Source organism: Bradyrhizobium hipponense (genome assembly GCF_008123965.1).
Lineage (GTDB): Bacteria > Pseudomonadota > Alphaproteobacteria > Rhizobiales > Xanthobacteraceae > Bradyrhizobium > Bradyrhizobium hipponense.
This window is the reverse complement of the sequence record NZ_VSTH01000053.1, coordinates 1-56,853: the sequence shown is the minus strand read 5'-3', so window position 1 is coordinate 56,853 and position 56,853 is coordinate 1. Positions and strand designations below refer to the sequence as shown.

Genomic DNA, 56,853 nt, shown 5'->3' with positions numbered 1-56,853 from the left:
AAGAGCAGCGCGCAGCCGAGCGTCAGGCAGGCGCCGACGATGATCGCTTCGACCCAACGTGTCTCATGCGTGCCCATCGCCGCGATCAGGAAGCTCGCGAAGGCCGTAACCACCACGCCGAGCGGACGGATCGCGAGGGCGAAGAAGACGATCGAGACCATCACGAACAGAGGCCCGCGCCAGGCATAATGCGCCATCGCCGGGCCATCGGTCAGCAGCCCCGTCAACGCGATGCCGGCGCCGAGTGCGACGAGCAGCCCGCCGAACATCCGCGGCGCCGTACCCGCGCCAAAAGAGAAGCCGCGCATCCCCTGCAAATCGCTGGAGGCCCACAGCGCAAACAAGGCGAGCGCCATCAGCACGATACCGCCGATATAGTCCTGTGCCGACTTGATCGTCATGAACAGCGTGAGAATTGCCACCACAAAAATCGGATAGGAATAGATCAGCGCCAGCAGCACGTCAGATGACGCCTTCTTGGTGTCACCGCCGATCGCTCCGATCAGCGCGGCGGGAGCGCTCGCGAGCAGCGCGGTGGCGTGGCTGATCAGGACCGTGGCCGGACCGCGCCCCGCGCCCCAGCCGAAGATCGTCCCGATCGACCAGACGAGTTCGAAAATCTGCGGCGCAATGGCCAGCAGACAAAAGCCGATCGCCACCGAGGTGTTGCGGTTGGCTGTCGCTGAGTGGCCCATCGTATCGGCCATGCATGTCTCCTCCGCGACCTGTAAGTCACGAGCACTGTTGTTCTAATCGGCTGGAAAATGGATCCCCCGCCCGGATCACTGCCTAGCGATTTTCATCACACAATGCCAGCAAAACCCAACAGGCCTCCGGCGAGCAGCAGCCACAGCGGATTGACGCGCGATAGCGTCGCGAGGATGGCAACCGCCGCGGTTATTAGCAAAGCGGTAACGCTACGATTGGTCGACTGCGCCAGGATCAGGGCGCTCGCTGCCATCAATCCGATCGAGAGCGGAACCAGTGCAGCCTGAATCAGGCCGGGCCAGCGCGATTGGGTGGGCCGGTTCAGGAGCCGGCTGACTAAATAGGCAAGCAGGGCCGTCGGCAGGCACATCGCCAGCTTCGCCGCCAGCGCGCCGGGGATGCCGGCGACGGCATAGCCAATCAACGTGACGATCAGGACGTTGGGACCGGGCGAGAGCTGCGCGATCGCGTAGGCGTCGGCGAACTGCTTGTCCGTCATCCAGTGATGCACCTCGGCCGCGATGCGATGCATCTCGGGCACGGCTGCCGCAGCGCCGCGACCGCGAACAGCGACATCAGGCCAAAGGTGGAGATCAGCACCCAAATCGGGCTCTCGCTGGTCATGCTGCTACCTTCCTCCGCAGGAGGAACGTCACGGCAACACTGATGGGAATCGCGACCAGCAGCACCGCCTGGAGCCGCAGGCGCAGCACGCCGATGGCGGCGAACACTGCAAGCATCAGGATCAGCCCGACGATGTCCGCCTTCTTGAGCAGCGGCGTCATCATGCGCAACACGACCGCGATCAAAAGACCGACCGCGGCGCAGAAGATGCCCGCAAGGCTGTGGCGCAGCACATCCATCTCGCCGAATTTGGCATAGATGATCGCGAGCACGGTCATGATCAGCGTCGGAGGCACGAGCAGCCCGGCAAAAGCGGAAACACCGCCTGCGATCCCGGGCAGCCGCGCCCCGAACACCATCGACAAATTGACGATATTAGGCCCCGGCAGGAAATGGCGGAGCGCAAACGTCTCGTTGAATTCGTCCGGCGTCATCCAGCGATGCTGATCGACGATGGCCCGCCGGGCAAACACCAGGACCCCGCCGAAGCCGGCCAGCGACATCCGGGCAAAGGCCAGGAACAGCGCGACTAGGCTGGGGGCAGCTGAATGGCCCGGCTCTTGCGCGGCCGGTGAGGAATTCGAGGACATGTCAGGAGCTTAGAACGCAGGCGATGGCGCGGCCAAGGTCATCCGGAACCTATCCAAAGGAACCTCGCCATGGCCCCGCCAAACCCCTGTTATTTGAAAGCTTTGCCCCCTATATTGGGGGTGCCGGTTCGCCGGCTATGGAAATAAACGGTCGTCGTAATAAACCATTCGGACCCGGGGGCGGTACCCGGCGCCTCCACCAAAGCCCACCGATTAACGGGCTTCAGCCCGCCGAAATGCGGGCTTTGGCGGGGGCGAAATAGGATCGACGAGGGCGTAAAGGGCGTGCTTTTTCCCGGTATTGTTCCGCCGTTATCGGGCTACTGCAATAGTTGCCAACGACAACTTTGCTCCGGTTGCTCAGGCTGCGTAACGCAGTTTGAAAGACCATTCTGAAGTCCTAACGGGTTAAGCTCCGTTAGGCGGGGTTCGGAGGCACCTGGCAACAGAAGCCTCCACTTACCTTATTAATTTCCTTCCCGGCGGGGGACTCCTGCTGACCGGTCAGGCGCGGTACTATTGCGGCTTGGCGAGTCGGGCCGGCGGGGCCCGCCTTCCGGAATGCAACAGGACCACCATGGCGACCGATCATATCCGATACGATGTGCTGGCCCGCGACGCGCTGCGCGGCGTGCTCCGCAAGGTGCTGACCGATGCCGCGTCCCATGGACTGCCCGGCGAGCATCATTTCTTCATCACCTTCGTATCGAAGGCCGAGGGCGTGAAGATCTCGGCGCGGCTGCTCGCGCAATATCCGGAAGAGATGACGATCATCCTCCAGCACCAGTTCTGGGACCTCACGGTGCTTGAGGACCGCTTCGAAGTCGGGCTGTCCTTTGGTGGCATTCCGGAGCGGCTGGTGGTGCCGTTCAGCGCCATCAAGAGCTTCCTCGATCCGTCCGTGAAATTCGGCCTGCAGTTCGACACCTCCGACGTTGCCGAGATAGCGCCCGAGACCCTGCCGGCGGCGCCTGCCCCATCGGCCGTTGCGGTGCCTGAACCCACCGCCGAAACAGCCGAAAGCGCCGAGGAGCCGCCCCCGCCGAACCAGGGCGGCGCGGAAGTCGTGCGGCTCGACCGTTTCCGCAAGAAATGATCCAGGCTGGCGCGCGCGGCCGTCGCGCGGCGCCGAACTGCCTATATAGATGAGCATATCAAGAGGCCACGCGGCATTCCGTGCGGCAGAATGGATATGCTCATGGCCAAGACCGCTAGATCAAAGACTGCCCGCTCCTCGCGGTCCGCGCCCCGCGTCGAGACCGACAGTTTTGGTCCCATCGAGGTCCCCTCCGATCGCTATTGGGGAGCGCAGACCGAGCGCTCGCGCCAGAACTTTCGCATCGGCACCGACCGCATGCCGATCGCGCTCGTGCATGCGCTGGGCATCGTCAAGCTCGCGGCCGCACAGTCCAACCGCGAACTCGGGCTGCTCGACCAGCGCCGCGCCAACGCCATCATCCGCGCCGCGCGCGAGGTGATCGAGGGCAAGCTCGACGATCATTTTCCGCTGGTGGTGTGGCAGACCGGCTCCGGCACGCAGACCAACATGAACCTCAACGAGGTGATCGCCAACCGCGCCAATGAGCTGCTCGGCGGCGAGCTCGGCGCCAAGAAGCCGGTCCACCCCAACGATCACGTCAACATGAGCCAGTCGTCGAACGACTCGTTCCCGACCGCGATGCATATCGCCGCTGCCAGCCGCATCACCGCCGATCTCATTCCGGCGCTCGGCGAATTGCTGCGCGCGCTGCTCAAGAAAGAAAAAGAGTTCGCCAGGATCGTCAAGATCGGCCGTACCCACACCCAGGATGCGACCCCGCTGACGCTCGGCCAGGAATTTTCCGGCTATGCCGCGCAGGTCGAAAGCGGGATTGCCCGCCTCAAGGTCGCGGTGAAGGATCTCTATCCGCTGGCACAGGGCGGTACCGCCGTCGGCACCGGCCTCAACTCGAGCCCTCGCTTCGCAAGACTGTTCGCCAGGCACGTGGTCGGGATCACAAAACTGCCCTTCACCAGCGCCGCCAACAAATTCGAGGCACTGGCCTCCAACGACGCCTATGTGCTGGCGCACGGCGCCATCAATTCGGTGGCGACGGGGCTGTTCAAGATCGCCAACGACATCCGCCTGCTCGGATCAGGCCCGCGCTCGGGCCTCGGCGAGCTGATCCTGCCGGAGAACGAGCCGGGCTCATCGATCATGCCGGGCAAGGTCAACCCCACTCAGTGCGAAGCGATGACCATGGTGTGCTGCCAGGTGTTCGGCAATCACACCGCAATCACGGTAGCCGGCAGCCAGGGGCATTTCGAGCTCAACGTCTACAAGCCCGTGCTCGCATACAACATGCTGCATTCGATCCGCCTGCTCGCGGACGCCGCGCGCTCCCTCACCGAACATTGCGTCAGCGGCATTCGCGCCGATGAAAAGCGCATCAGGGAGTTGATGCAGCGCTCGCTGATGCTGGTGACGGCGCTCGCGCCCAGGATCGGCTACGACAATGCGGCCAAGGTGGCGAAGACGGCGCATGCCAACGGCACCACGCTGAAAGAGGAAGCGCTCCGCCTGGGCTTCGTCTCGGCGGACGAGTTCGACCGCCTCGTGCAGCCGGAGAAGATGACGCGGCCCGGTTGATTTCCGGATTCCGATAGTCATCCGTAATGATACGGAGCCAAAACGGCATATTTATAGAGGCTTAAAGGACAGGATTTGATTACCGTCAAGGTCTCGGGGAGGATGCGTGCTACGCCGCTCTCTCCCCTTCCCGGGGCCAAATTCATCGTTTGATGGCCACCAGGGCCGATTGACGAGGACGAGCGAATGGCGATCAAATCTTGTGGGGCGCAGCGCTGCACCCTGTTTCTGAATGTTTCATCCTGCCTGCGGAGGATCGGATGATGGAGACGCGGCATGGGGAACGTCATCAACCTGAATCGTTTCAGGAAGCGCGCCGAGCGGGAAGTCTCGGCGAAGCAGGCGGACGTCAACCGGGCGAAGTTCGGCCGCAGGAAGGCGGAGCGGTCGGCGGAGCAGACCCGCGCGGACCAGGCGAAGGAGCATCTGGACCAGCACCGGATCGATCGCGAGGAGCAGCCATGAAGTCGCCCGTCGTGAAGCGATCGATCGTGGTCGCTGGCCACAAGACCAGCGTCAGCCTGGAAGAGGCGTTCTGGAACGGCATGAAGGAGATCTCGGGTCTGCGCAACATGACGCTGTCCGAGCTCGTCGGCGAGATCGACAGCAGTCGCCAGCAAGGCAATCTGTCGTCGGCAATCCGTCTGTTCGTCCTGGACTACTTCAAGAGCCGCGCCATGGCCGTCCAGCCGGAAAAGGTCCCCGCCCAGTAGCCGCGGAGGCACTTTCCGGGGCTCGGCAGCAGCCGCCCGCACTTTAAAATCACTCTAAGGTGCAGCTTCGGCGAGCGAGCGCGCTTGACCTCAATGCCCTGCGTTGAAAATACAGGGCATGACCGATACCAATGAAACGCGCCCGCAGATGCCGCTGGGTCTGGCCCAGCGCGGCTATAGCGGCATCATTCAACACCTGTCCGCCAAGGACGCGGGCTCAGCGCTCTCGGACATCGAGCTCGAGAGCCGCCTGATCGAGCTCGGCTTCGTCGAGGGTGCCCGGGTCGAGGTCCTGCACGAGGGGCTGGTCGGGCGCGACCCGATCGCCGTGCGGGTCGACAACATCACCATCGCGGTGCGCCGTCGCGAAGCCATGGCCATCATCGTCGCCTGAGGCGACCGGATATCTGATTCCATGGAAGCACCCCTGCTGCATCTCGCCCTGGTCGGCACGCCAAACAGCGGCAAGACATCGCTGTTCAATGCGCTGACCGGCAGTCGGCAGAAGGTCGCGAACTATCCGGGCGTCACCGTCGAGCGCAAGGAGGGCTTCTTCGTCACGCCCCTGGGTCGTCAGGTCTCGGTGGTCGACCTGCCCGGCACCTATTCGCTGCGCGGCCGCAGCCCGGACGAGGAGATCACGCGCGACTTCGTGCTCGGCAAGGCCTCCGGCGAGTCAGTGCCCGATCTCGTGCTGTGCGTGGCCGATTCGACCAATCTGCGGCTGACCATCCGCCTCCTGCTCGAGCTCAAGCGCACCGGCCGGCCGATGGTGCTGGTGCTCAACATGTTCGACATCGCGGCCCGCCGCGGCATCAATGTCGACGCGGAGCGGCTCGCCAAGGAGCTCGGCGTGCCCGTGGTCACCTCGATCGCGGTGCGCAAGGGCGGCACCGCCGACCTCCTGACGCTGACCGACGATATCTCGGCCGGGCTCGCAGCCGAGCCGCAGGAGAATAGCTGGCGCGCGCTCGGCGTCGGCGAACTGCGCGCCACCCAGCGCGAGGCCGACCGCATCATCGCCGACTGCGTCAGCCTGCCGAGCCGGCCCGACACCTGGACCGCGCGGATCGACGCGGTCGTGCTGCACCCCGTCGCCGGGCTATTGGTGCTCGCGCTGATCCTGTTCGTGATGTTCCAGGCGGTGTTCGCCTGGGCGCAGCCGCTGATGCAGCTGCTCAACTCCGGCTTCGATGCGCTCGGCGAATTCGTGCACGCCAGCCTGCCCGCCGGCCTGCTGCAGAGCTTCCTTCAGAACGGCGTGATCTCCGGCGTCGGCAGCGTCATCGTGTTCCTGCCGCAGATCATTATCATCTTCCTGTTCATCCTGCTCCTGGAAGATTTCGGCTACATGGCGCGGGCCGCGTTCCTGATGGACCGCATCATGGGCGGCGCCGGGCTGCATGGCCGCGCCTTCATCCCGCTGCTGTCGAGCTTTGCCTGCGCCATTCCCGGCATCATGGCGACGCGCGTGATCGACAACAAGCGCGACCGGCTGACCACGATCCTGATCGCGCCGCTGATGACCTGCTCGGCGCGCATTCCCGTCTACACGCTGATCATCTCCGCCTTCATTCCGGCCAGGGACGTCTGGGGCTTCATCAACCTCCAGGGCCTCGTGATGTTCGGCCTCTACGCCGCCGGCATCGTCAGCGCGCTGCTGGTCTCTTTCCTGATCAAGTTCTTCATGCTGCGCGACTACGCGCCGGCGCCGTTCATGCTGGAGCTGCCCGACTACAAGATGCCGCGGCCGAAATCGATCGCAATCGGCGTCTACACCCGCGCAAAAATGTTCTTGCACCGCGCCGGCACAACGATCTTCTCGATGATGGTGCTGATCTGGTTCCTGGCTTCATTCCCGCAGCCGCCGGCAGGCGCAACCGAGCCCGCCATCGAATTCAGCCTGGCCGCAATCATCGGCAAGGCGATCGCGCCGCTGCTCGCCCCGGTCGGCTTCAACTGGCAGATTGCGGTGGCCCTGATCCCGGGCATGGCGGCGCGCGAGGTCGCGGTCGCCGCGCTCGGCACCGTCTATGCGATCGAAGGCGGCAAGGAAGCCGCCGAGCAGATCGGCCAGGTGCTGGCGACGAAATGGTCGCTTGCCACCGCGCTGTCGATGCTGGCCTGGTACATCTTCGCCCCGCAATGCGCATCCACGCTGGCTGTGATCCGGCGCGAAACCGGAAGCTGGACCTGGATGGCGGTGACCTTCACCTACATGCTGGTGCTCGCCTATGCGGCCAGCCTGGTGACGTACAACGTCGCCGTCGCGCTCGGCGCAGGATAGCGCCCCTCTCGAAACTAAAAGCGCGAAAACAACCCCATGCACAGTAGACGGGGATAGCAAAATCAATGGCTTACGCGTGTGCGCAGCAGGTAGCCAGATGGAGCGAAGCGAAATCCGGAATTCTTGCACGACGCATCGCCGGCCCCGAACTGCGCTCCGCTCCATTCGTGCTACGGACAACGAACGGCGTGCCCGTTGACCCGTCGGGCAAAACAGGAGCACGATGGCATCATCGGCCCTTGCCGGCATAGTGACCGGCCATCCGTCTCCATGGATCAGTTCACCACCACCAGCCTCACTGCCGAGAGACTGCGCGAGGATCACCTCGCGGATCTCGTCGCGCTTCACCTCGATCCCGAGGTGTCGCGCTATATCGGCGGCGTACGCTCGGCCGAGAGGACCAAGGCTTATCTCGCCGTCAACATGGCCCATTGGGACCAGCACGGTTTCGGACTCTGGGCACTGAGAACGAGCGACGGAACGTTCGCTGGGCGGGCGGGCATCCGGCACATCCTCGTGGATGACGTGGACGAAATCGAGATTGCCTACGCGTTCAAGCGCAGTCTCTGGGGCCAGGGACTTGCGAGCGAAATCGCGACCGCGCTGACGCACGTCGGATTGTCACAACTCAAGCTGCCGTCACTGATCGGCCTGGTCTTTGTCGGAAACGCCGCGTCCCGCCGCGTGCTGGAGAAATCGAATTATGTCCTCGAGCGCAGCACGCACCGTCACGGAGAAGACGTCGTGATTTACCGCGCCCGACGGTGAGAGATCGGAAGGCTATCGTGCCGATCGGAGTGGGCATGTGCTCATAAGTCCGGCGCCTTCCGTTCTCCGAGCATATCGCATGTGAGACCACCCAGGCGGCAAGGCCGCCCCGGAGGGCGGCCTTGGATGATCCAGTCTACCAGCGGCCGGTGCCGAAGCTGAAGCCGATGCTGGGCCCGCCGCCGTAATATCCGTATCCGCGATCGTAGTAGCCGGGACCGCCATAATATCCGTAGCTCCGGCGCACCACGTAGCCGTCATCGCCGTCGTAATAGCGTTGAACATAGCGCGGACCGCGGGTCCGGAAGCAGCGGCCGTACTCGTTGCATACCAGGCGCACCTGATCGACGTTGGCGATCTCTGCCGATCCGATTGCGGTGGGATTGAGCGGAGCCGCCGAAGCGGCCGAGGCCAGCACAGCGGCGGCCGTAAAAGTACCGAAAGCGATCATCCTCATGTTCGTTCTCCTTGCTGCGACCAGATCAGTCGATCTCTTCGATGATGCGCCGCTCCTGCGGCTCCACTATGTAGGTCCGGCTGTCGCGATGGATGTAACGGTACTCCCGCAGGCTAGGGGACTCGCGATAGACCTCCTCGGGGAAAGCTTCGAACTCGACGCCCTCCGGCACGCGCTCGCCGGTGCGGATCTCGGTTCTTACCGTGCTGCCCGTGGTGCGCCGTTCGACGGGGCGCGCTTTGACGTGCTTGCGGATCACTTCACGATCGCGATCGCTGAACGTGGCCTTGCGCTGTTCCGTGCGGGCCGGAGCGGCCGCCGTGGACCGGCCCGAGTACGGCAGGACCGCGACGATCTTGTAGCTCGACGGCTCAACGATCACGATCTCGTCCTTCACCAGGACGAAGTTATAGCCGCGATATTGCGGCACCACCTCGGCGACCTCGCTGGGCAACGGCTGCAGGCGAACGTCTCGCGGCACGACCGTACCAACCGACAGCGAAAAGTTCACGCTGTTGAGCGGCTGGACGTTGAGGCGCGACACCGACTGGCTGATGCGGGTGCGTTGCTGGTCGTTGAGATTGACGGATGCGTTCACGCCGGTGCTGGAGGAACGGTCGGCCGTGCTCTGCTGCGTGTTCGGTTGCTGAGCCGTGTTCTGCTGCGTGTTTGGCTGCTGGGCCGTGTTCGTCGCGCCGCTCCCGGTCTGAGACTGCTGCGCCTGGTTGTTGGCGGCGGGCGGCGGATTTGCGGACTGTGTCTGAGTGTTCGCCGGAGAATTGGTTTGGGCCTGGCTCGGCGAATTGCCGGAGGCCGGTGCCTGCGAGGTGCTCGTTCCGAGGTTCGGCGACTGCCGGGCCGCGTCCTGTTTGTTCGAGGCCGGTGCCTGGGTCTGAGCCGAATTGTTCGAGGAGGAAGACGAAGGTGCAGTCTGCGCCGGATTGGTGGGCATAGCCGTGGAGGTGGAATCCTGCTGACGCTGCGAGGCCGAAGGATTCTGGCCCGAAGTGCCCGGATTGGATTGCGCGAATGCGGAATTGGCTATCGCCAGGGCTGCGCAAGTGGCCAAAAGTAAACGCTTGTTCATATGAAGCTCCTTGAACGCTGTGTTGCGACAACCTTCCGAGCGGGGCTGCGGTTCCAGATTCGGGAAATAATGGTAACTGGCCGCCATCAAGGTCATCTCTTTCAAATATAAAAAACAGGAATTTCGCAATCTGCGATGCCGAGCGCATGCCTTTGGGGCCGGGAACAAGCGGAACACTTCGAAGGATAACAACGCCAACGACGAGAGTCCGCCGGACTTCCACATCGAGCGCGATGAAAGGAAATCTCTGCGAGCAATCTCACGTCCTTTTTGCGTTCCTGGCAGTTGCAGCGCGCACTCTCGTTTCGCGGCCCCTCTACGGGAGCGATAACGTCCGGTATTGGCTTTCGTACTCTTTGGCCATTCGCTTCGCCGAAAAACGTTCTTCGAACCGGGCGCGCATTCTTCGTCTGTCCAGCCGCCCTAGTTCGTTCACCGCCTTGATGGCCTGCGCCTCGACGATCTTCGGCATGGAGCTCGAGCGATAGGCGATCACCGGCGTCCCGCACGCCATCGGCCGAGGGGCGAGTTGGGCGATGCGCATCGGTCCCTAGGCACCCAACGCGCATCGCAAGGCCAGTACGACGGTCGCCGAGATGAGGAACGAGATCGCCAGCAGGGTCCAACCCGGTCTCGTGCTTTCGCGAGCCACCCGCGCGACGAGCATCTTCATGTAAGTCAACATTCGTCCGCGGGAAGCCGGTGCAGGTAGGCGAGTCCCAAGCTTGCGAGTTCTTCGGAATCGCTTTCTCGCTCTTCCCCTCTCCTTTGCAGGTGACGCTCGAGCAGGCAGCGACGGTTGTCGGACGCATCAACATCCGGATGCGTCGCCCGGAAGGCCGACCACGCCGTGTCTGCGGCCCTTCTCACGGTAACCTCGTCCACCATTCTCCCGCTCCAGCGTCTCGAATCTCATCGCTTGCAACTCAACATGCCCGGGAAGGTTTCCAAGTTCTCCCGGAAGTGCAGATCTGCTTCGCCCGTGGCACGGCATCCAACTGACGGTCGCACCGATGGTCGTGCGTCCCCACTTGCCGCGATGGCGGAGCGCATAGCGCTCGTTCCAAAGCCGACCGCTGACAACAGCCGACGGGCTGACTATATCTCTCGTCTCCACCCCTGCTGACCGGCCCTCCTTGAAAAGATCCGTGGTCATTTTTCTGCTGCTGGTGTTCGTGCCGATTGCCGTGTCGGCCGCGCGCTATTTCCTGTTCGGAGACGGCCGCGGCGATTGGCGAACGGCGGATCGATCGAGCACGGGGTTGCTCCGTCCCGCCGCGGCCAATCCGGACGCACTGATCCGGGTCTTCGCCGCGCGCACCGTGCGCTGGCGCAGCATATTCGCGGTTCACACCTGGATCGTGGTCAAGGAGAAGGATGCCGCCGGCTACAGCCGTTACGATTACACGGCGTGGGGCGAGCCGATCCGGGACAACGGATTTGCGCCGGACGGTCGATGGTTCGGGGCAACGCCGGAAGTCGTCGTCGCCGTGGACGGCGCGCGAGCGGAGGCGCTGATCCTGAAAATTCGCCGCGTCATCGAGAACTACCGCTTCAAGGCCTACGGCGACTACAGCGCGTGGCCAGGACCGAATTCCAATACCTTCGTGCAGGCCGCCCTGGACGCGGTTCCGGAATTGCAGGCCGTGCTTCCGCCGACCGCGATCGGCAAAGACTTCCCCTACACCGGCAGGCTGGTGGGGCTGACCGCCTCAGGCAGCGGCGTCTACGCCTCGCTCGCGGGCTACGTCGGAATCTCGATAGGCTGGGTCGAAGGGTTCGAAATCAACTTCTTCGGTGCGGTGCTCGGATTCGACATCCGACGGCCGGCCCTGAAGCTGCCAGGCATCGGGCGCCTGGGTGTCCCGGCGGCGCTGTGATCGACCATTCAATCTTCGCGATGGCGCAGCGCATCGACGATGATCTTGAAGGCCGGCGAGTTCTGGCGCTGACTCGGATAGTAGATGTGATAGCCGTCGAAGCTCGGCGACCAGTCGTCGAGGACCACGACGAGGTCGCCTGATGCGATGTGCCGCTGCACGATGCTCTCCGGCACATAGGCAATGCCGTACCCGCTCAGGGCGGCATCGACCTGGGCGTAGGAGTTGCCGAATGTCAGTTGTCCGTCGACCCGGACGCGCAGCTCCTGGCCCCCCTTGGCGAATTCCCACGCGTAGAGTCCGCCGGACCTTTGCTGTCGCAAACTGATGCAATTGTGCCGCATGAGCTCGTTGGGGTGTTCCGGCGCACGATGTTCGGCGAAGTAGCCGGGCGAGCCTACCGCCACCAATCGCCAATCCGGTCCAATCCGCACCGCGATCATGTCCTTCTCGACGCTCTCGCCGAGGCGAACGCCGGCGTCGAATCCGTCCTCGACAATGTTACGAAATCCATTGTCGAGACTGAGTTCGAGCTTGATATCCGGATAGTCCTTCAGAACCGGCTGCAACTTCGGCCAGACCACGCTCTGGAGGGCGTGGTCCGAAATCGTCATCCTGATCCGTCCCGACGGCTTGTCGCGGAAAGCCATGAGGTCAGCGATGTCGGCTTCGATCTCCGCGATCCGCGGCGCCATCGATTGCTGCAAACGTTCACCGGCTTCGGTGAGACCGACACTGCGCGTCGTCCGCGTCAGAAGCCGGATGCCCATCTGGTCTTCAAGGCGCTTGATGGTGTGGCTCAGGGTCGATTGCGCGACGCCGAGCTTGGCGGCCGCCTTGGTGAAGCTCCGCTCCCTGGCGATCGTGAGGAAACACAAGAGGTCGTTGAAGTCGTGCTTGGCCATCGTTTTCCGCCGCCGGAACCTCCCATTTATAGCGAGGATCGATCAATGCAAGCGGACTGTTCCATCTAATCGGATCGCTCTCGATCGGCTAATTCCGATGGCGCGGGCGGTCTTCGCCGTGACCCGCGCCGTCCTGGCCGCAACGACCGGCAATCACCATGCCCCGACATCGCCCCGCGCGTCGAACCGTTCTTGGGAGCCTCTTGGCCATCGCCGCCGGTCCGGTCGTTGGCCTGGCCGCGAACGCCGCGGGGAGTGGAGCAGCGAATATGCGGATCCGATGCGCCTTCAATCGCCACAGCTTTACGGCGATGCTTTTCGACAGCCCGCCAGCGCGGGACTTCGTCTCGAGCCTGCCGCTCGAGCTGACCATCGAGGACTATTCCACCAACGAGAAGATTGTCTATCTACCGCGCAAGCTGACCGAGGACGGCAGCGCCCTGTTCGCGGGCGAGGCGCCGGGCGACATCTGCTACTACGCCCCTTGGGGCAATCTCGCCTTCTTTCACGGCAGCTATCGCTATTCGAAAGGGCTGATCCGTCTCGGCCGTCTCGAGGATGGGATTCAGCCACTGCTCACGAGGGGGAAGTACCCTCTCCGAATCGAGCTTCTCTCCTGACGGCTTTCGGCTGCTGACGCTTCCACCGTCATGGCCGCGCTTGTCCTGGCCATCCACGCCTTGCGGCGCGGCACAAAGAACGCGGATGCCCGGAAGCGAAACGATCCTACGAAATCCTACCGGAAATACCCCAGCACCAGATCGATATCCGAGCTGCCCGCCACGGTGCCGTTCAGCTCGGCATCGATGACGCGGCGGCAGGCTTCGATCGCGGCGTGATCGCCGAGATCGTTGGCGGCTTCCAGCACTAGCCATGCGGCGTCGACCGAGGCCTTGTCCGGAGCCGATCCGCCGGCATCGGCGTCGAAGCTGTTGTTGAGGTTCTTGTTCGGATTCTTGTTCGGATTCTTGCGAACTGCGGTGCCGAATTGAGGCAACATTGCAAATACTCCCTGCCAATTCCCGGATGATGCTCGGTGCACCTGTTCAGTGTACTCGTTCAGTGTACTCGTTCAGTGTACCTGGAGCTCGGGCTGACGACCCTGGGCGGAGTCGGTGCCGGCGCTGTTCTTGCGCGACTGATAGAACTTCAGAATGCTGCGCGAAGTCTCGATCTTGAGCCGACCGAAATCGCGCTCATTGTCGTGGAGCTCACGCGCCGTGATCAGATGATCCTTGGCACCGAGGAACAGCAGCGACATGGTGGTGTCCCAGGAGAAGTCGAGCGCCTTGCACAGCACCAGGATCATCTCGCGGTTGCGGTCCATCAGCGCGCGCTCGATCACGTCGACCGGGAGCGCCGAGAGCAGCGACAGGCCGATCTGCACCTCGTCGAAACGGTGCTGCCGCGCATAGTTCGAGATCGAGTCCTGATTGAGATTGCCGAGCCTGTGCTGCGTCGTCACCGTGCGCTTGGCGACGAAATAGCTGCGCGACGAGGGACCGAACTTGGATTGCAGATCGCCGGTGACCTCGGTCACCGAGCTCTGGATCTGCGCCATCATCTCGGGGCGCTCGGTCTTCAGCCGGCGGCGGACGTCCTCGGACGCTTTCGAGATGAGCTGCTGGAAGATGTGGCGCGGCACGTCCTTGCGCAGGCCGAGCTGCTCGGCAAGGATCGAATCGCCCTCGGCGCGCCTGACCATGTGCAACAGGCCCGAGCCGGAGAAGCGCGCGCCCTCATTCCTGGCGACGGACGTCACGACCTCCTGGTTGCCGCGCTTGACCAGCACGTCGGTCACGGCCTCGCCGATCGACTTGCGCTGGGCGATGGCGAGCAGATGCGACTGGCCCTTGGTCAACGCGCTCTCGACCAGCATCTTCTCGTCGATACGATCGGAGTCGCGCAGCACGGGACCGGCGACCTCGATCGCGTCGTCGAGGGCGAGTTTTTCGATGACGTTGAGCGGGGCGTGGTCGCAGGCCGCCATCAATTCGGAAAGCTGCGCGCGCGCGACGACCTCGATCTCGTCGGCCAGCCGCCCGATCACCTCGCCGAACATGCTGATCTCGTCGTCGCTGTAGCGACCGGTGATCAGAATGTCGGTTGCGTGCCACAACGCCTTCGCCCGGCTCTCGTCGGTGCCGCGCGCGATCGCGTCGTCCAGATCCTGTAGCAGCGGTTTTGCCCCGTTCATCTCGATCACCCCAGTTCTTGGCGAGTCGTCCTGCCGCAAGTGGCAGGACGCCGGATTCCTCAGAAACCGACCCTAGGGAACAAACGCGAGAATCCGGTAAAACCGGCAGATCAGTTTTGCCGGGGAAAATTCGTTAAAATGCGGGGGAATTGGTTTACCGGCGGGCAACGGCTCGCGCGGCAAATGGAGGTGCGCTCCCTCTCCCGCTTGCGGGAGAGGGCTGGGGTGAGGGTGTTTCCACAGAGGGATTCCCCCAGAGGATAGAGCCCTCACCCGCGCCTTCGGCGCGACCTCTCCCGCAAGCGGGAGAGGTAAGGGATCCGCGGCCCGTTTGGTGCAAACCAAAATCCGCCTTACGGATTCGACGGCGTCAGCACCAGCGGCGGTTTTGGCTTCGGTTTTGGCGGCGGCGGGCCGGGCGCCGGCCTCACCTCGATCGGCGGCGGCAGCGGCGCCAGTTGCTGCTGGCTTGCGAGCGGCGGGCTTGGCGCGGCGGGGGCTGCCTGCGGCGCCTTCGGCATCGGTGCGGCCTTGGGCTCAGCCCTGGGCTTCGGCAGCGGCGCGCGGCGCGGATCGCGGCCGGGCATCGGCACGTCGGTCAGCGACGGCTCCGGTGCGGGATCTGGCGAGACCAGCGTCGGCAGCGCCGCGGTGGCCGGCGGCGGCTCGCCGCGCTCGATCGCATCCAGCCGCCGCGTCTCGCGATCGATCGTGCGCACCGCAAGCCATGACGACAACGGCGCGAGATCGAGAGTGCGATTGAGCTTGTCGGGGGGACCTGCCGCAAACAACTGGATTTCCGGGGGAGCGCCGGACAGCCCGGTCATGATCGGCGTCAGGCTGGCGCGGATGTCGGCCTGGTCGGCGGGAATGTCGTAGCCGCCGGAAACGATGGCGCGGGCGTTCTTCGCCTCCAGCGGTGTCGCGCCGACGCGCAGGCGGCCGTCGCGGATCGTGAATGGAATCTGCGCCGAGGCGACGGCGATGGGACCTGCCGACAGCGCAGGCTCGACCAGTTGCCGCAGCCGATTGTCGTCGCTGACCTGGCCGCCGTCGCTGGCGCGGATGGCGATCTCGAACGCGCGCGGATTGAGGCCGCTGATCTCGGCGGAATCGAGCGTCACCGTGCCGTTGCCGGCGAGCGCGCCGATCAGCGCCGCGACGCTGCGGCCCTGGCTCGTCAGCGCCATCTGCACCGAGGCGCGTCCTTTCCGCAGAGCGAGATCGCGGTAGCGCAGCGTCGCCGCATCGACATTGGTCAGTTCGAGGCGCGCGTTCAGCGCGAGGCCGTTGGCGCCAGTTCTCGCATCGAGGCTCGCGGACATCTCACCGCCGCCGACGCCGCCCTTGAGCGCATCGAGCGCGAGCGACTGGCCGTCGCTCCTGATCGTGCCGCCGACGGGGCGCAGCTCGATGCCATCAGGCAGGCTCCCGCGCAACGCCTGGAAGGCGATGCGGCCGCGCCAGCCGCCAAGCAGGCCCGCGCCCAGCGGCTCGCCTGAATTGTGCCCGGCCGCACCGATCGCCATCGCGAGCGCCGGCGCAAGATCGAGCGAGTCCAGGCCGACTTCGCCATCGACGGTCTTGTCCTGATCGAGCGTCATTGCGAGATGGCCACGCAAATGCGAGCCGGAAGCGGTGCCGTCGAGATCGTCGAAGGTCAGACGGTTGCCGGACAGGCCGACGCGCGAGGACAGGGTGACGGCCTGCATCGACTTGTCGGCCGCGCTGGTCCCGAACAGCGGCGCCAGGTTGGCGTTGCGCAGACGCAAATTCACGCTGGCCTTTGGCTCCGGCGCAGACAATTCGATGCTGCCTAGCGCATCCGCGTCCAGCCCGCCGCCGCTGAGCCTTGCGTTCAATTGCAGCGGCCGGCGCCATGCGCCGCTCAGCTTACCTTCGAACTGCGAGGCGCCCTCGCCCGCCGCCACGGCGCGATCGAGGCCGAGCAGCGCCAGCAGCGCGCTCCCCTGCGGTGTCGACAGTTTCGAGTCCAGCGTGAAGTCGCTGTTGCGCAAGCGGTCAAGATCGATGCCGTTGACCGCCGCGGCCGGAGTCTGCGCCGCCAGCGTCGCACTGGCCTTGAGCTGCGGCGCATCGAGCTCGAGCACGGCGCGCGCGTCGCTGCGATCGGCGTGCTCGGCGTTCTTGTCGAGACTGAGGTCGAGCTTCAGGCGCGTCGCACCGGGCAACGACGGCAGCGCATCGAACCGCGCGCGGACTACAGGCGCAAACGGCTCGATCAGTGCCGTGAGCTGGCGCAGCGAACTGGCCGACGATGTCAGCGCAAGCTTGCCGGTTGTCCTGGCGCGGTCGAAGCTGCCGCTCGCCTCCGTGGTCACGCCGCTGGCTTGGCCGAACCGCAACTGCTCCAGCGCCAGCGTCGCCGGGCCATAGCCGAGCTTTGCCGCGAACGGCCGCAGTTCCTGCCCAGCGGAGATCGCGCGGCCGACGTCGAGCGAAAGTTTCGCTTCCTCGGGCCATTCGCCTTGCGGACCCGCGAGCGCGCGCACGAAACCCGCGGCGGCGTCGAGGTCAAGACGGTCGGCCTTGATATCGGCATCGATCCGCGAGCCCTTGCTCGCGCCGTTCTGGGCAAAATCGATCCGTCCCTCGACAGCACCACCCTCGATGTCGGCCTTCAGCTTGTCGACGGCGAGATGGTTGGGGGCGATCGTCACGTCGCCGGCAAGGCGCAGCGGCCGCGTACTGCGGCGGTTGATCTCGCTGCGGCCTAGGAGCCAGGCCGCCAGCGTATCGGGATCGGACGATTCGACGGTGAGGCGGCCGCTGAAGCTGTCGGCGCCGGGCGTCGCGCCGTTGAACGAGAGCTGTGTCATGCCGGGCGCACGCAGCTCGAGCCGCTGGAAGGTCCAGGATTTGCCGTCGCTCTTGAGCTCCGCGGCGATGTTTTGGAGCGGACGGCCGCCCAGCATGATCTGGTCGGAGTTGAATTCGATCTGCGCCGGGATCGGCGCCTGCGGGATCGCCGCGAGGCCTGCGCGCAGCGCCGGCAGGATGCGCAGCGGCTCGGTGTCATTCTTTCCGGCCAGCTTGTCGACATCGACCTGGCGCGCCGACAGCACCGCGCGGAGCAGCGGCGCGGCGCCGAACCTGAGATCGCCGACGCCGCCGAGCTTCAGCGCGGCGTCTTCGCTGCCGAAGCTCGCATCGATCTGGTCGAATTTTGCGCCTGCCGGATCGGCCTTGAGCTTGGCCGCGAGCTTCCAGGGCGTCGGACCCGCCTCGCCAGGCTTCTTGAGTTGGGGAACGGCCAGCGTCAGCGCGCCGTCGAATTTCGGCAGGCGGTTGTCGAAGGCGAGCACGCCTTCGAGATCGGCCTGAATGGCGCGCTCGCCGGGATCGATGCTGAGATGCAGACGGGTGGCGCTACCGTCGGCGCTCGGGCCGGAGGAGATGCGGAACGGATAGCGGGTGCCGGCCGCGGTGAAATTGCCGTCGCCCCGCACCGCGCCCGCGAGCGAGCGCACATCGCCGGAGAAGGCGATGTCGCTCAGCTCGAGCGTCGAGCGGCTGGCAGCGTCATGCAGGGCGATACGGCCGGTGAGGTTCAGCCGCTCGATGGCGAGAGAGGCCAAGTTGAAGCTGCCGCTCGCGGTGGACGGCAGATCGACGCGTCCCCTGGAGTCGAGGCCGAGATCCACCGCCATGCCGTTGACCGTCAGCTCGGTGGCGCGCCATTCGCCGCGCATCAGGGAGCTCAGGCTGAACTCGACGTCGAGCTTGTCGGCGCGCAACCGGCCGAGATCGTTGTTGCCGCCGAAGGTGAGCGAGCGCAGCCGCAGCGTCGGCGCCGGCAACAGCCGCGCGTCGAGCTGGCCCGCCACCCGCACCGGCACGCCGATGATCCGGGTCGCCTCCGCCTCGAACTGGGGCCTGAACTGGTTCCAGTCGATGAAATACGGCCCGATCAGCGCGGCGAGCAGCGCTAAGATGAAGGCAATCGCCAATCCGAGCAGCGTCGTCTGCACGGGTCTCCCCTCGGCCAAGCCGGCACCGGGCCAAATCTTGACCCCCAAACCCTGGCCGCAGAGGCTTCAGGCGCGCCGGAACTGCCCCTTATATAGGGGCAAGTGTGGCGAAGTCACAGCGACTGTTGCGCGCGGAGGTTAACGCTACTGCGCGACCCTCATGCTGAGGAGGCGCGCAAAGCGCCGTCTCGAACCATAGGGGCCCCGCTCTCGCCCGTTGCCATCCTTCGAGACGCCCGCCTTGGGCGGGCCCTCAGGATGAGGATGAGCACTCGCCGAAGCAGCGCTGACGGCTAACGCCAGCTCGCCGGCAGCTGCTTCAGCCCGCGCAGCACGAAGGTCGGCCGCCATTGCGGGTTCTCGACGTCGTCGATGCGCAAATCCGGCAGCCGCCGCAGCAGCGTGGCGATGGCGATTTCGGCCTCGATGCGCGCCAACTGCGCCCCCAGGCAGAAGTGAATGCCACCGCCGAACGATAGCGGCCTGACGTTCAGCCGGGTGATATCAAGCCTGTCGGGGTTGTCGGGATAGACGGCCGGGTCGCGGTTGGCCGAGCCGAGCAGGCAGAGCACGGTCTCGCCCTTGGGGATTTTGACGCCGCCGAGATCGTCGATGTCCTCCAGCGTGACGCGCCCGGTCATCTGCACCGACGAATCGTAGCGCAAAAATTCCTCGATCGCGTTGGTGATCAACTCCGGCCGCGCCTTCAGCAGCGCGAGCTGGTCCGGATTGCGATGCAGGGCGAGCAGGCCGTTGCCGATCAGATTGACGGTGGTCTCGTGGCCGGCGCCGAACAGCAGGATGATGTTGGCGGTCAGCTCGTCGTTGGTGAGCTTATTGCCGTCTTCCTCGGCCTGCACGAGCTGGGTGGTGAGATCGTCGCCGGGATTGCGGCGGCGCAATTCGAACAGTTGCTGGAAATACATCTGCGCCATCAGGTTTCCGGCGTTGCCCTTGGCGATCTCCTCCGGCGAGAGCGGCACGGGGTCGAGCAGCCGTCCGCCGTCGCGCGAGCTGTTGTAGAAGACCTCGCGATGGTCCTCGGGAATGCCGAGCATGTCGCAGATGATGGTGACCGGCAGGCGGAAGGCGAAATCCTCGATCAAGTCCATGTGACCGCGATCGATCACCGCACCGATGGCCTCGTCGACGATCTCCTGGATCCGCGGCCGCATGTCCTCGACCCGGCGCGCGGTGAAGGCTTTCACCACCAAGCCGCGCAGGCGGGTGTGGTCGGGCGGATCGGCCTGCAGCATCCAGTGGCTCATGCTGCGGAAAACCGGCTCGTCCATGATCTGCGGGCCGTAGCGGCGCCTGGTGCGCTCGACGTAATCCTTGCCGAAACGCTTATCGCGCATCACCAGGCTGACCTCGGCATGGCGGCTGGTCACGAACGATCCGAACTGCGTTACATGGATCGGCTCGGTGGTGCGCAGCCGCGCGTAATGCGGATAGGGATCCCGGATGAAGTCCGGCGACAGCGGGTTGAACAACGGATCGCCGTTTGCGCCTGGCACTTGCTCGTTCATGGTGACCTCACATCGGTTGCCGCATGACACGAATACGCCGGTTGCTCCCTGACCCGCGCAGCGTAACCATCCCTGAAATTTTTCAACTCGATACATTGTTGTATCGAGTTGCATTCTGCTCTAAACTGGTCCGATGTCAAGGGTGAGAACCAGGCCGACCAGGGACGACACGCGCGACAAGCTGTTCGAGGCAGCCGCCCGATTGTTCGAGGAAGAAGGCATCGGCGGCGCCAGCATCGAGGCGATCGCGGCTGCGGCCGGCTTCACCCGCGGCGCGTTCTATTCCAACTTCAAGAGCAAGGACGAGTTGATCATCGCCATGCTGGAGGACCATGTCGAGCAATCGATCCGCCGCAACCTCGACATCCTCGCGCAGCATGGCAATCTCGACGATTTCATCTCGGCGCTGAAGTCGATGGACCGCAGCCGGCAGGATCCGCTCGGCCGCTCGCCGCTGCTGCACATGGAAATGATCCTCTACGTCGCGCGCGCCAAGAAGCGCCGCCCCGAACTTGCAAAGCGCCTGCGCGCGCGGCGCAAGCTGGTCGCCGACATCCTCGAGGCTACGCTAAAGAGCAACGGCAAAAACGACGCGTTGAACCCGCCCTGGATGGCTTCCGTCGTGCTGGCTTTGGAGGACGGTTTTCGCCTGCATCGGCTGATCGATCCGGAGACGACGCCGGCCGACAGTTTTCTGCGCGCGATCACGGATTTGAGGCGGAAAACGGGTTTGGCGCCGGAGTAAAGCGGCCTTACGCCGACCGCTTCATCGCAACCGCACCTAACGATCCGCGAAAGAGGCGAAGGTAATTCGGTGGGTCCGGAACCTATCCAGCACCAGTTTCAGCATGGAGCTTGTGCAGCCGGCCGGCCACGGCCCGCACCTTGCGCGGAGCGGCCTGCCAGATCGACAGCGCCGACAAGCCGCTCACCGCAACGGCGATCGCGAAGGCCAGCGTGTAGTCGCCGGCGCGATCATAGAGCACGCCTGTCAGCCAGGGACCGGCCGCGCCGCCTGCCAGCGCCGCCAGCATGATCGTGCCGAAAATGCTGCCCTGGTGCCTGCCCTGGAAAATCTCGAACACCACCGCGCCCATGATCGAGGTGAGGCCGTAGCCGAGCGCGCCTTGCGCGACAACCATCAGATAGACGAGCCAGAACGAGGGCTGATATTTCAACGCGATCAGCGCCGCGAAGCAGATCGCAAAACCTGCGCAGCTCAAAGCCCATACCCACTCCCGCCCGATCCGGTCGGAGATGTGCCCGAGCAGGATCTGGCCGGGAATGCCGAGCAGGCTGACGACGCCCAGCGCCCATACCGCGACGTTCGAACTGAAGCCGATGTCGAGCAGGAATTTGGTCTGGTGCACCTGCACCGCGTACCAGATGTACAGGCCGCAGAAATAGCCGAGCGCGATCCACCAGAACCGCGCCGTCGCCAGCGCGCGCCTCAGCGTCCAGTCGGTGCCGGCCCAGACGGGATCGACGATGTTGGAGGCGGGCCTCGCGGTGCCGGCCGACGGCGCGCCGTCGCCGTCCGGCCGAAGGCCGATGTCTTCGGGCCGCTTGTGCAGGAGCAGATTGATCGGCGCCAGTACGATCAGGATCATCAGCCCCATCGCGGTGCAGGCGGTGCGCCAGCCGGTCTGCTCGATCATGTGCTGCACCCAGGGCAGCAGCGTCACCGAGCCGATGCCGACGCCGGCAAAGGCGATGCCGATGGCAAAGCCGCGCTTGCGGATGAACCAGTTCGGCAGGAACAGCGATTGGCCGGAATACCCGAGGCAGACGCTGCCGGCACCGACCATGACGCCGATGGTCACATAAAGATGCCAGGGCTCGCTGGTGAGTGGCGCAAGCAGCAGCCCGCCGCCCATCAGCACGACGCCGAGCTCCATCACCGCGCGGGGACCGGCGCGATCCATCAGCCGGCCGATCAGCGGACTGACCGCGCCCGAGACCACGAAGCCGAAGGAGAAGGCGCCGGCGGTGATGCCGCGCTCCCAGCCGAATTCGGAGATGATGGGAGGAAAGAACAATGAAAAGGCGGTGCGCGCGTTGACGCCGATGGCCATGGTGACGAAGGTCACGGCGACCACGACCCAGCCGTAGAAGAACGGAAGCCGCATTTTTGTTTCATCCCTGGACGATCCTTCGGACCATCAGGGACCGACCGGGTCAAGCGCTTTTCGCGCATGCCCGGTGAGCGACAGCGCATTCGCATTCGAGAGCGGTTTCCCTGCGGCCCATCCTTCGAGACGCTCGCTTTAGGCGGGCTCCTCAGGATGAGGACGGAGCGCGCGGCAGCAGTTTCAACGGGCACCGATGCCGCTTAGCCTCATCCTGAGGAGACCGCAAAGCGGTCGTCTCGAAGGAAGAGGCGCGTGCTCAGGCGGCGTCGAGCTGCGACGGCTGGAGGGGCGCGTCGAACAGCATCCGATCGATCGGCTGCGGACGGCCGAACAGATAGCCCTGCGCGAAGTTGACCCCAAGCGCCTTCAACCGCTCGAACTCCTCGCGGGTCTCGACGCCCTCGGCGGTGACCGACATGTCGAGGCCGCGCGCCAGCGTCACGATCGAGGAGATGATCGCGGAACTGCGCGGCTGATGGGTGAGGTTGCGGATGAACGACTTGTCGATCTTGATCTTGTCGAACGGGAACGCGGTGAGATAGCTCAGCGAGGAATAGCCCGTACCGAAATCGTCCAGTGCAAGCTCGATACCGGCGCTCTTGAGCCGTTCCATGAAAGCATGATTCTCGGCGCCGCGCTCGAGCAGGACCGACTCGGTGATCTCGATCTCGAGCCGTTGCGGCGGCAGCCCGGAATCCCTCAGCGCAGCCGAGATCATGTCGAACAGATCCGCTTCCTTGAACTGGATCGGCGACAGGTTCACGGCAACCGTCAAATCGGAAGGCCAGCCGGCCGCATCCGCGCAGGCGCGCCGCAACACGAATTCGCCGAGCGGCACGATCAGCCCGGTCTCCTCCGCAAGGGCGATGAACTGGTCCGGCGGAATCAAGCCGCGCGTCGGATGCCGCCAGCGCACCAGCGCCTCGAAGCCGCGCCGCGCACCGCAGAGAGCATCGACGAACGGCTGGTAATGCACTTCGAGCTGGCATAGCGCGATGGCATCGCGCAGATCGCCTTCCAGCGTGTTGCGCGCCTCCAGTTCCGCCGACATCGCCTCGTCATAGATGGTGAAGCAGTTGCGGCCGGCCGATTTCGACCGGTAGAGCGCGAGGTCCGCCTTCTTCAAGAGCTGTTCCTGATCGCTGCCGTGATCCGGCGCGATCGCAATGCCGATGCTGGTGCCGATCTCCACCCGGTGTCCGGGCAGGAGGAACGGCTCGGCCACCAGCTTGGCGATCCGTCCCGCCAGCTCGGTCGAGCCGGCGCGCTGGTCCTCACAGCCTTGCTGGAGGATGGCGAATTCGTCGCCGCCAAGTCGCGCCAGCACGTCGCTCGCCCGCAACGCCGATTTCAACCGCTGCGCCACCTGGCGCAGCAGCGCATCGCCAGCGCCGTGACCAAGAGAGTCGTTGACGTTCTTGAAGCGGTCGAGATCGAGCATCAGGATCGAGAACGTGACGCCGCCATCGTTCAACTGGCCGTTGATCTCGTCGAGCCGTGAGAGGAAAAAGGCGCGGTTCGGCAGTCCGGTCAGGATATCGGTCTGGGCGACCTCTAGCACGCGCCTGTTCGCCAGCGACAGCCGCCGCGAATTGCGGCTTGCCAGCATCAGATAGGTCGCAAGCGACAGCGTCAGCAGCATGCCGACGATGAGCACCGCGACCGCGCGGTCGTAGGTCATCTCCAGCGGACCGTCGGGCGTCGGCATCGCGCGGACCTGCCAGTCGGTATCGCCGATCTTGAGCTGACCCGACCAGTGCAGGCCTTGCGCGACGTCGCGCATCGCCTGTGGGGCGTTGGCTGCCGAGGAATAATCCGGCAACGCATGCGCCATGCTGACGATTTGCCCGGTGAAGGGCGGATAGACGTTCACGCTGACCGCCGAGCTGGCCCCGGTCGTTACGCGAATGGATTGCATCAGCAGCGGCAGATCGAAAATGCCGACGACGAAGCCCGCCAGATTGCGGCGCCGGTCGGCGACCGTGTCGCGCGATGTGCCCTTGGCATAGACCGGCACCACCACGAGGGCGTTCGGCAACTGCCCGTTCTCGCGGGGACCATAGAGCTGGGCCCGCAGCGATGCAATTTGATCGTTGTCGCGTGCTCGCTCGAGCACAGCACGGCGATCCGGAACGGTTGCGTAATCCATGCCGTAGACGAGCGAGGTCTTCGGCTGCGTCGAATAGAAGACCGGAAAATATTCGTCGCCCTGCGGCGCGGTTGCAAAGCCCTCGCCCTGGAGCGACTTGATGCGATAGCCGGAGACGCCGTCCGCAATGGCGGCTGCCTCGTAGTCGGCGCGCTCCCTGCGATTGACCCGCGGCACCCAGGCAACGCGCAGCATGCCCGGATGGCGCTCGAACAGGCGGGCGCTGAAGGTCTCGAATTCGCTGCGGGTGATTTCCTCGTTGGCCGATTCGAACAGGGTCCGCAGCGCGACAAGCCGGCTGATATACTCGTTCATGCCGTTCTGCATGATGAGGGACTGGGTTTCGGCCGCGTTCTCGAACTCGATCCTGTTGACGCGATCCTCCCATCGCGCGACCGCGGCGGCGCCGACCAGCGAGAACAGCAGACCGAGACCGGCCGCAACAAGCGCAGGACGATACAGCCGGAGCAGCGGCCCAAGCCGCCACCGCCCGGTCATACGTCCCCGATCCTGATCATTCTGATCGCGATCGCTCATCCCAAAGCCGCCGTCCCCTCTTTCGCGGCGGACCGAACCTGTGGTTGAGCCGCCGGAGCCACTATCGGAACAGGACCGCGGTTAAGAACTGGAGAATTTCGGAACCCGGCTGTTTCGCATTGCCCGGCTTAGTTAATGAAGTGCTGGATTGGCGCGACATCTGTGCAAGTAAATTGCCGGTTTTCCCCGGAGTAGTACGGAGCGGCCGATACATCGCCGATTCATGCTGCCGGGATATCCTTGAGCTTCTCCCGCACTCGGCAAGACTTCTTGATGTATCGATCTCGATCCGCGACACGCATCACCTTGACCATCGCGCTGTTGGTCGCGACCATGCTCACGGCCCGAGGCGAGGAGACCGGCGTCAGCAACGATGCGATCCTGTTCGGCCAGGCCGCCGCGCTCGAGGGCCCCTCCTCCGCGCTCGGACAGCGCATGCGGCAGGGCATCGTCGCCGCGTTCACCGAGGTCAATGCGAAGGGCGGCGTGCACGGCCGTAAGCTCCAACTGCTCAGCCGCGACGACGGCTACGATCCCGATCGCTCGGTGGCGCAGACCTTGCGGCTGATCGAGGACGACAAGGTGTTTGCGCTGATCGGCGCGGTCGGCACGCCGACCGCGGTCGCGACCATTCCGATCACCAGCGCCCGCGGCGTCCCCTTCATCGGTCCGTTCAGCGGCGCCGAATTCCTGCGCGACCTCGAGCTCTCCAACGTCGTCAACATTCGCGCGAGCTACGGCGCGGAGGCCGAGGCCTGGATCAAGCACCTGACCGAGGACCGTCACTTCACCCGGATCGGCATCTTCTACCAGGACGACGCCTTCGGGCGCGATGGTCTCACCGGCGTGAAGCGCGCGCTCGCCAAGCGCGGCCTCGAGCTCGCCGCCGAAGGCACCTTCGAGCGCAACACCCGCGCGGTCGCCTCGGCTTGGCGGATGCTCAAGCGCGCCGAGCCCGAGGCCATCGCCATGGTCGGGACCTATGGTCCCTGCGCCGAATTCATCAAGCTCGCGCACCGCAGCGGCTTCCATCCGACCTTCGTCAACATCTCCTTCGTCGGCGCCGTTGCCCTCGCCGGAGAGCTCGGCCCCGAGGGCGAAGGCGTCATCGTCTCGCAGGTCGTGCCGTTCCCCTGGGATCGCTCGCTGGGACTCGTCGCGGATTACCAGGCGGCGCAGAAGGCGTTCGACCCGGCGCTGACGCCGGACTTCGTGTCGCTGGAAGGCTATCTCTCTGGCCGCCTCGCGGCCGCGGCGCTGGAAAAGGCCGGGCCGAATCCAACGCGCGCCGAGCTGTTGCGAGTCGTCAACGAGATCGGCAGCTTCGACATTAGCGGCAACATCGTCACCGTCGGCCCGCGCATGATCGACACGCCGCCAAAGGTGTTCTTGACGGTGATCCAGAAGGACGGGACGTTCAGGGCAGTCGATCGGCTGTAGGGCGCATCGAATGACACACGGCTGCTGCTCCGAATGAGGTGCGTTCAGCAATCGCATATGGATTTCACGAGTATTGTCCGCGGGCTTGCTCCGCCTCTCCCGCATGCGGGAGAGGCCGACGCGCTCGCAGAGCGCGGCGGGTGATGGCTCTCGCCACGGCGGGATATCCTCCCCAATCTCAACAATCCCGACGCGGAGACAACCCCCACCCCAGCCCTCCCCCGCAAGCGGGAGAGGGGGCGCACCGCCGATGTCGCCGCATCGTGCACCCATATGCGATTGCCCTGCCCTCCAGGGGAGGGAACGGAGAAAGCATGAGTTAGGCGTGCTAAGGCCTCCGCGTCCAGCGCTCTGCATTGACGGCGCCCGGCGGGATTTCGCCTTTGACGATCGCTTCGACCTGCCGAACGGTTTCCAGCGACTGATATTCGATCGCCTGCGGTGTCAGGCCGCCGACATGCGGCGTGGCGATCACGTTCGGCAGCTTTGCCAGCTCCGGTGTCGGCATCTGGTCGGGCGCGCGGCCGACATCCATTGCAGCACCTGCGATGCGGCCCTCCGTCAGCGCCCGCGCCAGCGCCGCCTCGTCGACGAGATTGCCGCGCGACAGATTGATGAACACGGCATGCTTCTGCATGCGTGCCAGCGCCGCCTCGCCGATCAAGTTCTCAGTCTGTTCGTTGGCGACGGCGAGGCAGACGACATAGTCGCAGGCCGCGAGCAGTTCGTCGAGCGCGACCTGCCTGATCGCAGCATCGCTGACGGTCGCGAAGGGGTCGGACACCAGCACCTCCATGCGCAGCACTTTGGCTACCTCGGCGAGGTAGCGCCCGATGCTGCCATAGCCGATGATGCCAATCCGGCTGCCGGCGAGCTGACGGCCCATCCGCGCCTCCGGCTTGCGGCCAGCCTGGTAGTCGGCGGTCGCCCGCGATACGCCGCGCGACAGATCGACCATGAAGCCGAGCGCGAGCTCGGCGACTGCCTGCACGAAGCCCGGGCCGGCGCGGGTCACCAGGACGCCGGCGTTCGAGGCCGCATCAACATCGACGTTGCGGATGTCGACGGCGCAGCGGACGAACGCGCGCAAGCGCGGCAGCTGCGAAAAGATCCCGCCGCGGCCTTCCGTCATGCGATCGGCGACGATGATGTCGGCCTCCCTGGCCGCGTCGACGAGGCTGGCTGCACCGAGGGGCTGATCGCCCTCGTGCAGGATCACCTCGGCGATCGCCCGCAGGCCGTTCAGGCTGCGATCGCCGTAGTAATTGCGGCGCATCTCCGGCGTGTGAGCCAACAGGACCTTCATGGCAAGACCTTCATGACAAGACTTTCATGACAAGACTCCTTCAATAGCCGAACGCGCGCGGCAGCGCGGTCGAGAGCGACGGCACGAACGCGATCACCAGCAGGCAGAGCAGCAGCAGGCCCAGATAGCCCATGATCGGCTTCACGGTCTGCTCGATCGGCACGTTGCCGATCAGGCAGGCGCCGTAGAGTCCGAGCCCGAGCGGCGGCGCGAACAGGCCGATGCCCATCGCGATGACGAGCACGACGCCGAAATGCAGGGGATCGACGCCGAGCTGCACGGCGACCGGCAACAGCAGCGGCCCGAAGATGATCAGCGCGGCTGCGCCTTCCAGCACCGATCCCATCACGATCAGCACCGCGATCGCCAGCAGCATGAACAGCCAGACGCCGCTGGTCTTGGACAACCCAAGCATGAAGTCGCCGACCGCATGCGGCACCTGCTGGAGCGTCAGCGTGAAAGCGAGCGACTGCGCGGCCGCGACGATGAAGAGGACGAGCCCCGCCCGCGTCGCCGCCTGGACAAAACTGTGCGCGGCCGTTTTGAAGCTGAGCTCGCGGAACACAAGAGCGCCGATGACGAGGGCGTAGGCGACGGCGAAAGCCGAGATCTCCGTGGCCGTGGCAAAGCCGCTCTTGAAGCCGAAGAAGATCATGAAGATCAGGCCGAACGAGGCAATCGCGCCGCTCCACAGGCCGGACACCGGAATCTGCGGCTCGATCTCCTCGACCGCGGCGGGACGCTTGCCAAAGATGATCGAGACGACGATCAGGACCAGCGCCATCAGCGCCGCCGGAAGCAGACCGGCGACGAACAGCCCGCCGATCGACAGATTGGCGACGAAGCCGAGGATGATCAGGTTGATGCAGGGCGGAATGGTCTCCGCCATCACGGCGGATGCCGCAAGCAGCGCCACCGCGCCACCCGGATTTTGTCTGGAGCGGCGCGCCGCCGGGATCAGCACGGAGCCGACGGCAGCGACATCGGCCATCTTCGAGCCGGAGATGCCCGAGAACAGCACCATCGAGGCCACCATCACAACATTTAGCCCGCCGCGCATGCGTCCCACCGCACGCTGCAACAGTTCGATCAGGCGCACCGACATGCCGTTGGCCTCCATCAGATAGCCGACGAGGATGAAGAACGGGATCGCCAGCAGCACGAAATTGTCGATGCCGCGCGCCATCTGCTGGGCGAAGATGACGCCGGGCAGCGCGCCCTCGACCCAGATGAAGATCAGCGCCGCCAGCGCCAGCGCAAAGCCGATCGGCAATCCGCCGAACAGCGTTGCGAAGAAGCCGATCAGCATCAGCGTGCCCGCCGACGGCACCGAGGACGGGGACAAATAATCCCAGGCGAGGTAGAGGCCACTCGCCACGACGATCGCAATGAGGCCCCTGACGATATCGGGAAGCGGCCTTGCGCATAGCTGGTCGATCGCGAACACCGTCATGAACAGCGCGCCGAGGCCCATCGGGTAAAACGTCAGCTCCAGCGGCAGCCCGGACCCGGTGGTCTGTCCCGCCGTCAGCGAGCCCAGCTTGATCGCGTGATAGGCGACATAGGCCGAGATCAGCACCACCAGCAGCGCACTGGCCGCATCGACCAGCGCGCGCAGCCGCACCGGAGCCAGATCGCGGAAGAACGACACCCCGACATTCTCGCCGCGCGCCAGCGCGCTCGCCGCGCCGAAGAAGGCGGAGCCGACCATCAATCCGCGCGCGACGTCGTCCGACCATTCGACCGGCGCGTTGAAGAGGAAGCGCAGCAGCACGGAGGCGCACACCACCACGAGGTCGGCGGCGAGCAGGACGGCCGCGACCGCGTCGCTCACGCGGAGCAGGAGGGTGACGCTTGCGTGACGACCGCCCGAGAGCGACACCGCGCCCGTCAACGCCATCTCAGGCTTGACCATCTCACGCTTGAGTCGCGCGGACGATGTCGATCACGGCCTTGGACTCCGGCCGCGCCCTGATGAAATTCTCGGTCTGCGGCGCGACGCGCTTGCGGAACGCGTCGCGGTCGCATTCCGCCACCGTCACGCCCTTCTCGGTCAACGCGGCCAGCGCTTCCTTCTCGACCGCAAGCCCGTGGGAACGCGTGTCGGCCGCGGCCTTTTTCGCGGCATCGAGAAAGCCGTCGCGCAGCTTCGGATCCATGCGGTTGAAGGTCATGTCGCTGAAGTAGATCGCAAGCGGCGAGAAATTGTGCTGCGTCAGCGCGTAGAATCTTGCCGTCTCGAAGAACTTGCTGGCCAGGATCGTCGGCGGATCGTGCTCCAGGCCGTCGAGCACGCCGGCCTGCAACGCCGTGTAGATTTCGCCGAACGCCAGTGGCGTCGCGGCTGCGCCCATCAGACGCAGGCACTCCGTGATCACCGGATTGGGCAGCGTCCTGATCTTGAGCCCGGCGAGATCCTCGGGGGTCTTCACCGGCTTCCTCGCCAGCACGCTGCGCGAGCCGAAATTATAGGCCCAGGCGATGATGCGTATGTTGCCGCCCTTGAGCAGCGCGTCCTCGATCGGCTTGGCAGCGCCGGCATCGAACGCCTTGGTCTGCTGCGGGAAGCTCGCGAAGAGGTAGCCGAGATCGAAGGTGCCGACCAGCGGCACCAGATTGGCCGAGATCGACGAGCCCGACACCATGAGATCGATCACGCCGAGCTTGACCGAATTGATGACGTCGATCTCCTGGCCGAGCTGGTTGTCGGGGAAGAAGGCGACCTCGATCTGCTCACCGAGACCGTTCGCCTTCAGGTTCTTGACGAGATTGTCGTAGTAGACGCGCCCGTTGGCATATTTCGGATCGTTCGGAAGCGAGGAGGAACATTTCAGCTTCAACGTCGCGGCCTCGGCGCGGCCGATGATGGCGGGGGAGAGCACGAGGCCGGCGGCGAGCGCTGTCGACGATTTGATGAACGTGCGACGGCTGACGGGCGCGATGATCATGGCGCGGTCTCTCCCAGATTTTTTTTGCAGCCGCGATCGTTGTCGCAGCGTGTTGGCGCGACTGTATGGCCAAAGCGACAGCGCAGGCAAGGGTTGCAGCAAGGGTTGCAGACCTCGTTGCGCAACGGTCCCAGCGGCGAGCGCATCGGCGGCGGCCGAACCGAAATGGCTATGTTTGCCTAGATTTCGGCGACGCCGCGCAATGGCGCGGCGGCAGAAAGGCTGCGGCGCAAGACTGGCGCGGATCGATCCAATTCAGGTATCGATCAATGCCAAACGCATCTTGATAGATTCGCCAGCGCTCGGCGCGCTGACGCGCAACCGGAAAAGCAAGAGCCGCAGGATCGCTCTCCGCGATCCCGCAGCTCCTCGTGTTGGAACGGCTGGACTTCGAAGTCAGCGCGAATGCGCGCCGCTCAATTGGCCGCTCCCCGCCTCGACATCGCGCGACGGACGCAGCGCGTAGGCACCATCGCCAAGCAGCGCTTGCGCCACCAGCGCGATCGCCCAGACGGCGGGGAATTCCCAGCCACCCTTCGGGTTGGTGAAGAAGAAGCCGGCGGCGCCATGCACCGTGAAGATCGCGCCGAGCAGGACCGGGATGCCGGCCAGCGCCGCGTAGCGGGTCCAGATGCCGAGGATCAAGGCGACGCCGCTCAGCACTTCCACGGTCATCACGACATAGGCGAGTTCGGACGGGAAGCCGAGGCTGCCGAAGTATTTTGCGGTCCCGGCCGGGGTGAAGACAAACAGTTTCAGGCTGGCGTGGGCCAGGAAAAGCGCGCCCAGTGTCACGCGCAGCACCAGCGCGGCATAGGGAGCAGTACGGGAATCGATCATGGCGGTCTCCTATCGGACCGAGCTATGATCTATTCTCAGTCGAATGATAATCCGCTATTGTGAAAATATACTTCACACCGATAGAGTGAAATAGATGCTCGACCGGCTGACCAGCCTGGAGGTCTTTGCCAAGGTGGCGGCGATCGGCAGCCTGTCCGGCGCGGCCAGGGCCATGAGCCTGTCGCAGACCATGGTCACCAAGCATGTGGCCTCTCTCGAAGCTCGGCTCGGCGTCAAACTGTTCCACCGCACCACGCGGCGGCTGTCCATCACCGAGGCCGGACGCAGCTATCTCGAATCCTCCGAACGGATCCTTGCCGACATGGAAGTCGCCGACGCAGCGGTCGCGCGCGAGCGCATCGAGCCGCGCGGACTGCTGCGGGTCAACGTGCCCGTCGTATTCGGCACCCGGCAGATCGCTCCGCTCATCTCAGAGTTCTCGGAACGTCATCCCGAGGTCACGATCGAGCTCGGCCTCAACGACCGCCTGGTCGATCTCGCCGATGAAGGCTGGGACCTTGCGATCCGCATCGGCACCTTGCGCGACTCCAGCATGGTGGCGCGGCGGCTCGCGCCGAACCGAATGGTCGTCTGCGCAGCACCGTCTTACCTAGCGAAGCATGGCACGCCGCGTACCGTGGCGGACCTCGCCGCCCACAATTGTCTCGGCTACACGCTTTCGCAGCAGGCGAGCGCGGCGGAATGGCTATTCGGGGCGAACGGCGAGATCCGGGTCCAGGTCAAGGGCAATCTGCGCGCCAACAATGGCGACGCGCTGCGCGCCGCGACGTTGGGCGGCCTTGGCCTCGCGCGACAGCCAACCTTCATCATCGCCGATGATTTGCGCGCCGGCACGCTCGTCGCGCTTGGGCTAGACCAGCCGGAAATCCAGACCTCGGCTGTGCATGCGGTCTACCTGCCCGACCGCCGACCGCCGGCCAAGGTCCGCGCCTTCATCGACTTTCTCGCAGGTTGCTTCGCGCCCGAACCGCCTTGGGACCGCGGACTGTCCTGACGCAGCACGGCTTATCGCTTCAACCCCGGGGATCCTGCCCCATTTTGCCGCAGCCCGGCGAGCGTGATCCAGTGCACAGACAGGGTCATGGCGGGCGACTACAAAAGGTGACATCATCGCGCGCATTGCCGACGGAGGTAACATCATGCGCCGTCCAGCCCTTTGCAGTTTGTTTCTTGCGTCCGGCCTCCTTGCTCTCACACAACTCATGACAACGACGCAGGCTGCGGCTGAAGCGCGGCTTGCGCTGGTGATCGGCCAATCGGCCTATCGCACGGTGCCGGAACTGCCCAATGCCGCCAACGACGCCAAAGGCATGGCGGAGTTGCTCGGCAACGCCGGCTTCACCGTGACCACCGCCCCCAATCTGGCGCAGAACGAGATGCGCGAGGCGATCTCGGATTTCGCCGGCAAGGTCAGCGCCAGCGGCGCCGACACTGTCGCGCTGGTGTTCTATGCCGGCCACGGCCTGCAGATCGACGGCGAGAACTATCTGGTGCCGGTCGACCTCGATCCCAAGCGCGAGGCCGACATTCCCTTGCAGGGCGTGCGGCTGAACGACCTTCTCAACACGCTTGGCGCGCTGCCGACGCGGGCGCGCATCTTCATGCTCGATGCCTGCCGCAACAATCCCTTCCCGGCGCTCAGCGGCGCCGGCCACGGGCTTGCGATCGTCGACACCAAGGCCGGCGCGCCCGGCTCTTTCATTTCCTATTCGACCTCTCCAGGCTCCGAAGCCGAGGACGGCTCCGGCATCGACAGCCCCTACACCACCGCGGCGCTGAGTGTGGCCAAGCAGCCCAACCTGCCGATCGAGGAAGTGTTCAAGCGCATCCGCATCGCCGTGGCGCAATCGACCGATGGGCGGCAGATCCCCTGGGAGAGTTCGTCGCTCACCACCGACTTCAAGTTCTTCGGCGACAGCAGCGGCCAGCAACCTTCCGCTCCGGGCGCAGGCTCGATGGCGCTTGCAAGCGCCACGCGCAGCGTCGAGGACTGGCGCAAGGATTTGCAGGGCAAGGATGCCAAGGCCGCCTATGATCTCGTGATCGCTGACGATACCGTGCCGGCGTATCAGGCCTATGTCGAGCTGTACGCGCAGGCGTCGTTCACGCCGCGCCTGCGCACGATCCTGGAGCGCCGGCGCCAGATGCTGGCGTGGGAGCGGGCCACCGCGATCAACACCCGCGCCTCGTTCGAGGCCTATCTTGCCAACTGGGACAACAGCGACTTAGCTGCAACCGCGCGCCGGCTGCTGCTCCGCGTGCAGAACCGCAATTACGCTTTGCCCGTTGCGGCCGCTGCGGCCCCAGCTCCGATCGCCGTCGCGCTGGCACCGACCTGCCCGTGCTCGACGCCCACGACACCGGCAACGCCGATCAACCCGACGGTCGCACCCATCATCAAGAAGCGCGTCGACGACACGCCGCCCAAGCGCAAGGTCGTCGAGACGCCGCCCAAGCGCCGGCCGCCGCCGCCCGACGAAGTCGTCTACGAGCGCGCGCCGCCGCCGGATCGCGGCCCGCCGCCCGGCGCTGTGATGCAAGGCATCGGGATTGGTATCGGGATCGGCATGGGAATGGGAATGGGTGGCGGCCGCGGTGGCGATTATCACAACGACCGCGGCCGGTACTGAGGCTGCCGCGAGGCGGAGGACAAATATGTCCTCCGTCATTGCGAGTGAAGCGAAGCAATCCAGGGTCTTTCCACGGAAAGATTCTGGATTGCTTCATCGCACCAGCGCAAAATTGCTTCGCAATTTTGTCGCGGGCTCCTCGCAATGACGACAGAAACGCCGCAGAGAGCCAATCATCGCCAGGACATTTCTGTTGATGGCCCAGGAGTTGCGTGGTCTGCCGCCTTCCATCCCGGAAATGCTGTAGTCTGATCGGCCGACGCAGGCTTTCCGGGGACTCCACATCGATGCCGCACGACGATCACGCCAAGGCGACATGGCCGCTGTTCCGATCGCTGGCGTCCTATTCGCTGCCCGGCGACCTCCTGGCGGGGTTGACACTTGCAGCGATTGCCGTCCCCGAGCAGATGGCGACCGCGCGGCTCGGCGGATTTGCGCCGCAGATCGGCTTCTTCGCGTTCATGGCGGGCTCGCTCGGCTTCGCGCTGCTGGGCGGCAACCGCTTCCTGTCCTGCGGCGCCGACTCCACGATCACGCCGATCTTCGCCGGCGGGCTTGCCGCGCTCGCCCTCTCCGGTTCGCCGGAATATCAGGGACTCGCCATCGCGCTGGCGCTGATGGTGGGCGCCATGATGCTCGCCGGCGGCGCCTTCCGCCTCGGCGGCATCGCCAACCTTTTGTCGGTGCCGGTGATGGTCGGATTCCTCGTCGGCATTTCCGTCCACATCATCGTGTCGCAATTGCCGGGCGTGCTGGGGCTGGGGTCGCCCAGCGGGCCGACGCTCGATCGCATCGGCGTGCTCGCAAGCGAGCTCGGCCGGACCAACCCCTTCACGCTGTGCATCGGCTTCGGTGTTCTGGCCGTGGTCTTCCTCTCCGAGAAGGTGAGCGCAAAAATTCCGGGCGCGCTGATCGGGCTTGTCTCCGCGACGCTGGCCGTGATCGGGCTCGGCCTCGAGAGCAAGGGCGTCAACGTCGTAGGCAGCGTGCCGGGTACGCTGCCGCGGCCGACTCTGCCTGATCTTGCGCCAGAGCAATGGGTGCGCCTGGTGCCGCTCGCCTTCGTGATCACCGTGGTCGTGATGGTGCAGACCGCGGCCACCACGCGGTCGTTCCCGTCCGATCTCGACCAGCCTGCCGATGTCGATCGCGATTTCCTCGGCGCGGGCGCCGGCAGCGTGCTGGCCGGGCTGTTCGGCGCGTTTCCGGTCAATGCCAGCCCGCCGCGGACGGGAATCGTTGCCGAGACCGGCGGGCAATCGCAGCTTTCGGGCCTCGCCGCCGCGGCAATCGTATTGGCGTTGCTCGCGTTTGGAACAGGGTTGCTGCGGCATGTGCCGGATGCCGCGCTTGGCGGCATTTTGCTGTTCGTGGCGCTGAAGATCATCCGCGTCAAGCAGATCGTCACGATCTATCGGCAGTCCTTCAGCGAGTTCTTGCTGATCATCGCCACCGCCGCGCTGATCATCGTGCTGCCGATCGAGCAGGGCGCGTTCCTCGGCATCGTGCTGTCGCTGCTGTACGGCATCTGGAGCATCACGCGCGCCAAGCTGGTCGAGTTCGAGCGCGTGCCGGGCACCACGATCTGGTGGCCGGCCCATCCGCACGTCGCCGGCGAGCGCATCGCCGGCGTTGCCGTGATCGGTCTCCAGGCACCGCTGTCGTTCCTCAACGCGCCGGACTTCCGCAGCGACGTGACCAGCGTCCTCGGCACCTCGGCCCCGCAGCTTCTCGTGCTGGAAGCGAGCGGCATGGTCGAGATCGACTTCACCGGCGCGCAGATCCTGCTTGAAATCTTCAAGGCGTGCAGTGAACAGGGCGTCACGGTGGCGCTGGCGCGGCTGGAATCGGTGCGCGCACAGGACGCGTTCGAGCGCTTCAACCTGTTCGATGCCCTGCCGAGGGAACACCTGTTTCGCAGCGTCGACGAAGCCGTGCGCACGCTGGCGAAAGCGAATTAGGTTGGGCTGGGCCGCGGGCTCGGTGCATCTCGCCCGCTTGCGGGAGAGGTCGACACGCTCGCAAGAGCGTGGCGGGTGAGGGCTTTATCCATTCGCGACATATCGCTGGTGGAGCCACCCTCTCCCCCAACCCTCCCCCGCTTGCGGGGGAGGGAGCGCACCCTCCTCGTGGCAACAATCAGCCTCACTGCGTCAGCGCGGGATAATCTCGCTGTACCGTTTCGCGGATCCAGCTGGCGTGGATCGCGCGAAACAGGATCTGCGCGGTCTTGAGATCATTCGCCTTCATGCAGAGGTCGACGATGCGACGGACCGCATCGTCGCGCATTAGGCCGTCCGATATCTTCATCGCGATTTCCATTGCGACCTTCGCCGCACGCTCGTAGCGCTCGCTGTCGCGCTTGTTGTTGCGACCCGCGCCCACCGCACTCGCGATTGCAGCCTCACATATCGCGCGGATGCGCTCGGCGGCTTCGATATCGCCCAGCGGCCACTCGATCGCTTCGTCCCAGATGTCGCCCGGCTTCTGCCTCGCGAACCACTTCATCCCGCCACCCGTGGTCTTCCAGCCACCGAATTATTGCACTTCAGCGGTGCCAGCATAGACAACCATGCCGAGATCGGCGAGGCGGTCTTTCCGCCGGCGGTGGATCGGTGCGTTCAAGACGTCCGCCGCGGCCCGATCGCCTCGAACTGCGCCTTCTGCTCGTCATTCAGCGTGGCGTAGAAATCCTCAAGCGCAGCGCGGACCGACTTGATCCCGTCCAGCATCACGTCGAGCCGCTTGCGGATGGCGGCCATGCGCGCCGGCGGCGTCATCACGTCGCCGGGCTGGCACGCCGCTTTGAGCGATGCGTTGGCCCTGGCGCTGCTGTCCTGGAGCACCTGGAGTGCGGCGCGCTGCGTGTCATCCAGGTGAAGCCTCGCCTCGATCTCGGCACCGGGCCAATCGAGCGCGGCAGGCGCGCTGCAGTTCTGGACCGGCGATCCATTGGCATTGTTCGACGCCGTCGCACGACGACGCTGGTCCTCGGCGAGTGCATTGAAGCGGGCCTTCTGTTCGTCCGTGAGCGAAGCGTAAAATTTGTCGAGTGCGGGCTGGACGAGATCGACCGCTTTCTCCATCGCCTCGACGCGCTGCTGCATCGCTGCGAGGCGGCCGGGCGCCGTCGCCGCGACCTGCGCCGGACAGGATGCGCGGATCAACTCTGCCGCCTGAATCGAGGCATTGCCGAGTTCGTCGAGGCTTGCACCTTGCGCATCCGTCGGCTGCACCGCGGCTGCGATCTGGTCGATCGGCAGACCGACGATTTCGCGGCGATCGCTGCCGCACAGTTGATCGAGCGCAACGCCCCGCGCGCGCCGTCGTCCTTGCGGGCGTTGCGGCAGATAGGCCGACAGACCGTCATAGCCATAGGGACCGAAGATGCCGGCATAGATGTCCGGATAGCCGTAGCCCCAGAAACCGAGACCGTCGCCCCAGACTGCGTAATCGTAGAGATCGTTGTAGGCGAACGGCCAGAACAGCGGTCCGACCCAGCCGTAGCCGCCACCTGCATGCTGCCACCATCCGCTGCTTGCGCCATGCCAGCCGGCAAGTGCGGCCGCGGCCGCGATCTGGGCACGGGCCGCCGGATTGCTGATCAGCCGGCCGTTGCGGAACGCGCTGGAGTGCGCGTTGAGGGCATTGCGGAAATTCGCAGGGCGGACGCCCGCATTGCGGATCTGACCGAAGTTCGGGCCACCATGTCGGGCTCCGGTTGCGAACCGCATCCCGCCATGATGCCCGCCGCCGCCATGCGCGTGCGCAAAACCGTGACCGCCGAAATGGCCGCCGCCGAAATGCCCACCGCCATGACCGCCTCTGTGCCCACCGCCGGCGTGCCCACCGCCGCCATGACCGCCGCCGCCGTGTCCACCGCCACCGTGTCCGCCCTTGGCCAGAGCCGCGCCTGCAAGCATGCAGGCAAGCGCCATCGCAGCAATTCCAATGACCGGTCGCAACATCGCATCCTCCCGCAGAGCCGCACCATTGAGGCATCGGAACTTGGCGGGAATTGGAACCGGCTGGCCTGCCGAAAGTTCCGCTGCCTGCCGCTAAACCTGCGGCACGATCTTGCCGGGATTGAAAATATTGAGTGGATCGAGCGCCTTTTTCAGCGCCCGCATCGCATCCAGCGCCTCGGGTCCGAGTTCGGCCTCGAGGTATTTCTGCTTGCCCTGGCCGATGCCGTGCTCGCCGGTGCAGGTGCCGTCCATCGCCTGTGCGCGCTCGACCAGACGGTGCATGAACTCCTCGCCGCGGGCCATTTCATCGGCGTCATTGGTGTCGCAGACCAGCGAGCAGTGGAAATTGCCGTCGCCGACATGGCCGACGATTGGCGACAACAGATTGAGCCGCTTCAGATCCTCCTCGGTCTCGCCGACGCACTCGGCAAGGCGCGAGATCGGCACGCAGACGTCGGTCGCGACCACGCCGATGCTGTCGCCCGGCCGCAGCGCCTTGACGGACCAGTAAGCATCGTGCCGCGCCTGCCACAGCTTGGTGCGATCCTCCGGCTTGGTGGTCCACGAGAAATCGCCGCCGCCGCACTCCTTTGCGATCTCGCCAAAGGCCTTGGACTGTTCGGCGACCTCGATCTCGCTGCCGTGGAATTCGATCAGCAGCAGCGGCGTCTCCGGCAGCGTCAGCTTGGAATAGGCGTTGCAGGCCGTCACCTGCGCGGCATTGAGCAACTCGATGCGCGCTACGGGAATGCCGGTCTGGATCGCCAGGATCACCGCCTGACACGCGCCATGCACGGTCTCGAACGACACGGCGCCGGCCGCGATGGTCTCGGGGATGCCGCGCAGGCGGATGGTCAATTCCGAGATGATGCCGAGCGTGCCTTCGGCGCCGACGAACAGATGCGTCAGGTCGTAGCCTGCGGAGGACTTTTTTGCACGCGTGCCGGTCGTGATGATCTCGCCGTCGCCGCGCACGACTTTCAGCGCCAGCACGCTCTCGCGCATGGTGCCGTAGCGCACCGCGTTGGTGCCGGACGCCCGGGTCGAAGCCATGCCGCCGAGCGAGGCGTCCGCGCCGGGATCGATCGGGAAGAACAGGCCCTGGTCGCGCAGGTGCTCGTTCAGCGCCTTGCGGGTGACGCCGGGCTGAATCACGCAGTCGAGGTCCTCGGCATGCACCGCGAGCACCTTGTTCATGTCGCGCAGGTCGATCGAGATTCCGCCCGCAGGCGCATTGACCTGGCCCTCCAGCGAGGTGCCGGTTCCGAAGGCGATGACGGGCACGCCGTTCCTGGCGCAGATCCGCACGACGTCCTGGATGTCGGTGGTCTCCTGCGCCATCACCACGCCGTCCGGCGGCTGGTTGGGGATCCACGTCGTGGTGTGGCCGTGCTGCTCGCGCACGGCCTGCGAGGTGATGAGGCGGTTGCCGAACCGTGCGGCAAGCTGCTCCAGCGCGCTCGCAAGGGCTTTCGGCTCCGGCCGCGGCGGATTATTGGTGATGGTCGTACCCACGGACATTCCTCCCGACAGAAGAACCGTGGCAAAGGACATCTAACCGGTCAAGTCAAGCGACCGGACGGATAGCAGGATGGAAACATGCCCGAGATTGCCGCTGCCGAGCCATTCCGCTCGTCAATCATGCAGATCGAGCCGCAATGGATCGACTATAACGGCCACCTCAACATGGCCTATTACAACGTGATGTTCGACCGGGCGATCGACCAGCTCTGGCTCGAGCTCGGGATCGGGCCGACTTACATGAAGGAGCGCCACGGCTCGACCTTCACCGCCGAATGCCATGTACGGTACCTGCGCGAAATCCATCTCGGCGATCCCGTGCGGGTTTCGGTGTGGCTGCTGGACGCCGATGATAAGCGGCTGCACACCTTCGAGGAGTTCCGGCACGCCGCCGAAGGCTGGCTCTCGGCCACATCGGAAAACATGTCGCTTCACATGGATATGAACGCGCGACGCGTGGTGCCGTTTCCGCCCGACATCCAGCAGCGCATCGCGGCGATCGCCAAGGCTCACAGCACCGTGCCGCGACCCGCGGGCATCGGCCGAAACATCGCGATGCCCGCGAAGCGGTGACGGCAGATGCCATCTGACGCTTGCGGTTCACCTCTCCCCATCGGGGAGAGGTGACATCTTCCGATGCGATCCGACCTCTCCCTACGGGAGAGGTGAACCACGCTCCTCGCTAAATCGCAGCTAGACCCTGGTGCGGCCGCGGGCAAGGCCGACTACGGCCGAGACCAGGAACAGTACGACCGCGATGAAGAAGATGATCTTTGCGATCTCGACCGAAGCGCCGGCGATGCCGCCGAAGCCCAAGATACCGGCGATAAGTGCGATAATCAGAAACGTCACAACCCAGCCAAGCATGGTCGGAACCTCTATCTCGATGTCTCTCTGCGATCGACGCGCCTGACGACCACGCCTCGCTTACAGACAATCTCGACCTCGAAACGATGGTTCCGGCCGGCGACAGGTGGAAATTCGCAGTCTCCGCAGGAACAATTCGACGTTCCGCGCACGTGGAAAACCCCTCGCCGCCGCCCCATATAGGCGGTAATCCCTGTTATGAAGGCTCCCTTCCGCCACCCCGCGGTGCCATCGTGGGGCCAATGATTCGCATGACCGAGCCGAGCAAGATCACCGCCCAGAGCATCCCCGACCACCAGCCCGCGGCCGGTGGCATCGCCGCGCGTGCGCGCGCCTCGGTGGGGCCGAAATATCTGTCCGGGCTCAATCCCGAGCAACGTGAGGCGGTGGAGACACTGGATGGCCCGGTCCTGGTGCTGGCCGGCGCCGGCACCGGCAAGACCCGCGTGCTCACCACGCGCATCGCCCACATCCTGAGCCAGGGCCGCGCCCGTCCGAGCGAGATCCTGTCGGTGACCTTCACCAACAAGGCCGCCCGCGAAATGAAGCACCGGCTCGGCCTGATGCTCGGCCACGCCGTGGAGGGCATGCCGTGGCTCGGCACCTTCCACTCCATCGGCGGCCGGATCCTGCGCACCCATGCCGAGCTGGCGCAGCTCAAGTCGAACTTCACCGTGCTCGATGTCGATGACCAGGTCCGGCTGCTCAAGCAGCTTCTGCAAGCCGAGAACATCGACGACAAGCGCTGGCCGGCGCGCATGCTGGCCGGCCTGATCGACGGCTGGAAGAACCGCGGCCTGATGCCGTCGCAGGTGCCTCCCGGCGAAGCTGCGGTGTTCGGCAACGGCAAGGGCGGCAAGCTCTATGCGAGCTACCAGGAGCGGCTGAAGATCTTGAACGCGGCCGATTTCGGCGACCTGCTGCTCGAAGACATCCGCATCTTCCGCGAACACCCGGATATCCTGCGGCAGTACCAGCAGCGCTTCAAATACATCCTGGTCGACGAGTACCAGGACACTAACGTCGCGCAATATCTGTGGCTGCGGCTGTTGTCGCAGGCGCCCTCCTCTTTCACCTCTCCCCGCGTGCGGGGAGAGGTCGCATCGCGAAGGGATGCGGGTGAGGGGGACTCTCCAAGTACTGAGCTCCTGGAGACAGCCCCTCACCCCGACCCTCTCCCCGTGAAGGACGGGGAGAGGGAGAAGAGCCCCCACACCAAAAACATCTGCTGCGTCGGCGACGACGACCAGTCGATCTATGGCTGGCGCGGCGCCGAGGTCGACAACATCCTGCGCTTCGACCACGATTTTCCCGGCGCCAAGGTCATTCGCCTGGAGCGCAACTACCGCTCGACCGGCCACATCCTCGCCGCCGCCTCGCACCTGATCGCGCACAATGAAGGCCGGCTCGGCAAGACGCTGCGCACCGAGGACCAGGACGGCGAGAAGGTCACGGTCACCGGCTCGTGGGATTCGGAAGAGGAAGCCCGCGGCATCGGCGAGGAGATCGAGCAGCTGCAGCGCCAGGGCGAGAAGCTCAACGAGATCGCGATCCTGGTGCGCGCCTCCTACCAGATGCGCGAGTTCGAAGATCGTTTCGTCACGCTCGGCCTGCCCTATCGCGTCATCGGCGGTCCGCGCTTCTATGAGCGTGCCGAAATCCGCGATGCGCTCGCATACTTGCGCGTCATCAACTCGCCTGCCGACGATCTCGCCTTCGAGCGCATCGTCAACGTGCCCAAGCGCGGCCTCGGCGATGCCACCGTGCAGATGCTGCACGACCACGCCCGCAAACGCCGCATTCCCTTGTTCGAGGCCGCACGTGCCGTGGTCGAGACCGACGAGTTGAAACCAAAGGCGCGCGGAAGCTTGCGCGATGTCGTCGCCCAGTTCGACCGCTGGCGCGCCCAGCGCGAGATCACCGCGCACACTGATCTGGCCCAAATCGTGCTCGACGAGAGCGGCTACACCGAGATGTGGCAGAAGGACCGCTCGGCGGATGCCGCAGGACGGCTGGAGAACCTGAAAGAACTCGTGCGCTCGATGGAGGAGTTCGAGAACCTGCAAGGATTCCTCGAGCACATCTCCCTGGTGATGGACCGCGACGGCGGCGCCGAGGACGACGCGGTGTCGCTGATGACGCTACATTCGGCCAAGGGGCTCGAATTCGACAACGTGTTCCTGCCGGGCTGGGAGGAAGGCCTGTTCCCGAGCCAGCGCACGCTGGACGAACAGGGCCGCGCCGGCCTCGAGGAAGAGCGCCGGCTCGGCCATGTCGGCCTCACTCGCGCCCGCCGCCGCGCGAAAATCTATTTTGCGACCAACCGGCGCATCCATGGCACGTGGTCCACCACGATCCCGTCGCGCTTCCTCGACGAATTGCCGGCGGCCAATGTCGAGATCACGGAATCCAAGGGCGGCTCGGCCTGGGGCGGCACCGGCGGCTACGGCGCCTCGCGCTTCGACGATATGGAGGCGTTCGGCTCCAGCTACACGACCCCGGGCTGGCAGCGCGCCCAGGCCAATCGCTCCCAAGCCAACCGCAACCGGGGCCAGGCGACGGGACAAGGCCGCGATGGCGGCGGCTTCGAGGAAGCGGCCTCGTCGTTTTCGTCTTCTTCGTCGTCGCCCGATTTCGGCAGCTTCTCCTCGCGCCGCCGCGGGCCCCTAACGATCGAGGGCGAGTTGGTCGCCAAATCCACCGGCACGACCTCGGAATTCTCGCTTTCCGACCGCGTCTTCCACCAGAAATTCGGCTACGGCCGCGTCACCAAGGTCGACGGCAACAAGCTCACCATCGCCTTCGACAAGGCGGGGGAAAAGAAGGTCGTGGACAGCTTTGTGCAGCGGGCGTGAGATCTGCCGTGTTGCGGCGGCGTTACGCCGCCGCCTTTCTTCTCTCCACGCCCCTTGACCACCGCGAACTTCCCCGTATCAGATGCGCCCATGGTCCGGGGTTCCGCTACATTGATCGTGCTGGCATTGGGTATGCCGTCGCTTGCGGCGGCGGAGACCATGAGCTTTGGCGATTCGATCGGGCTGCTGGCCAAGAGTTGCGGAGCGGAAATCGTCGCCAATTGCCGCGGCGTCAATCCGGACTCGACCCGTCTCAAGGAGTGCCTGTCCCGCAACCGCGACGTGCTCTCCCAGCAGTGCCAGAGCGACTATCTCGGCGCCTTCGACGCCATCCAGAAGCGCGTCGCCGCCCGCGTCACGGTGGCGAACGCCTGCCAGCGCGAGATCGTCAAGGTCTGCAACGGCTCGACCAAGGAGACCAGCAAGGCGGTCCCCTGCCTGGTCTCGACGCCCAAGGGCATTAGCAACAACTGCCTGAAGGCCGTCGACGACGCGGGATACCGATGATGCGCGCAACCGGGCTTGCCACCGCCGGAATTGGCCTCGTGCTCGGCCTCGCCCTGCTCGTGGGGACCGCCAGCGCGCAGCCGGCGCCGCCGACCCGCGACGACATCGTCGGCAAGCTCAATCATTTCGAGCAGGCCGCCGAAATCGACATCCCCGCGCTGAAGCTGCAGGTGATGGAACGGGCCAAGGCCAGGATCAAGAACGATCCGGGCCCGGTGAATCGGCTTCCGATCGCGCCGGACCTTGCCAATCTGCCGGCCTTCACCGCGCAGATTCAGTTCGACGCCGATACGCCGATCATTCAGCCGGCGTCCTACCAGACCGTCGGCCGCCTCGCGGACGCGCTGGTTCATGCCTCGCTGCTGCCCTACACATTCCTGATCGTCGGCCGCGTCGAATCCAATACGAAAACGCGAGAGGCCAATGCGATCCTGAGCCAGCGCCGCGCGGACGCGATCCGCGACGTGCTGGTCAACACCTTCAAGATCTCGACCAAGCGGCTGCACCCGATCGGCCTCGGCGAGGAGCAGTTTCTCGACCGCGCGCGGCCGACCTCGGCCGCCAACGCCCAATTGCAGATCCTGACCTTTGCCAAGCTGCCGGAGGAGGAGCCTGCGCGGCCGGCCGCCGCTCCTGCGCCTGCGACGAAAAAGCCCGCCAAGAAGCATTGAGCGCACGCACCCAGGCGCGAACGGAACCCTTTGAAGTCCTGACCATTTTGTAGCCTGTCCCATGGCGCAACACCACGGCCTTGCGCGACAAAAGCGCCGGTTTGTGCACCGCCCGGTCAGATGCTATAGGCTTTTTTCGCCCTTCCCGACCTCCATGCTGCACGAGACCAAGATGGCCGGCTCTTTTCAACGCCAACTGGCCGATTACGTCGAATATCATCGCGATCCTTGGAATTGCGCGATGCACGTGGTCGGAATCCTCCTGCTCTTCACCGGCGCCGTGCTGCCGCTGACGCTGGTGCATTTCAACGTGTTCGGGATCGAGGTCAGCCTGGCGGTGATTTTGGCTCTGCCGGTGCTGGTCTATTGGCTGATGCTGGACGCCGGGATCGGCCTCGGCATCCTCGCGGCGATGATTGTGCTACTTTGGGTCGCAACCACGATCGGCAATCAGGTCTCGATCGCCATGATGTGGTCGATTTTTGCCGTGCTGATCGCTCTCGGCGTCGCGTCGCAGATCATCGGCCATCGGGTCTTTGAGGAGCGGCAACCGTCGATGGTCGATCACCCCAGCCATTTTCTGCTTGGACCGATGTTTGTCATGGCAAAATTATTCATTGCGTTGGGCTTCCGTCGCGACCTTGCCGCGATTCTGGCGCCTCTTCCGGCCAATTCTCTTTCGACCCGATAACTTCCAGAGCGGAACAGCAAACCTTCTTCATGGCTCTCGTACTGGTTACCGGTGGCAGTGGGTTCATCGGACAGCATCTGGTCGAAGCGCTCCGCGCCCGTGGGCAGCGGGTGCGTATTCTCGACGTCCGTCCACCGGCCACGGCGAACGCTGACATTGAATATGCCCATGGCTCGGTGCTGGATGGGGCCGCGGTCGATGCGGCGCTTGTCGGGGTCGATCAGGTCTATCACCTCGCCGGCCTGCCCGGGATGTGGGTCGCCAACAAGCAGGCCTTTCACGACGTCAATTGCCGCGGTACCGAAATCGTGCTCGCGGCTGCGATGAAGCGCGGAGTATCGCGCTTTTTGCATTGCTCGACGGAATCGATCCTGTTCCCCTATTCGGACCTGGACGGCGTTGCTGCCGAGGAGGCGCTTCAGCAGGCCGATGCGATGCCCGGCGCCTATACGCGATCGAAGTCGCTCGCCGAGCATCATGCGGCGAAGGCTGCGGCTGCTGGCTTCCCGCTCGTCATCGGCACGCCCACCATGCCGATCGGCGCTGCCGACCACAATCTGACGCCGCCGACGGCGATGCTGTGGTACTTCCTGCAGAAGAAGGTGCAGCCGCACCTTAACTTCCTGGTCAATCTCGTCGACGTCCGCGACGTCGCCACGGGCCTGGTGCTGACGATGGAGCGCGGCCGCTCCGGCCAGCGTTACATCCTCGGCGGCGATTGCGTCCCGCTCGGCAACATTCTGCGGATGATGTCGGCGATGAGCGGCCGCCGGCAGTTTCCGGTCGTCGTGCCCGGCAGGATTGCCGAGCTCTCCGCGATCATGCTCGAATACATCTCCGATCATCTCACACGCCGGCCGCCCAACGGCACCGCCGAGGGCGTGCGCATTGCGCTCGCCGCGAGCGACCTCTCGATCGGCAAGGCTCGCACCGAGCTCGGCTATTCGCCGCGCCCGATCGAGCCCGTGCTGCGCGAAACCATCACCCACCTGCTGGCTCGCGGCGGCAAGCCCGCCACCGGCGCCATCGAGCATCACGCGCTCTCCTCGCGCGCCAGCTGAGCTGCCGCCCAACCCAAAGAACCTTTCCGCATGTCCTTCGATTTCAGCAAGCTTCTCTCTGTCGCCTGGGGTGGTTGGACCACGACCTGGCCAACACAACTGCTCGCGCTGATCTGGCTCGCCTGGCTTGCAAGCTGGGTTGGCGCCTCATTCTGGCAGGGCCGCACCCAGAAGCAGGTGATGACGCTGGAGTCCGGCCGCTATCGCCTGCCCATCCTGATTGGCGGCATCCTGTTCACGCCATGGACGGCCGAAGTGCTGGGCGAGAAGCCGCTCTGGGTCTTCAGCAATACCGGCGTCTACGTCACGGCCCTGATCGTGATCGCCGGCATCTCCTTCACCTGGTGGGGACGGCTGCATCTCGGAAAATTCTGGTCCAACACCATCACCCACAAGGAAGACCACCGCGTCGTCGACACCGGCCCCTATGGCATCGTGCGCCATCCGATCTACACCGGCCTGATCGCCGGCATGCTGGCGACCGGCATCGCCGTCGGCACCGTGACCGCGATGCTCGGCGCGATCCTGATCTCGCTCGGCATGTGGCAGAAGGGCCGGATGGAAGAGGTGTTCCTGTCCAAGGAGCTCGGCGAAGACGCCTACGGCGCCTATTGCCGACGCGTGCCGATGATCATTCCGTTCCTGTCGCCGCGCTGAGGGCGGGTGAAGACGCGGTTATCCCCCTCGCATCCCAGCAAAAGTATCGCTGCTCATCTCGTCATCCTGAGGTGATGGATTGGCGCGCTCGGAACATCCTGCCAGGAACCGCCCCTCCATCCAGCCGTTACCACCGCGAAGGACGCAATAGCCGCAGAGCGTTGAACCATGTCGGACGCTTACGATTATTTTCGCGAGCACGCCGTCACGGCCGTCCGCAAGGCGCGGGAGCTGCCGCGTGGGCGGACGAAGCAGAAGCAGCGCACGGTAGCGCGCGTCTATCACCTGCTATCCAGGGAAGCGGCCCTCGCACCGAACATCCATCACCTCGGCGAGTTTCGCGCGGCGCGGCGGCTGGAGCGGCAGATCGGCCGCTGATCCGCGCGTCCCCTACGCAGAACCGCCTCATCCGCGCCATGCAAATTCGGCGTGCTGCCATCTGCGCACGCCATAAGCGGCCCGATTCGGCTGGCGCATGTTGACCTTTTCGCGTGTTCCCAGTTGGATGCGCACGCAATAAAGGCACGACGATATCTCATCGTGGATCTGGAGAGATCGACGATCAGGCTTGGGCCCGCGCGGGGCTTGGGCGAATCTTGGAGCGATCCGTCGTTGGACAGTGCCGCACGTTCGACAGGGGATTTTGATGACCTTTTCCAGCATCTTTGCGCAGTTCGTTGCATTCGTCGGCGGCATCGCGCTGCAATGGCGCAAGCTGTCGGGCGCCGAGCCCGCGCCGGCCTGGGGCGAGGCACCTGCGATCCCCGAGGCAAAGCCGCAAGGCGCGCTGCCGACGTTGAAGATGCCGACGGCAAGAGGCTGGAGCGAGGGGCAGAAGCCGACGGCCGCGCCCGGGCTCAAGGTCAATGCGTTCGCCACTGGTCTCGACCATCCGCGCTGGATCGAGGTGCTGCCCAATGGCGACGTGCTGATTGCGGAAGCAACGCAGATCGCGGGGCCGCCGAGGAGCGTGTTTCATTACGCGATGCAGGCGACGATGCGGCGTGCCGCGGCGCTTGGCGTCAGCGCCAACCGCATCACGCTGCTCCGCGACAAGGACGGCGACGGCGTTGCCGAGCAGCGCGGCACGTTCATGGAGAACTTGAGCCAGCCGTTCGGAATGGCGCTGGTCGGCGACGCCTTCTATGTCGGCAACACCGACGGCGTGATGGCATTCCCCTATGCCGCGAACGCCGACCGCATCACCGCACCGGGCAAGCGGCTCACCAATTTCAAGCCGAGCGGCCACTGGACGCGGAGCCTGCTCGCAAGCCCCGACGGCAAGAAGCTCTATGCCGGCGTCGGCTCGCTCAGCAATATCGCCGAGATGGGCATGGAGGTCGAGCAAGGCCGCGCCGCGGTCTACGAGCTCGATCTCGAGGCCGGCACGCATCGCATCTTCGCCAGTGGCCTGCGCAATCCGGTTGGCCTCGCCTGGGAGCCAACTACGGGTGTGCTCTGGACCGTCGTCAACGAACGCGACGGCCTCGGTGACGAGACACCACCGGACTACCTCACCTCGGTGCGCGACGGCGGCTTCTACGGCTGGCCCTATTGCTACTGGGGCAAGACGGTGGACGATCGCGTGCCGCAGGATCCCGCGATGGTCGCCAAGGCGCTCACGCCGGACTATGCGCTCGGCGGCCACACCGCTTCGCTCGGCCTGTGCTGGATGCCATCAGGCACGCTGCCGGGTTTTCCCGATGGCATGGTGATCGGCCAGCACGGCTCGTGGAATCGCAGCAAACTCTCCGGCTACAAGGTCGTGTTCATCCCGTTCGAGAACGGCCGCCCCTCCGGCACCGCCCGCGACATCCTGTCGGGCTTCCTGGCGCCCGATGAGAAGGAATCCTACGGCCGTCCCGTCGGCGTGGCGATCGGTCCCGACAAGTCGCTGCTGATGGCCGACGACGTCGGCAACGTGATCTGGCGCGTGACCGGCGCGTAAGAGGACATATGTTGAGATAGGCGCCCCGGGCTCGGCAACCTCTCCCGCCTGCGGGAGAGGTCGGCGCAACGCGCCGGGTGAGGGCTCTCACCTCTCGGGGGTTCTTCGTTGTGGAGATCGGCGCGGGTGGCTTCTCTCTCGTTACTGATCCGCCCGGCAATCCTTGGCACGACACAGCCCACGGCGCGCCTGTTTGCGAGCGTAAGCGCGACCGATGTCCGAGATCAGCCGGTAACCGGACGTGTAGCGGATATGACAAATTCGACGCAATGCCTCAGAAGCCTTCCGATACCCCGGCCAGCTCCGATGTCGCGCTCGCGCCTATTTCTCTTTCGGCACGAGGTGCGAGCCAAATGTCAGGCCTTGGTGACTGGCGTGCCGTGGGCTGAGTTTCCTCAGCTTTGGGCCAGCGCATCGGCAGGGTCCAAACGCGCGGCTTTCCGCGCTGGGTAGAGAGCGGAGATCAGGGTAACCAACGTAGCGGTTACCACCGCGGCGAGGACGGCCACCCCAGTCCCGGGATTCCGGATTGCCGGTCCGGCGCCTAGCGCGGCAGCTGCTGCCAACGCCAGCAGCACGCCGACTCCGGAACCGAGCATCGCAAGCAGGCCTGCCTCGATCAGGAATTGCAGAGCGATCTCGCGACGGCGGGCACCGATCGCCATGCGCAACCCGATCTCCTGTCGCCGCTCGTTCACGGAAACCAGCATGAGGTTCATGATTCCGATGCCGCCGACAAGAAGCGAGACCGCCGCAGCCCCGGCAAGCATCAGCGTCATGAGCCAAGCCGAACGCGACTGCGCGCGCTGCACCGCCGCGAGATCCCGCAGGATGAAGTCATCCGGGCTGTCGGCGACCAACCGGTGACGTTCGCGTAGGAGGTCACGCACCACTTCGTTTGTGCGCGCCATATCCGCCCCGTCCATCACCCGCAACGTCACGCCGCCGACCGCCGCCGGATGGCCCGCGAAAAAACCAAGGATGCGCTTGCGCGCGGTCGAAAGCGGAATCATCACCTGATCGTCGAGATCATCACCACCGAGGCTGTGCCCCTTCTCCTCCAGCACGCCGAGCACGGTGAATGGGACACGGTCGATGCGAATTGTCCGGCCAGAGGGATCCTCCTCCCCGAACAGTACTTTGGCGATGCCATGCCTCAGGGAGCGCGACCTTGCTCGCGGCATGCAATTTGATCAAGATTAGTCCGAGCGCAGGGCTTCGACGGGTTGCAGCAGTGACGCCTTCCAGGCCGGGTAGAAGCCGAAGAAAATGCCCACTCCCGCCGCGAAGGCCATGGCGACCAGGCTCAGCTGTCCGTTGAGCACCACGCCCAGGTTGGCGTAGCGCTCGACGGCCACGGCGCCGCCCAAGCCGAGGGCGACCCCAGCGATGCCACCGATCAGGGACAGTGTAATCGCCTCGACCAGGAATTGGCCCAGGATGTCGCTTCTCCGGGCTCCCACCGCGAGCCGCAGCCCGATTTCGCGGATTCGCTCGGTGACCGAGACGAGCATGATGTTCATGATGCCGATCCCCCCAACCAGAAGCGACACGGACGCGATCGCAGCAAGCAGAATCCCGAGCGCCCGCGCCGAGTCCTCCTTGGCCCGCATCACCTCCGTTAGGTTAATCAGGTAAAAATCGTCCTCCTGTGCAGGCAGGAGACCGTGGCGCTCGCGCACGACCTGACGAATCTCGGTGAAGGCCGAAGCCATGTTGGCGCCGTCGCGCACCTTGATGATCACGCCCGAGATCGCCCGAGGATTGGCGGGATTGCGCCCAATGACCCGATTGAGCGCGGTCGAGATCGGGATGACAGCGGTGTCGTCCGTGTCGAGCCCAGCCAGGCTTTGCCCCTTGGCGGCTAGTTCGCCGATCACCGTCATCGGAATGCGGTTGACGCGGATTTCCTGCCCGACCGGGCTCTGATTGCCAAACAGTTTTTCGGCCACTGTCCGCCCGAGCACGACCACCTTGCTGCCCTGGACCACGTCCTCACGGTCAAAGGCGCGGCCCCGGCTCACGGTCCAGTTGCGGATAGTGAGGTATTCGGGCGTCGTACCGGTGACCAGTGTGGACCAGTTCGCATTGCCATAGATGAGTTGCATCCCAGCGAAGTTGTGCTGCGGCGAGGCCGCGACCACAGCCGGGACTTCGTTCTCGATGGCCTGCGCGTCGGCGAGCGTAACGCTCGGTCGCGACCCCTGTCCCTTGGACACCCCGCCGCTCTTCAGCGCCCCCGAGTTCAACACGATGGTGTTCGCCCCGAGATTGCGCATTTCGGTCTGGATGCGCTGGCTCGCCCCGCCCCCGACCGCCATCATAACGGTCACCGACGACACTCCCAGAACGATGCCGAGCATGGTCAGTGCGCTGCGCAGCTTGTTAACGCGAACGGCGCGCAACGCCGCGAGGGTGCTGTTGGCGAGTTTCACGCCGCGGCCCGCATAGCTTGGTTCAGATCATCGGACACTACTCTGCCGTCCTTAAAGTGGATGACCCGGCGTGCATAGCGGGCGACCTCGGGGTCGTGAGTCACGACGACCACTGTGAGCCCGCCCTCGTTGAGGCGGACCAGGGCGGCCATGATCTCTTCGGAAGTCACTGAGTCGAGCGCACCAGTGGGTTCGTCGGCGAGCAGAAGCAGCGGCTGGTTCACCAGAGCGCGTGCTATGGCGACCCGTTGCTGCTGACCGCCGGACAACTGCGAGGGGCGATGGTGTTCGCGTTCCGAGAGGCCCACCTGCGCCAAGGCCTCGCGCGCCCGGCGCCTACGTTCGCGCCGCCTAAGCCCGGCATAAACCATCGGAAGTTCGACGTTTTCGAGCGCCGTCGCTCGCGCCAGCAGATTGAATTGCTGGAACACGAAGCCGATGCTCGTGTTGCGGACCGCCGCGAGCTTGTTGCTCGAAAGGCGCAGCACGTCCTGTCCGGCGAGGTGATAAGTACCGCTGCTGGGAGCATCGAGACAGCCGAGAAGGTTCATCAATGTGGACTTGCCGGAGCCCGACGAGCCCATGACGGCCACGAATTCACCGCTATCGATGGCGAGCGACACGCCACGGAGCGCAGGCACCGCCGTCTGGCCGACAACGTAGGTTTTTGTCAGATCTGAGACGGTCACCAGCGGCATCTACATGCTCCCGATGATCCGCCGCGCGATGGTGGGCGGCGGCTCTCTTTGATCGACCCCGACGATGACCTGCTCAACCGGCTCGGCGATGGAGACCTCGACCATGCTGCCGTCCGACAGCCCCACTCGAACGGGAACCGGCCTTGGCCGCTGATCCTCCCCCAAGGTCCAGAGGTGGGAAGCTTCCGGTCCGCGCTCCCCGGACGGGGCAAAGCGCAATGCCGCGACGGGCACCTTATGCACGTTCGTGTGGGCGTCGATGACAATGCGGGCGTTTGCCGTCATTCCGGGCATCAGCATCTTGTCCGGGTTCGGCGCGTTGGCGACCACCACGTAGGTGATCACATTCTGCTTCTCCTGGGAGTCCTTGCGGATCTGCTTCACCTCGGCCCGGAACTCGCGGCCGGGGAAGCTGTCCACCGTGTAGATGACCAGCTGGCCCTCTCGAACCTTGCCGATGTCGGCCTCATCGACCGAGATCTTAATCTGCATCTCGCGGAGGTCCTGAGCGACCGTGAACAGCGTCTGGGTCTGCAGGGTGACAGTGACCTGCTGGCCTTCCTCGATGGTGCGCCCGATCACTACTCCATCGACGGGCGAGCGAATCTTGGTACGCTCCAGCTCGGTCTGCGCAGCCTTTAAGGCCGACCGCCTTTGCTGCACGACCGCGTTGGCATGAGTCACCTGCGCCTCGGCCGAGCGGCGCGCCGACTCGGCGGCTTGAGTTAGTGCGATCTTGGTGCGCTCGTCGGCCTCAGCCGACTTGTAGTTTTGAACCGCCATGTCGAAGGCGGCCTGAGTCCTTGATAAATCAACCTGAGAGACGTTGTCCCCCCTGGCCAAGGTACGCTTGCGCTCCAGGTCGCGCTGGGCTTCGGCGACGACGATGCGCTCGCGCTCAGTCGCGAAGCGAGCCCTCTCGGTCGCGGCGGCGGCGCTGGCGAGATCGGCAGCCGCCTTTTCCTGAACACGCTCCTGAATCAGCACGGCCGCTTCCGCGACCTTCAATTCGCTTTGAGCTTGCTCCAACGTGATCTGGAAGCTGAGCGGATCGATCTGAGCGATCACGTCGCCCCGACGAACCTCCGCGTTGTAGTCCGCCAGGATGCGGAGCATCTGCCCGGACACCTGCGAACTGACGAGGACGGTCGTGATGGCCGACAACGCGCCACTCGCCGTCACGGTCGTGGCGATGTCCCCCCGGCGAACCGGCGCAAGGAGGTATTTAGGACCTTGAGGGGGAGCGTTCACCAACCCTTCGGGGAGGTACTGCGCCGCTTGGGTCCAGGCAAAATCCCGCGCGCTCTCGGGGAGAATCTCCCGATTGTAAGCCACCGCCCCCAAGCCGATGGCGACCAGAGATAACAACAGCAGCTTCATGAGAGGCTTGTCTTGAGCGAGGAGGGCGGCTCCAGAGGAGCCGCCCGGCCACTTGGTTCGGTAGCGCGCGCGTAGCCCGCTCTAATGGCCGCCCGGAGTCCCACCGCCCTTGTTCGTGGTTGGGGTAGTCGTGGTCGTCTGTTTGTTGTCGCTGGCGCTGTTGCAGGCGGAGGTCTGGGTGGTCGTTGTCGTCGTCGTGAAACCCGCATTTGCATTAGGCGGGTCCGTCACGGCGGTTGTCGTGGTCCCGCAGTCCTTGGTGCTGTCTGCGTGGGCCGGCGAGAACCAGACGCCGCTGACAGCGGCCGAGGTCAAGGCGAATCCAATCAGCAATGTTTTCAGCATGTTGCGCTCCTCTTCAGTGGTCGGTTTCAGTGCGCGGTTGAGACCGTTAGTGGCCGCCCGGAGTCCCGCCGCCCTTGTTGGTGGTTGGGCCGGTCGAGGAGGTGGTCGTGGTCGTCTGTTTGTTGTCGCTGGCGCTGTTGCAGGCGGAGGTCTGGGTGGTGGTGGTCGAGGTGGTCGTCGTCTGGGTGAAGCCCGCATTTTCATTAGGCGGGATCACTGGCGACGTCGTGGTTGCGGTGGTGGTCCCGCAGTCCTTTGTGCTGGCTGCGTGGGCGGCCGGCGAGAACCAAGCTCCGCCGACAGCGGTCAACGCGGCCAGGGTTATTGCAACCGTCAGATTTCTCAGTGACATTGGATTACTCCTCTAAGTGGATTGCTCCTCTAGTGGAACGAGTGGAACGGCACCCCCAACCATTGCGCTGATGGCAAAACGCGTGCCAACCCGCAAGTCATTGGTCTAATGAGGGAAACGTATCTACGGCATAGCTCGGACGGGAAGCTACGGTCCCACCCATGACGGTGCTGGACCGGCAGGCCACGCCGTCGAACGGTTGGACCGGACTGAACAATTTCGCGTTGGCCAGGCGGTGGGCCGAAAATGTCCCGGGGAAGGGCTGCAACTGACCCGCTGTCGACGTAACGATTTCCGTTAAGGGTTGGTTCGGATGTTGTGACGTTTCATCAGACGGCCAAACGCGCGCCGGTCCTTTCCCGCGAGGCGGGACGCACGCGTAATATTACCACCGGTTTCACGAAGCTTTTCCTCAATATAGGCTCGTTCGAACGCTTCGAGGGCCCGCGCTCGGGCATCGCGAAAATTATCGCTCGACGGTTTCGATGACGCATTGAAGACTGGCAAATCGCAGACGTCGCTAAGCTGAATCTGCTTACCTTGCGAAAAGATGAAGGCCCTTTGAATCACGTTGTAAAGTTCGCGTACATTTCCTGGCCAATCATATTCTCTCAATTTCTGGACAACTGCGGGAGCAAGGGCCTTAGGTGGCGTGCCGCTCTCTGCGGAGAGCCTGCTCACAAAATAGCGGGCAAGAATCGAGATGTCACTGCGCCGTTCGCGCAGCGGAACAAGATGGAGTTGAAGTACGTTCAATCTGAAAAATAGATCGAGCCGAAATCGCCGTTCGCGCAGCAAATCATTCAGATTCTGGTTGCACGCACTAATGATCTTCACTTCGGCCTTCACAAATCGTTCGGAACCTATCGGCCTGTAAGTATGCTCCTGGAGCAATCGCAACAGTTTGGACTGAAATGCGATTGGAAGTGCATCGACTTCATCCAGGAAGAGCGTGCCGCTACCCGCAAGAGCAACCAGCCCCATTTGGTCACGGTGTGCGTCGGTAAAGGCGCCACGTGCATGGCCGAACATTTCGGTCTCGAAGAGATGCTCGGGAAACGCCGAGCAGTCCACTGGAATGAACGGAAGATCGCTGCGAGCGCTCAGACGATGGATTGCGCGTGCGCACAGTTCCTTGCCGGTACCCGTCTCGCCTGTAATGAGAACGGGACTGTCATTTCGCGCTACCAGCGGAATTTGTTCGATAGTACGCAGGAAGGCTGGATGATTGCCCACTAGTTCCGCAAGCCCAAATTCTCGTGTTTCGCGTTCTTGGGTGGTCGCCATGTTATTGTCAGGTGAATCGTTCGCAAGAAGTCGCGCAACCCGATGGTGCCACTCGCCTGAATGGATGGGCTCGACAATAAAATCGTCGACCGCTTCTGCCGCTAACTGAATGAGATCGTTGTCGGGAGGGAGAACAGCAAGCGTCGGAGGGCCAATTGGATTCTTGACAAGCCAACGAAGGAAATTTTCGGCTGACGAGCATCTCGGTGCCGCCACGGCCACAACAAGATCCGCTCGATGGTCTCGCAATCGTTCAAGATCCAGCGAGCTCCATTGAATGTGTTCGGAAACGAAATCCAACTCGCCTGCGCATTCTTCGCGAAGCGGGGATGACACGCTCTCAATAAACAGCACCAGTCGTGACATGACGCTAGCGTTTCAAATACTAATTCCCCCTCCTGCGTCTACCGCAAGGAAGGTTTCTGCAAACGCATTGGGTCCAGACGGGACGTATCTATTTCCCTTTTTCTGCCAGGGATGTTCGGCGATTGCCGATTGCATTACGGTTGGCTAAAAACAAAAACTGCCGGAGACGCTGGCCAACGTTCCGGCTTGGTCGAAGTTTGTGGTACGCAATTTTTACTCATGACACCATCACGCCTACTTGGGCCTGCGATGCCGGTCCGGTTTAAAGCGTTCTTTGCTTCACAGTCCGCACATTAAATAAATAGTAAGTCAAATAAATAGTAAGTCGCTTTTCTTCGAGTTGTAAACAGTTTCTTTTTGACAAAATGCCGTGCGCATATCTTCCGATATAGACATGCGGATCCGAAGATACCGAGTTTGGTGTCTTGATGGAGCAGGAGGTGCGTCATGGAGAGGCGGCAATTCGGATGGCTTCGTTGCCCTCATGCTCACGAGTGTCCGGCAACTTTCCATTATCTGTCGGCGCGAATTCGCAGACCGGGTTGAGCACAGGAGCCCATCGCCTCCGGCAGCTTGGAGGAGCGGCAAGAGCGAAGCGGCTCGCCCATCCGAGTGCCCTCACGGTAGCGGCCGGGCGGGTATGGTTCTTGGTTGGTCGCGAACATGCGCCATCAGATGCGGCAGCCGCGCCGCGGTCCGTGACGGCACCGCCAGCATACCCGCGGGCGGACCGCAGCACGTCCGGCCATTCGCGTTCCACTCCGGCGGCCTCGACCAGTTCGCTGCTCAGCTTCTGATCTCGGCAAGCTTCGCTTGCGCGGCGGTGAGCCTGCTGCGCTGCTTGGTCGGCTTCGTCCAGCTGCCTTGCTCTAGCG

At 64.5% G+C, this 56,853-nt stretch carries 50 protein-coding genes, 1 other RNA gene and 2 pseudogenes (1 of these 53 only partly in view); 25 read left to right on the top strand and 28 right to left on the bottom strand.

Annotated elements, in window-relative coordinates:
• The 3 genes and pseudogenes from FXV83_RS17345 to FXV83_RS17335 all read right to left on the bottom strand — a co-directional run.
• Positions 1–707, bottom strand: partial view of a tripartite tricarboxylate transporter TctB family protein gene (locus tag FXV83_RS17345; RefSeq protein WP_148740615.1) — the 5' portion only. The gene continues 55 nt to the left of window position 1, outside the view; 707 of the gene's 762 nt are visible here — the first part of the coding sequence; it begins with the start codon at positions 705–707; its stop codon lies off the left edge, out of view.
• A gap of 95 nt (positions 708–802) precedes the next feature.
• Positions 803–1,332 (bottom strand): annotated as a pseudogene (locus tag FXV83_RS17340) (chromate transporter).
• Positions 1,329–1,922 carry a chromate transporter gene (locus FXV83_RS17335; RefSeq protein WP_148740614.1) on the bottom strand — a complete coding sequence of 198 codons (594 nt, stop codon included), beginning with the start codon at positions 1,920–1,922 and terminating at the stop codon, positions 1,329–1,331. The pseudogene FXV83_RS17340 and the gene FXV83_RS17335 overlap by 4 nt, the downstream one beginning before the upstream one ends.
• An 83-nt stretch (positions 1,923–2,005) precedes the next feature.
• On the opposite strand from FXV83_RS17335, the gene ssrA reads away from it, so the two are divergent.
• From ssrA to FXV83_RS17295, 8 genes are all read left to right on the top strand, one after another.
• Positions 2,006–2,382: a transfer-messenger RNA gene (ssrA, locus tag FXV83_RS17330) on the top strand.
• A 117-nt stretch (positions 2,383–2,499) separates the two neighbouring features.
• Positions 2,500–3,018 carry an SspB family protein gene (locus FXV83_RS17325; RefSeq protein WP_148740613.1) on the top strand — a complete coding sequence of 173 codons (519 nt, stop codon included), beginning with the start codon at positions 2,500–2,502 and terminating at the stop codon, positions 3,016–3,018.
• A 102-nt stretch (positions 3,019–3,120) separates the two neighbouring features.
• Positions 3,121–4,551, top strand: coding sequence for a class II fumarate hydratase (gene fumC, locus FXV83_RS17320; protein WP_235939771.1), 1,431 nt, complete (start codon positions 3,121–3,123; stop codon positions 4,549–4,551).
• 276 nt (positions 4,552–4,827) lie between these two features.
• A complete protein-coding gene (locus tag FXV83_RS17315; RefSeq protein ID WP_148740611.1) occupies positions 4,828–5,016 on the top strand; it encodes a DUF4169 family protein in 189 nt (62 codons plus the stop codon).
• Positions 5,013–5,264 (top strand): ribbon-helix-helix domain-containing protein, encoded by a 252-nt coding sequence (locus FXV83_RS17310; protein WP_148740610.1) that lies wholly within the window; start codon positions 5,013–5,015, stop codon positions 5,262–5,264. Before FXV83_RS17315 ends, FXV83_RS17310 begins: the two co-directional genes overlap by 4 nt.
• 118 nt (positions 5,265–5,382) lie before the next feature.
• A complete protein-coding gene (locus FXV83_RS17305; protein ID WP_148740609.1) occupies positions 5,383–5,658 on the top strand; it encodes a FeoA family protein in 276 nt (91 codons plus the stop codon).
• Between the two features lie 21 nt (positions 5,659–5,679).
• The gene (feoB, locus tag FXV83_RS17300) at positions 5,680–7,551 is read left to right on the top strand and encodes a ferrous iron transporter B (protein WP_148740608.1); all 1,872 of its coding nucleotides are present in this window, start codon (positions 5,680–5,682) and stop codon (positions 7,549–7,551) included.
• A gap of 270 nt (positions 7,552–7,821) precedes the next feature.
• Complete coding sequence (locus FXV83_RS17295) at positions 7,822–8,319, top strand: GNAT family N-acetyltransferase (protein ID WP_148740607.1); 498 nt, start codon at positions 7,822–7,824, stop codon at positions 8,317–8,319.
• Positions 8,320–8,455: 136 nt separating this feature from the next.
• Here the strand turns inward: FXV83_RS17295 and FXV83_RS17290 are convergent, their stop codons facing one another.
• From FXV83_RS17290 to FXV83_RS17275, 4 genes and pseudogenes are all read right to left on the bottom strand, one after another.
• Entirely contained in the window at positions 8,456–8,776 is a 321-nt protein-coding gene (locus FXV83_RS17290; RefSeq protein ID WP_187435970.1) for a hypothetical protein, read from the bottom strand.
• 25 nt (positions 8,777–8,801) lie between these two features.
• The gene (locus FXV83_RS17285) at positions 8,802–9,863 is read right to left on the bottom strand and encodes a DUF1236 domain-containing protein (RefSeq protein WP_148740653.1); all 1,062 of its coding nucleotides are present in this window, start codon (positions 9,861–9,863) and stop codon (positions 8,802–8,804) included.
• A 316-nt stretch (positions 9,864–10,179) separates the two neighbouring features.
• A pseudogene (locus FXV83_RS17280) lies at positions 10,180–10,377 on the bottom strand (glycosyltransferase family 4 protein); the annotation flags it as partial.
• 164 nt (positions 10,378–10,541) lie between these two features.
• Positions 10,542–10,751, bottom strand: coding sequence for a hypothetical protein (locus tag FXV83_RS17275; RefSeq protein WP_148740606.1), 210 nt, complete (start codon positions 10,749–10,751; stop codon positions 10,542–10,544).
• Positions 10,752–11,011: 260 nt separating this feature from the next.
• Here FXV83_RS17275 and FXV83_RS17270 point away from each other — a divergent pair, with 260 nt between their 5' ends.
• Positions 11,012–11,743, top strand: coding sequence for a DUF3750 domain-containing protein (locus tag FXV83_RS17270; RefSeq protein WP_148740605.1), 732 nt, complete (start codon positions 11,012–11,014; stop codon positions 11,741–11,743).
• Between the two features lie 8 nt (positions 11,744–11,751).
• Here the strand turns inward: FXV83_RS17270 and FXV83_RS17265 are convergent, their stop codons facing one another.
• On the bottom strand, positions 11,752–12,648 hold the full coding sequence (locus FXV83_RS17265; protein WP_148740604.1) for a LysR family transcriptional regulator: 897 nt from the start codon (positions 12,646–12,648) through the stop codon (positions 11,752–11,754).
• A gap of 158 nt (positions 12,649–12,806) precedes the next feature.
• Between FXV83_RS17265 and FXV83_RS17260 the strand changes: the two genes are divergently transcribed.
• Positions 12,807–13,268, top strand: a complete 462-nt coding sequence (locus tag FXV83_RS17260) for a cyclophilin-like fold protein (protein WP_148740603.1) — start codon at positions 12,807–12,809, stop codon at positions 13,266–13,268.
• Between the two features lie 116 nt (positions 13,269–13,384).
• Here the strand turns inward: FXV83_RS17260 and FXV83_RS17255 are convergent, their stop codons facing one another.
• From FXV83_RS17255 to FXV83_RS17240, 4 genes are all read right to left on the bottom strand, one after another.
• Positions 13,385–13,648, bottom strand: a complete 264-nt coding sequence (locus tag FXV83_RS17255) for a hypothetical protein (protein ID WP_148740602.1) — start codon at positions 13,646–13,648, stop codon at positions 13,385–13,387.
• A gap of 72 nt (positions 13,649–13,720) precedes the next feature.
• On the bottom strand, positions 13,721–14,845 hold the full coding sequence (locus FXV83_RS17250) for a DUF2336 domain-containing protein (protein ID WP_187435969.1): 1,125 nt from the start codon (positions 14,843–14,845) through the stop codon (positions 13,721–13,723).
• Between the two features lie 353 nt (positions 14,846–15,198).
• Positions 15,199–18,837 (bottom strand): AsmA family protein, encoded by a 3,639-nt coding sequence (locus FXV83_RS17245; protein WP_148740600.1) that lies wholly within the window; start codon positions 18,835–18,837, stop codon positions 15,199–15,201.
• 293 nt (positions 18,838–19,130) lie between these two features.
• Positions 19,131–20,366 carry a cytochrome P450 gene (locus tag FXV83_RS17240; protein WP_187435968.1) on the bottom strand — a complete coding sequence of 412 codons (1,236 nt, stop codon included), beginning with the start codon at positions 20,364–20,366 and terminating at the stop codon, positions 19,131–19,133.
• Positions 20,367–20,499: 133 nt separating this feature from the next.
• Between FXV83_RS17240 and FXV83_RS17235 the strand changes: the two genes are divergently transcribed.
• Positions 20,500–21,111, top strand: coding sequence for a TetR/AcrR family transcriptional regulator (locus tag FXV83_RS17235; RefSeq protein WP_148740598.1), 612 nt, complete (start codon positions 20,500–20,502; stop codon positions 21,109–21,111).
• An 82-nt stretch (positions 21,112–21,193) separates the two neighbouring features.
• Here the strand turns inward: FXV83_RS17235 and FXV83_RS17230 are convergent, their stop codons facing one another.
• Together FXV83_RS17230 and FXV83_RS17225 are read right to left on the bottom strand one after the other, a co-directional pair.
• The gene (locus tag FXV83_RS17230; RefSeq protein ID WP_148740597.1) at positions 21,194–22,495 is read right to left on the bottom strand and encodes an MFS transporter; all 1,302 of its coding nucleotides are present in this window, start codon (positions 22,493–22,495) and stop codon (positions 21,194–21,196) included.
• Positions 22,496–22,754: 259 nt separating this feature from the next.
• The gene (locus tag FXV83_RS17225; protein ID WP_148740596.1) at positions 22,755–25,145 is read right to left on the bottom strand and encodes a bifunctional diguanylate cyclase/phosphodiesterase; all 2,391 of its coding nucleotides are present in this window, start codon (positions 25,143–25,145) and stop codon (positions 22,755–22,757) included.
• A 312-nt stretch (positions 25,146–25,457) separates the two neighbouring features.
• On the opposite strand from FXV83_RS17225, the gene FXV83_RS17220 reads away from it, so the two are divergent.
• Positions 25,458–26,624: an ABC transporter substrate-binding protein gene (locus FXV83_RS17220; protein ID WP_148740595.1), complete on the top strand. Its 1,167-nt coding sequence runs from the start codon at positions 25,458–25,460 to the stop codon at positions 26,622–26,624.
• Positions 26,625–26,952: 328 nt separating this feature from the next.
• Here the strand turns inward: FXV83_RS17220 and FXV83_RS17215 are convergent, their stop codons facing one another.
• The 4 genes from FXV83_RS17215 to FXV83_RS17200 all read right to left on the bottom strand — a co-directional run bounded on the left by FXV83_RS17215 (position 26,953) and on the right by FXV83_RS17200 (position 31,718).
• Positions 26,953–27,930: a hydroxyacid dehydrogenase gene (locus FXV83_RS17215; RefSeq protein WP_148740594.1), complete on the bottom strand. Its 978-nt coding sequence runs from the start codon at positions 27,928–27,930 to the stop codon at positions 26,953–26,955.
• 40 nt (positions 27,931–27,970) lie between these two features.
• Positions 27,971–29,845 (bottom strand): TRAP transporter large permease, encoded by a 1,875-nt coding sequence (locus FXV83_RS17210; protein WP_235939768.1) that lies wholly within the window; start codon positions 29,843–29,845, stop codon positions 27,971–27,973.
• A 1-nt stretch (position 29,846) separates the two neighbouring features.
• On the bottom strand, positions 29,847–30,878 hold the full coding sequence (locus FXV83_RS17205; RefSeq protein WP_187435966.1) for a TRAP transporter substrate-binding protein: 1,032 nt from the start codon (positions 30,876–30,878) through the stop codon (positions 29,847–29,849).
• 396 nt (positions 30,879–31,274) lie between these two features.
• Complete coding sequence (locus FXV83_RS17200; protein ID WP_148740592.1) at positions 31,275–31,718, bottom strand: DoxX family protein; 444 nt, start codon at positions 31,716–31,718, stop codon at positions 31,275–31,277.
• A 94-nt stretch (positions 31,719–31,812) separates the two neighbouring features.
• Here FXV83_RS17200 and FXV83_RS17195 point away from each other — a divergent pair, with 94 nt between their 5' ends.
• The 3 genes from FXV83_RS17195 to FXV83_RS17185 all read left to right on the top strand — a co-directional run bounded on the left by FXV83_RS17195 (position 31,813) and on the right by FXV83_RS17185 (position 36,330).
• Complete coding sequence (locus FXV83_RS17195) at positions 31,813–32,733, top strand: LysR family transcriptional regulator (RefSeq protein WP_148740591.1); 921 nt, start codon at positions 31,813–31,815, stop codon at positions 32,731–32,733.
• A gap of 145 nt (positions 32,734–32,878) precedes the next feature.
• A complete protein-coding gene (locus tag FXV83_RS17190; RefSeq protein ID WP_148740590.1) occupies positions 32,879–34,369 on the top strand; it encodes a caspase family protein in 1,491 nt (496 codons plus the stop codon).
• 287 nt (positions 34,370–34,656) lie between these two features.
• Positions 34,657–36,330 carry a SulP family inorganic anion transporter gene (locus FXV83_RS17185; protein ID WP_148740589.1) on the top strand — a complete coding sequence of 558 codons (1,674 nt, stop codon included), beginning with the start codon at positions 34,657–34,659 and terminating at the stop codon, positions 36,328–36,330.
• 184 nt (positions 36,331–36,514) lie between these two features.
• Here the strand turns inward: FXV83_RS17185 and FXV83_RS17180 are convergent, their stop codons facing one another.
• The 3 genes from FXV83_RS17180 to FXV83_RS17170 all read right to left on the bottom strand — a co-directional run bounded on the left by FXV83_RS17180 (position 36,515) and on the right by FXV83_RS17170 (position 39,852).
• Positions 36,515–36,877, bottom strand: a complete 363-nt coding sequence (locus FXV83_RS17180; protein ID WP_148740588.1) for a hypothetical protein — start codon at positions 36,875–36,877, stop codon at positions 36,515–36,517.
• 113 nt (positions 36,878–36,990) lie between these two features.
• Positions 36,991–38,337 (bottom strand): Spy/CpxP family protein refolding chaperone, encoded by a 1,347-nt coding sequence (locus tag FXV83_RS17175; RefSeq protein ID WP_148740587.1) that lies wholly within the window; start codon positions 38,335–38,337, stop codon positions 36,991–36,993.
• Between the two features lie 90 nt (positions 38,338–38,427).
• On the bottom strand, positions 38,428–39,852 hold the full coding sequence (locus FXV83_RS17170) for an FAD-binding oxidoreductase (protein ID WP_148740586.1): 1,425 nt from the start codon (positions 39,850–39,852) through the stop codon (positions 38,428–38,430).
• A gap of 84 nt (positions 39,853–39,936) precedes the next feature.
• Here FXV83_RS17170 and FXV83_RS17165 point away from each other — a divergent pair, with 84 nt between their 5' ends.
• On the top strand, positions 39,937–40,431 hold the full coding sequence (locus tag FXV83_RS17165; RefSeq protein ID WP_148740585.1) for a thioesterase family protein: 495 nt from the start codon (positions 39,937–39,939) through the stop codon (positions 40,429–40,431).
• Positions 40,432–40,551: 120 nt separating this feature from the next.
• Here FXV83_RS17165 and FXV83_RS17160 read toward each other — a convergent pair whose 3' ends face one another.
• Positions 40,552–40,725 (bottom strand): DUF1328 domain-containing protein, encoded by a 174-nt coding sequence (locus FXV83_RS17160; protein ID WP_148740584.1) that lies wholly within the window; start codon positions 40,723–40,725, stop codon positions 40,552–40,554.
• Positions 40,726–40,967: 242 nt separating this feature from the next.
• Between FXV83_RS17160 and FXV83_RS17155 the strand changes: the two genes are divergently transcribed.
• From FXV83_RS17155 to FXV83_RS17120, 8 genes are all read left to right on the top strand, one after another.
• Positions 40,968–43,580 (top strand): ATP-dependent helicase, encoded by a 2,613-nt coding sequence (locus FXV83_RS17155; RefSeq protein ID WP_148740583.1) that lies wholly within the window; start codon positions 40,968–40,970, stop codon positions 43,578–43,580.
• A gap of 90 nt (positions 43,581–43,670) precedes the next feature.
• Positions 43,671–44,087, top strand: coding sequence for a hypothetical protein (locus FXV83_RS17150; protein ID WP_148740582.1), 417 nt, complete (start codon positions 43,671–43,673; stop codon positions 44,085–44,087).
• Positions 44,087–44,758, top strand: coding sequence for an OmpA family protein (locus FXV83_RS17145; RefSeq protein WP_148740581.1), 672 nt, complete (start codon positions 44,087–44,089; stop codon positions 44,756–44,758). The genes FXV83_RS17150 and FXV83_RS17145 overlap by 1 nt, the downstream gene beginning before the upstream one ends.
• Before the next feature lie 154 nt (positions 44,759–44,912).
• Positions 44,913–45,449, top strand: a complete 537-nt coding sequence (locus FXV83_RS17140; RefSeq protein ID WP_148740580.1) for an Mpo1 family 2-hydroxy fatty acid dioxygenase — start codon at positions 44,913–44,915, stop codon at positions 45,447–45,449.
• Positions 45,450–45,478: 29 nt separating this feature from the next.
• The gene (locus tag FXV83_RS17135) at positions 45,479–46,510 is read left to right on the top strand and encodes an NAD-dependent epimerase/dehydratase family protein (RefSeq protein WP_148740579.1); all 1,032 of its coding nucleotides are present in this window, start codon (positions 45,479–45,481) and stop codon (positions 46,508–46,510) included.
• A gap of 30 nt (positions 46,511–46,540) precedes the next feature.
• The gene (locus FXV83_RS17130; RefSeq protein WP_148740578.1) at positions 46,541–47,167 is read left to right on the top strand and encodes a methyltransferase family protein; all 627 of its coding nucleotides are present in this window, start codon (positions 46,541–46,543) and stop codon (positions 47,165–47,167) included.
• A gap of 168 nt (positions 47,168–47,335) precedes the next feature.
• Positions 47,336–47,545 carry a hypothetical protein gene (locus tag FXV83_RS17125; RefSeq protein WP_148740577.1) on the top strand — a complete coding sequence of 70 codons (210 nt, stop codon included), beginning with the start codon at positions 47,336–47,338 and terminating at the stop codon, positions 47,543–47,545.
• Positions 47,546–47,813: 268 nt separating this feature from the next.
• Positions 47,814–49,115: a PQQ-dependent sugar dehydrogenase gene (locus FXV83_RS17120; protein WP_187435965.1), complete on the top strand. Its 1,302-nt coding sequence runs from the start codon at positions 47,814–47,816 to the stop codon at positions 49,113–49,115.
• 395 nt (positions 49,116–49,510) lie between these two features.
• Here the strand turns inward: FXV83_RS17120 and FXV83_RS17115 are convergent, their stop codons facing one another.
• The 5 genes from FXV83_RS17115 to FXV83_RS17095 all read right to left on the bottom strand — a co-directional run bounded on the left by FXV83_RS17115 (position 49,511) and on the right by FXV83_RS17095 (position 53,973).
• Positions 49,511–50,299: an ABC transporter permease gene (locus FXV83_RS17115; RefSeq protein WP_148740575.1), complete on the bottom strand. Its 789-nt coding sequence runs from the start codon at positions 50,297–50,299 to the stop codon at positions 49,511–49,513.
• 15 nt (positions 50,300–50,314) lie between these two features.
• The gene (locus FXV83_RS17110) at positions 50,315–51,550 is read right to left on the bottom strand and encodes an ABC transporter permease (RefSeq protein WP_148740574.1); all 1,236 of its coding nucleotides are present in this window, start codon (positions 51,548–51,550) and stop codon (positions 50,315–50,317) included.
• Complete coding sequence (locus FXV83_RS17105; protein ID WP_283811713.1) at positions 51,547–52,248, bottom strand: ABC transporter ATP-binding protein; 702 nt, start codon at positions 52,246–52,248, stop codon at positions 51,547–51,549. Before FXV83_RS17105 ends, FXV83_RS17110 begins: the two co-directional genes overlap by 4 nt.
• Positions 52,249–53,628: an efflux RND transporter periplasmic adaptor subunit gene (locus FXV83_RS17100; protein ID WP_148740573.1), complete on the bottom strand. Its 1,380-nt coding sequence runs from the start codon at positions 53,626–53,628 to the stop codon at positions 52,249–52,251.
• An 81-nt stretch (positions 53,629–53,709) separates the two neighbouring features.
• Positions 53,710–53,973, bottom strand: a complete 264-nt coding sequence (locus FXV83_RS17095; protein WP_148740572.1) for a hypothetical protein — start codon at positions 53,971–53,973, stop codon at positions 53,710–53,712.
• Between the two features lie 74 nt (positions 53,974–54,047).
• On the opposite strand from FXV83_RS17095, the gene FXV83_RS17090 reads away from it, so the two are divergent.
• Positions 54,048–54,341 carry a hypothetical protein gene (locus FXV83_RS17090; RefSeq protein ID WP_148740571.1) on the top strand — a complete coding sequence of 98 codons (294 nt, stop codon included), beginning with the start codon at positions 54,048–54,050 and terminating at the stop codon, positions 54,339–54,341.
• Between the two features lie 281 nt (positions 54,342–54,622).
• On the opposite strand, the gene FXV83_RS17085 is transcribed toward FXV83_RS17090, so the two are convergent.
• Entirely contained in the window at positions 54,623–55,978 is a 1,356-nt protein-coding gene (locus tag FXV83_RS17085; protein ID WP_148740570.1) for a sigma-54 interaction domain-containing protein, read from the bottom strand.
• Positions 55,979–56,853 lie beyond the last annotated feature (875 nt).

Bases quoted from the DNA above. Each gene is read 5' to 3' on its own strand.
- FXV83_RS17335 (WP_148740614.1), bottom strand. From the start codon at position 1,922: ATGTCCTCGAATTCCTCACCGGCCGCGCAAGAGCCGGGCCATTCAGCT.
- FXV83_RS17325 (WP_148740613.1), top strand. From the start codon at position 2,500: ATGGCGACCGATCATATCCGATACGATGTGCTGGCCCGCGACGCGCTG.
- fumC (WP_235939771.1), top strand. From the start codon at position 3,121: ATGGCCAAGACCGCTAGATCAAAGACTGCCCGCTCCTCGCGGTCCGCG.
- FXV83_RS17315 (WP_148740611.1), top strand. From the start codon at position 4,828: ATGGGGAACGTCATCAACCTGAATCGTTTCAGGAAGCGCGCCGAGCGG.
- FXV83_RS17310 (WP_148740610.1), top strand. From the start codon at position 5,013: ATGAAGTCGCCCGTCGTGAAGCGATCGATCGTGGTCGCTGGCCACAAG.
- FXV83_RS17305 (WP_148740609.1), top strand. From the start codon at position 5,383: ATGACCGATACCAATGAAACGCGCCCGCAGATGCCGCTGGGTCTGGCC.
- feoB (WP_148740608.1), top strand. From the start codon at position 5,680: ATGGAAGCACCCCTGCTGCATCTCGCCCTGGTCGGCACGCCAAACAGC.
- FXV83_RS17295 (WP_148740607.1), top strand. From the start codon at position 7,822: ATGGATCAGTTCACCACCACCAGCCTCACTGCCGAGAGACTGCGCGAG.
- FXV83_RS17290 (WP_187435970.1), bottom strand. From the start codon at position 8,776: ATGAGGATGATCGCTTTCGGTACTTTTACGGCCGCCGCTGTGCTGGCC.
- FXV83_RS17285 (WP_148740653.1), bottom strand. From the start codon at position 9,863: ATGAACAAGCGTTTACTTTTGGCCACTTGCGCAGCCCTGGCGATAGCC.
- FXV83_RS17275 (WP_148740606.1), bottom strand. From the start codon at position 10,751: ATGGTGGACGAGGTTACCGTGAGAAGGGCCGCAGACACGGCGTGGTCG.
- FXV83_RS17265 (WP_148740604.1), bottom strand. From the start codon at position 12,648: ATGGCCAAGCACGACTTCAACGACCTCTTGTGTTTCCTCACGATCGCC.
- FXV83_RS17260 (WP_148740603.1), top strand. From the start codon at position 12,807: ATGCCCCGACATCGCCCCGCGCGTCGAACCGTTCTTGGGAGCCTCTTG.
- FXV83_RS17255 (WP_148740602.1), bottom strand. From the start codon at position 13,648: ATGTTGCCTCAATTCGGCACCGCAGTTCGCAAGAATCCGAACAAGAAT.
- FXV83_RS17250 (WP_187435969.1), bottom strand. From the start codon at position 14,845: ATGAACGGGGCAAAACCGCTGCTACAGGATCTGGACGACGCGATCGCG.
- FXV83_RS17240 (WP_187435968.1), bottom strand. From the start codon at position 20,366: ATGAACGAGCAAGTGCCAGGCGCAAACGGCGATCCGTTGTTCAACCCG.
- FXV83_RS17235 (WP_148740598.1), top strand. From the start codon at position 20,500: ATGTCAAGGGTGAGAACCAGGCCGACCAGGGACGACACGCGCGACAAG.
- FXV83_RS17230 (WP_148740597.1), bottom strand. From the start codon at position 22,495: ATGCGGCTTCCGTTCTTCTACGGCTGGGTCGTGGTCGCCGTGACCTTC.
- FXV83_RS17225 (WP_148740596.1), bottom strand. From the start codon at position 25,145: ATGACCGGGCGGTGGCGGCTTGGGCCGCTGCTCCGGCTGTATCGTCCT.
- FXV83_RS17220 (WP_148740595.1), top strand. From the start codon at position 25,458: ATGTATCGATCTCGATCCGCGACACGCATCACCTTGACCATCGCGCTG.
- FXV83_RS17215 (WP_148740594.1), bottom strand. From the start codon at position 27,930: ATGAAGGTCCTGTTGGCTCACACGCCGGAGATGCGCCGCAATTACTAC.
- FXV83_RS17210 (WP_235939768.1), bottom strand. From the start codon at position 29,845: ATGGTCAAGCCTGAGATGGCGTTGACGGGCGCGGTGTCGCTCTCGGGC.
- FXV83_RS17205 (WP_187435966.1), bottom strand. From the start codon at position 30,878: ATGATCATCGCGCCCGTCAGCCGTCGCACGTTCATCAAATCGTCGACA.
- FXV83_RS17200 (WP_148740592.1), bottom strand. From the start codon at position 31,718: ATGATCGATTCCCGTACTGCTCCCTATGCCGCGCTGGTGCTGCGCGTG.
- FXV83_RS17195 (WP_148740591.1), top strand. From the start codon at position 31,813: ATGCTCGACCGGCTGACCAGCCTGGAGGTCTTTGCCAAGGTGGCGGCG.
- FXV83_RS17190 (WP_148740590.1), top strand. From the start codon at position 32,879: ATGCGCCGTCCAGCCCTTTGCAGTTTGTTTCTTGCGTCCGGCCTCCTT.
- FXV83_RS17185 (WP_148740589.1), top strand. From the start codon at position 34,657: ATGCCGCACGACGATCACGCCAAGGCGACATGGCCGCTGTTCCGATCG.
- FXV83_RS17180 (WP_148740588.1), bottom strand. From the start codon at position 36,877: ATGAAGTGGTTCGCGAGGCAGAAGCCGGGCGACATCTGGGACGAAGCG.
- FXV83_RS17175 (WP_148740587.1), bottom strand. From the start codon at position 38,337: ATGTTGCGACCGGTCATTGGAATTGCTGCGATGGCGCTTGCCTGCATG.
- FXV83_RS17165 (WP_148740585.1), top strand. From the start codon at position 39,937: ATGCCCGAGATTGCCGCTGCCGAGCCATTCCGCTCGTCAATCATGCAG.
- FXV83_RS17160 (WP_148740584.1), bottom strand. From the start codon at position 40,725: ATGCTTGGCTGGGTTGTGACGTTTCTGATTATCGCACTTATCGCCGGT.
- FXV83_RS17155 (WP_148740583.1), top strand. From the start codon at position 40,968: ATGATTCGCATGACCGAGCCGAGCAAGATCACCGCCCAGAGCATCCCC.
- FXV83_RS17150 (WP_148740582.1), top strand. From the start codon at position 43,671: ATGGTCCGGGGTTCCGCTACATTGATCGTGCTGGCATTGGGTATGCCG.
- FXV83_RS17145 (WP_148740581.1), top strand. From the start codon at position 44,087: ATGCGCGCAACCGGGCTTGCCACCGCCGGAATTGGCCTCGTGCTCGGC.
- FXV83_RS17140 (WP_148740580.1), top strand. From the start codon at position 44,913: ATGCTGCACGAGACCAAGATGGCCGGCTCTTTTCAACGCCAACTGGCC.
- FXV83_RS17135 (WP_148740579.1), top strand. From the start codon at position 45,479: ATGGCTCTCGTACTGGTTACCGGTGGCAGTGGGTTCATCGGACAGCAT.
- FXV83_RS17130 (WP_148740578.1), top strand. From the start codon at position 46,541: ATGTCCTTCGATTTCAGCAAGCTTCTCTCTGTCGCCTGGGGTGGTTGG.
- FXV83_RS17125 (WP_148740577.1), top strand. From the start codon at position 47,336: ATGTCGGACGCTTACGATTATTTTCGCGAGCACGCCGTCACGGCCGTC.
- FXV83_RS17120 (WP_187435965.1), top strand. From the start codon at position 47,814: ATGACCTTTTCCAGCATCTTTGCGCAGTTCGTTGCATTCGTCGGCGGC.
- FXV83_RS17115 (WP_148740575.1), bottom strand. From the start codon at position 50,299: ATGCCGCGAGCAAGGTCGCGCTCCCTGAGGCATGGCATCGCCAAAGTA.
- FXV83_RS17105 (WP_283811713.1), bottom strand. From the start codon at position 52,248: ATGCCGCTGGTGACCGTCTCAGATCTGACAAAAACCTACGTTGTCGGC.
- FXV83_RS17100 (WP_148740573.1), bottom strand. From the start codon at position 53,628: ATGAAGCTGCTGTTGTTATCTCTGGTCGCCATCGGCTTGGGGGCGGTG.
- FXV83_RS17095 (WP_148740572.1), bottom strand. From the start codon at position 53,973: ATGCTGAAAACATTGCTGATTGGATTCGCCTTGACCTCGGCCGCTGTC.
- FXV83_RS17085 (WP_148740570.1), bottom strand. From the start codon at position 55,978: ATGTCACGACTGGTGCTGTTTATTGAGAGCGTGTCATCCCCGCTTCGC.